The 55,474-nt window shown below is 65.0% G+C and carries 57 protein-coding genes and 1 tRNA gene (2 of these 58 running past the window's edge); 26 read left to right on the top strand and 32 right to left on the bottom strand.

The features are described from left to right. Positions 1-343, top strand: partial view of a hypothetical protein gene (locus tag HR9077_RS14785; RefSeq protein ID WP_136067758.1) — the 3' portion only. Its footprint begins 314 nt before the window's first position; the window shows 343 of its 657 coding nt (coding positions 315-657); the start codon falls outside the window, past its left edge; its stop codon occupies positions 341-343. A gap of 16 nt (positions 344-359) precedes the next feature. Here the strand turns inward: HR9077_RS14785 and HR9077_RS14780 are convergent, their stop codons facing one another. The 6 genes from HR9077_RS14780 to gloB form a co-directional block, all read right to left on the bottom strand. After that, on the bottom strand, positions 360-1,946 hold the full coding sequence (locus tag HR9077_RS14780) for an ABC transporter ATP-binding protein (RefSeq protein ID WP_136067757.1): 1,587 nt from the start codon (positions 1,944-1,946) through the stop codon (positions 360-362). After that, the gene (locus HR9077_RS14775) at positions 1,943-3,061 is read right to left on the bottom strand and encodes an ABC transporter permease (RefSeq protein ID WP_136067756.1); all 1,119 of its coding nucleotides are present in this window, start codon (positions 3,059-3,061) and stop codon (positions 1,943-1,945) included. Before HR9077_RS14775 ends, HR9077_RS14780 begins: the two co-directional genes overlap by 4 nt. Positions 3,062-3,066: 5 nt before the next feature. Then, the gene (locus tag HR9077_RS14770) at positions 3,067-4,143 is read right to left on the bottom strand and encodes a microcin C ABC transporter permease YejB (RefSeq protein WP_136067755.1); all 1,077 of its coding nucleotides are present in this window, start codon (positions 4,141-4,143) and stop codon (positions 3,067-3,069) included. A gap of 9 nt (positions 4,144-4,152) precedes the next feature. Beyond that, the gene (locus HR9077_RS14765) at positions 4,153-5,988 is read right to left on the bottom strand and encodes an extracellular solute-binding protein (RefSeq protein WP_136067754.1); all 1,836 of its coding nucleotides are present in this window, start codon (positions 5,986-5,988) and stop codon (positions 4,153-4,155) included. 138 nt (positions 5,989-6,126) lie between these two features. After that, positions 6,127-7,416, bottom strand: coding sequence for a LysM peptidoglycan-binding domain-containing protein (locus HR9077_RS14760; RefSeq protein ID WP_136067753.1), 1,290 nt, complete (start codon positions 7,414-7,416; stop codon positions 6,127-6,129). A 46-nt stretch (positions 7,417-7,462) separates the two neighbouring features. After that, positions 7,463-8,230, bottom strand: a complete 768-nt coding sequence (gene gloB / locus HR9077_RS14755) for a hydroxyacylglutathione hydrolase (RefSeq protein ID WP_136067752.1) — start codon at positions 8,228-8,230, stop codon at positions 7,463-7,465. A gap of 122 nt (positions 8,231-8,352) precedes the next feature. Between gloB and HR9077_RS14750 the strand changes: the two genes are divergently transcribed. The 6 genes from HR9077_RS14750 to HR9077_RS14725 all read left to right on the top strand — a co-directional run bounded on the left by HR9077_RS14750 (position 8,353) and on the right by HR9077_RS14725 (position 12,769). Next, the gene (locus tag HR9077_RS14750) at positions 8,353-9,132 is read left to right on the top strand and encodes a class I SAM-dependent methyltransferase (RefSeq protein ID WP_244613267.1); all 780 of its coding nucleotides are present in this window, start codon (positions 8,353-8,355) and stop codon (positions 9,130-9,132) included. Beyond that, positions 9,125-9,583 (top strand): ribonuclease HI, encoded by a 459-nt coding sequence (gene rnhA, locus HR9077_RS14745; protein ID WP_136067751.1) that lies wholly within the window; start codon positions 9,125-9,127, stop codon positions 9,581-9,583. The genes HR9077_RS14750 and rnhA overlap by 8 nt, the downstream gene beginning before the upstream one ends. Before the next feature lie 40 nt (positions 9,584-9,623). Then, positions 9,624-10,385 carry a DNA polymerase III subunit epsilon gene (gene dnaQ / locus HR9077_RS14740; protein ID WP_136067750.1) on the top strand — a complete coding sequence of 254 codons (762 nt, stop codon included), beginning with the start codon at positions 9,624-9,626 and terminating at the stop codon, positions 10,383-10,385. After that, on the top strand, positions 10,385-11,161 hold the full coding sequence (gene nudC / locus HR9077_RS14735; RefSeq protein ID WP_136067749.1) for an NAD(+) diphosphatase: 777 nt from the start codon (positions 10,385-10,387) through the stop codon (positions 11,159-11,161). Before dnaQ ends, nudC begins: the two co-directional genes overlap by 1 nt. Positions 11,162-11,273: 112 nt before the next feature. Further along, positions 11,274-11,939, top strand: coding sequence for a 7-cyano-7-deazaguanine/7-aminomethyl-7-deazaguanine transporter (locus HR9077_RS14730; protein ID WP_136067748.1), 666 nt, complete (start codon positions 11,274-11,276; stop codon positions 11,937-11,939). Positions 11,940-11,983: 44 nt separating this feature from the next. After that, positions 11,984-12,769, top strand: a complete 786-nt coding sequence (locus tag HR9077_RS14725) for an alpha/beta fold hydrolase (protein WP_136067747.1) — start codon at positions 11,984-11,986, stop codon at positions 12,767-12,769. A 30-nt stretch (positions 12,770-12,799) separates the two neighbouring features. On the opposite strand, the gene HR9077_RS14720 is transcribed toward HR9077_RS14725, so the two are convergent. Beyond that, positions 12,800-13,969 carry an ABC transporter substrate-binding protein gene (locus HR9077_RS14720; RefSeq protein WP_136067746.1) on the bottom strand — a complete coding sequence of 390 codons (1,170 nt, stop codon included), beginning with the start codon at positions 13,967-13,969 and terminating at the stop codon, positions 12,800-12,802. 203 nt (positions 13,970-14,172) lie between these two features. On the opposite strand from HR9077_RS14720, the gene HR9077_RS14715 reads away from it, so the two are divergent. After that, positions 14,173-15,879 (top strand): potassium/proton antiporter, encoded by a 1,707-nt coding sequence (locus tag HR9077_RS14715; protein ID WP_136067745.1) that lies wholly within the window; start codon positions 14,173-14,175, stop codon positions 15,877-15,879. Between the two features lie 149 nt (positions 15,880-16,028). On the opposite strand, the gene HR9077_RS14710 is transcribed toward HR9077_RS14715, so the two are convergent. Next, positions 16,029-16,298, bottom strand: a complete 270-nt coding sequence (locus HR9077_RS14710) for a hypothetical protein (protein ID WP_136067744.1) — start codon at positions 16,296-16,298, stop codon at positions 16,029-16,031. A 587-nt stretch (positions 16,299-16,885) separates the two neighbouring features. Further along, positions 16,886-16,976: transfer RNA gene (locus HR9077_RS14705), tRNA-Ser, on the bottom strand. Positions 16,977-17,213: 237 nt separating this feature from the next. On the opposite strand from HR9077_RS14705, the gene HR9077_RS14700 reads away from it, so the two are divergent. The 10 genes from HR9077_RS14700 (at position 17,214) to HR9077_RS14655 (ending at position 21,829) form a co-directional block, all read left to right on the top strand. Further along, positions 17,214-17,411 (top strand): CsbD family protein, encoded by a 198-nt coding sequence (locus tag HR9077_RS14700; protein WP_136067743.1) that lies wholly within the window; start codon positions 17,214-17,216, stop codon positions 17,409-17,411. Positions 17,412-17,453: 42 nt separating this feature from the next. Next, positions 17,454-17,708 (top strand): hypothetical protein, encoded by a 255-nt coding sequence (locus HR9077_RS14695; RefSeq protein WP_136067742.1) that lies wholly within the window; start codon positions 17,454-17,456, stop codon positions 17,706-17,708. A gap of 49 nt (positions 17,709-17,757) precedes the next feature. Beyond that, positions 17,758-18,033, top strand: coding sequence for a hypothetical protein (locus HR9077_RS14690; RefSeq protein ID WP_136067741.1), 276 nt, complete (start codon positions 17,758-17,760; stop codon positions 18,031-18,033). A 140-nt stretch (positions 18,034-18,173) separates the two neighbouring features. After that, positions 18,174-18,848, top strand: coding sequence for a metallophosphoesterase (locus HR9077_RS14685; RefSeq protein ID WP_136067740.1), 675 nt, complete (start codon positions 18,174-18,176; stop codon positions 18,846-18,848). Between the two features lie 141 nt (positions 18,849-18,989). After that, the gene (locus HR9077_RS14680; protein ID WP_136067739.1) at positions 18,990-19,658 is read left to right on the top strand and encodes a Bax inhibitor-1/YccA family protein; all 669 of its coding nucleotides are present in this window, start codon (positions 18,990-18,992) and stop codon (positions 19,656-19,658) included. A gap of 158 nt (positions 19,659-19,816) precedes the next feature. After that, entirely contained in the window at positions 19,817-20,209 is a 393-nt protein-coding gene (tusD, locus tag HR9077_RS14675) for a sulfurtransferase complex subunit TusD (RefSeq protein WP_136067738.1), read from the top strand. A 12-nt stretch (positions 20,210-20,221) separates the two neighbouring features. Beyond that, a complete protein-coding gene (tusC, locus tag HR9077_RS14670; protein WP_136067737.1) occupies positions 20,222-20,587 on the top strand; it encodes a sulfurtransferase complex subunit TusC in 366 nt (121 codons plus the stop codon). Positions 20,588-20,614: 27 nt separating this feature from the next. Continuing rightward, positions 20,615-20,905: a sulfurtransferase complex subunit TusB gene (gene tusB / locus HR9077_RS14665; protein ID WP_136067736.1), complete on the top strand. Its 291-nt coding sequence runs from the start codon at positions 20,615-20,617 to the stop codon at positions 20,903-20,905. Then, positions 20,905-21,258: a TusE/DsrC/DsvC family sulfur relay protein gene (locus HR9077_RS14660; RefSeq protein WP_136067735.1), complete on the top strand. Its 354-nt coding sequence runs from the start codon at positions 20,905-20,907 to the stop codon at positions 21,256-21,258. Before tusB ends, HR9077_RS14660 begins: the two co-directional genes overlap by 1 nt. Positions 21,259-21,268: 10 nt before the next feature. Further along, positions 21,269-21,829, top strand: a complete 561-nt coding sequence (locus tag HR9077_RS14655) for an acyl carrier protein phosphodiesterase (RefSeq protein ID WP_136067734.1) — start codon at positions 21,269-21,271, stop codon at positions 21,827-21,829. Here the strand turns inward: HR9077_RS14655 and HR9077_RS14650 are convergent, their stop codons facing one another. The 5 genes from HR9077_RS14650 to HR9077_RS14630 form a co-directional block, all read right to left on the bottom strand. Beyond that, positions 21,830-23,047 carry a molybdopterin molybdotransferase MoeA gene (locus HR9077_RS14650; RefSeq protein WP_136067733.1) on the bottom strand — a complete coding sequence of 406 codons (1,218 nt, stop codon included), beginning with the start codon at positions 23,045-23,047 and terminating at the stop codon, positions 21,830-21,832. After that, positions 23,040-23,570: a molybdenum cofactor biosynthesis protein B gene (gene moaB / locus HR9077_RS14645; RefSeq protein ID WP_136067732.1), complete on the bottom strand. Its 531-nt coding sequence runs from the start codon at positions 23,568-23,570 to the stop codon at positions 23,040-23,042. Before moaB ends, HR9077_RS14650 begins: the two co-directional genes overlap by 8 nt. Beyond that, positions 23,567-23,881 (bottom strand): DUF1244 domain-containing protein, encoded by a 315-nt coding sequence (locus HR9077_RS14640; RefSeq protein ID WP_136067731.1) that lies wholly within the window; start codon positions 23,879-23,881, stop codon positions 23,567-23,569. Before HR9077_RS14640 ends, moaB begins: the two co-directional genes overlap by 4 nt. A gap of 66 nt (positions 23,882-23,947) precedes the next feature. Then, positions 23,948-24,577: a helix-turn-helix domain-containing protein gene (locus tag HR9077_RS14635; RefSeq protein WP_458692923.1), complete on the bottom strand. Its 630-nt coding sequence runs from the start codon at positions 24,575-24,577 to the stop codon at positions 23,948-23,950. A 139-nt stretch (positions 24,578-24,716) separates the two neighbouring features. Continuing rightward, positions 24,717-25,667: a histone deacetylase family protein gene (locus tag HR9077_RS14630; RefSeq protein WP_136067729.1), complete on the bottom strand. Its 951-nt coding sequence runs from the start codon at positions 25,665-25,667 to the stop codon at positions 24,717-24,719. A 271-nt stretch (positions 25,668-25,938) separates the two neighbouring features. On the opposite strand from HR9077_RS14630, the gene HR9077_RS14625 reads away from it, so the two are divergent. The 4 genes from HR9077_RS14625 (at position 25,939) to HR9077_RS14610 (ending at position 31,912) form a co-directional block, all read left to right on the top strand. Next, entirely contained in the window at positions 25,939-28,686 is a 2,748-nt protein-coding gene (locus HR9077_RS14625; protein ID WP_136067728.1) for a bifunctional acetate--CoA ligase family protein/GNAT family N-acetyltransferase, read from the top strand. Between the two features lie 203 nt (positions 28,687-28,889). Next, positions 28,890-30,092 (top strand): quaternary amine ABC transporter ATP-binding protein, encoded by a 1,203-nt coding sequence (locus HR9077_RS14620; protein WP_136067727.1) that lies wholly within the window; start codon positions 28,890-28,892, stop codon positions 30,090-30,092. Next, on the top strand, positions 30,093-30,935 hold the full coding sequence (locus HR9077_RS14615) for an ABC transporter permease (RefSeq protein WP_136067726.1): 843 nt from the start codon (positions 30,093-30,095) through the stop codon (positions 30,933-30,935). Between the two features lie 92 nt (positions 30,936-31,027). After that, positions 31,028-31,912, top strand: coding sequence for a glycine betaine ABC transporter substrate-binding protein (locus HR9077_RS14610; RefSeq protein WP_136067725.1), 885 nt, complete (start codon positions 31,028-31,030; stop codon positions 31,910-31,912). A gap of 100 nt (positions 31,913-32,012) precedes the next feature. Here the strand turns inward: HR9077_RS14610 and pdxH are convergent, their stop codons facing one another. From pdxH to HR9077_RS14580, 6 genes are all read right to left on the bottom strand, one after another. Further along, a complete protein-coding gene (gene pdxH / locus HR9077_RS14605) occupies positions 32,013-32,654 on the bottom strand; it encodes a pyridoxamine 5'-phosphate oxidase (RefSeq protein WP_136067724.1) in 642 nt (213 codons plus the stop codon). A 184-nt stretch (positions 32,655-32,838) separates the two neighbouring features. Beyond that, complete coding sequence (locus HR9077_RS14600; RefSeq protein ID WP_136067723.1) at positions 32,839-34,062, bottom strand: hypothetical protein; 1,224 nt, start codon at positions 34,060-34,062, stop codon at positions 32,839-32,841. Between the two features lie 26 nt (positions 34,063-34,088). Continuing rightward, positions 34,089-34,478, bottom strand: a complete 390-nt coding sequence (locus tag HR9077_RS14595) for a DUF2069 domain-containing protein (protein ID WP_136067722.1) — start codon at positions 34,476-34,478, stop codon at positions 34,089-34,091. Next, entirely contained in the window at positions 34,475-35,098 is a 624-nt protein-coding gene (gene wrbA / locus HR9077_RS14590) for an NAD(P)H:quinone oxidoreductase (protein ID WP_136067721.1), read from the bottom strand. The genes HR9077_RS14595 and wrbA overlap by 4 nt, the downstream gene beginning before the upstream one ends. Before the next feature lie 30 nt (positions 35,099-35,128). Beyond that, a complete protein-coding gene (gene arsC, locus HR9077_RS14585; RefSeq protein ID WP_136067720.1) occupies positions 35,129-35,482 on the bottom strand; it encodes an arsenate reductase (glutaredoxin) in 354 nt (117 codons plus the stop codon). A gap of 93 nt (positions 35,483-35,575) precedes the next feature. Continuing rightward, positions 35,576-35,998, bottom strand: coding sequence for a gamma-glutamylcyclotransferase family protein (locus tag HR9077_RS14580; protein WP_136067719.1), 423 nt, complete (start codon positions 35,996-35,998; stop codon positions 35,576-35,578). Positions 35,999-36,134: 136 nt separating this feature from the next. Between HR9077_RS14580 and smrA the strand changes: the two genes are divergently transcribed. Next, positions 36,135-36,731, top strand: a complete 597-nt coding sequence (gene smrA / locus HR9077_RS14575; protein WP_136067718.1) for a DNA endonuclease SmrA — start codon at positions 36,135-36,137, stop codon at positions 36,729-36,731. 77 nt (positions 36,732-36,808) lie between these two features. On the opposite strand, the gene HR9077_RS14570 is transcribed toward smrA, so the two are convergent. The 4 genes from HR9077_RS14570 to metH form a co-directional block, all read right to left on the bottom strand. Continuing rightward, complete coding sequence (locus HR9077_RS14570; protein ID WP_136067717.1) at positions 36,809-37,303, bottom strand: DUF934 domain-containing protein; 495 nt, start codon at positions 37,301-37,303, stop codon at positions 36,809-36,811. Then, complete coding sequence (locus HR9077_RS14565; RefSeq protein WP_136067716.1) at positions 37,296-38,948, bottom strand: nitrite/sulfite reductase; 1,653 nt, start codon at positions 38,946-38,948, stop codon at positions 37,296-37,298. Before HR9077_RS14565 ends, HR9077_RS14570 begins: the two co-directional genes overlap by 8 nt. Positions 38,949-39,112: 164 nt before the next feature. Further along, a complete protein-coding gene (locus HR9077_RS14560; RefSeq protein ID WP_136067715.1) occupies positions 39,113-40,441 on the bottom strand; it encodes an MATE family efflux transporter in 1,329 nt (442 codons plus the stop codon). A gap of 1 nt (position 40,442) precedes the next feature. Then, positions 40,443-44,174: a methionine synthase gene (metH, locus tag HR9077_RS14555; RefSeq protein ID WP_136067714.1), complete on the bottom strand. Its 3,732-nt coding sequence runs from the start codon at positions 44,172-44,174 to the stop codon at positions 40,443-40,445. A 267-nt stretch (positions 44,175-44,441) separates the two neighbouring features. Between metH and nfuA the strand changes: the two genes are divergently transcribed. Continuing rightward, positions 44,442-45,029, top strand: a complete 588-nt coding sequence (nfuA, locus tag HR9077_RS14550) for a Fe-S biogenesis protein NfuA (protein WP_136067713.1) — start codon at positions 44,442-44,444, stop codon at positions 45,027-45,029. A gap of 144 nt (positions 45,030-45,173) precedes the next feature. Here nfuA and HR9077_RS14545 read toward each other — a convergent pair whose 3' ends face one another. After that, entirely contained in the window at positions 45,174-46,139 is a 966-nt protein-coding gene (locus HR9077_RS14545; protein ID WP_136067712.1) for a DNA-binding protein, read from the bottom strand. A 278-nt stretch (positions 46,140-46,417) separates the two neighbouring features. Here HR9077_RS14545 and HR9077_RS14540 point away from each other — a divergent pair, with 278 nt between their 5' ends. Further along, on the top strand, positions 46,418-47,557 hold the full coding sequence (locus tag HR9077_RS14540; RefSeq protein ID WP_136067711.1) for a site-specific integrase: 1,140 nt from the start codon (positions 46,418-46,420) through the stop codon (positions 47,555-47,557). 67 nt (positions 47,558-47,624) lie between these two features. After that, positions 47,625-48,044, top strand: coding sequence for a SufE family protein (locus HR9077_RS14535; protein ID WP_136067710.1), 420 nt, complete (start codon positions 47,625-47,627; stop codon positions 48,042-48,044). 28 nt (positions 48,045-48,072) lie between these two features. Here the strand turns inward: HR9077_RS14535 and yidD are convergent, their stop codons facing one another. The 7 genes from yidD to HR9077_RS14500 all read right to left on the bottom strand — a co-directional run. After that, positions 48,073-48,360 carry a membrane protein insertion efficiency factor YidD gene (gene yidD / locus HR9077_RS14530; RefSeq protein WP_136067709.1) on the bottom strand — a complete coding sequence of 96 codons (288 nt, stop codon included), beginning with the start codon at positions 48,358-48,360 and terminating at the stop codon, positions 48,073-48,075. Positions 48,361-48,365: 5 nt separating this feature from the next. Then, on the bottom strand, positions 48,366-48,809 hold the full coding sequence (gene hisI, locus HR9077_RS14525) for a phosphoribosyl-AMP cyclohydrolase (protein WP_210725932.1): 444 nt from the start codon (positions 48,807-48,809) through the stop codon (positions 48,366-48,368). Between the two features lie 25 nt (positions 48,810-48,834). Beyond that, the gene (locus HR9077_RS14520; protein WP_136067708.1) at positions 48,835-49,287 is read right to left on the bottom strand and encodes a transcriptional repressor; all 453 of its coding nucleotides are present in this window, start codon (positions 49,285-49,287) and stop codon (positions 48,835-48,837) included. A gap of 33 nt (positions 49,288-49,320) precedes the next feature. Then, the gene (locus HR9077_RS14515) at positions 49,321-50,328 is read right to left on the bottom strand and encodes an alpha-L-glutamate ligase-like protein (protein ID WP_136067707.1); all 1,008 of its coding nucleotides are present in this window, start codon (positions 50,326-50,328) and stop codon (positions 49,321-49,323) included. A 3-nt stretch (positions 50,329-50,331) separates the two neighbouring features. Beyond that, the gene (locus tag HR9077_RS14510) at positions 50,332-51,840 is read right to left on the bottom strand and encodes an inactive transglutaminase family protein (protein WP_136067706.1); all 1,509 of its coding nucleotides are present in this window, start codon (positions 51,838-51,840) and stop codon (positions 50,332-50,334) included. A gap of 9 nt (positions 51,841-51,849) precedes the next feature. Next, complete coding sequence (locus HR9077_RS14505; protein WP_136067705.1) at positions 51,850-52,707, bottom strand: ATP-dependent zinc protease family protein; 858 nt, start codon at positions 52,705-52,707, stop codon at positions 51,850-51,852. 134 nt (positions 52,708-52,841) lie between these two features. Beyond that, positions 52,842-55,474, bottom strand: the 3' portion of a protein-coding gene (locus HR9077_RS14500) for an efflux RND transporter permease subunit (RefSeq protein WP_136067704.1). 433 nt of this gene lie beyond the right edge of the window; the window shows 2,633 of its 3,066 coding nt (coding positions 434-3,066); the start codon falls outside the window, past its right edge; the stop codon is at positions 52,842-52,844.

Genomic DNA, 55,474 nt, shown 5'->3' with positions numbered 1-55,474 from the left:
CGAACATCTCCAGGCCGAGTATGCCGGCGACCTGCGCAAGCTGCGCGAGCGGGCAAACGGCGACCCTGCCGAGGCGCGACGCCTGCTCAAGGAGTTCAAGGGTATCGGTGGCGTGGGAGCCGATATCTTCCTCCGCGAAGTGCAGATCTGCTGGGAGGAAATCGCTCCGTTCGCCGACAAGATGGCACTCAAGTCCAGTGCCAAGCTGGGGCTAGGCGACGACGTCGCGGCGTTGAGCGAATGCGTGAAGGGCGACACGCCGCGCTTCTGCAGACTGGTCGCGGCGCTGGTGCGCAGTCAACTGGCCAAGGACCACAAGCAGATCCTCAAGGAAGCCTCGTAGTCACGCCTAGTCGGTTTCAATCGTCGCTCAAGGCCGCGGCTTTCAGCAAGGCGCGCGTGTAGTCGCTTGCCGGGTTGCGCAAGACCCTGTCGCAATCGCCGTGCTCGACGACCTCGCCGTTTTTCATGACCATCACGCGATGGGCCATGGCCCTGACGACCGACAGATCATGGCTGATGAACACGTAGCTCAACCCGCGCCGCGCCTGCAACTCGCGGAGCAGGGTGATCAATTGCTTCTGGACGGTGCGGTCGAGTGCCGATGTCGGTTCGTCGAGTATCAGCAGTTTCGGCTCGAGGATGATCGCCCGGGCGATGGCGATACGCTGACGTTGACCACCCGAGAATTCATGCGAGTAGCGCGATGCCACGTCTTCCGGCAAGCCGACTTCCCGCAGGGTGGCGGCGACGCGGTCGCGGACCGCCTGTTCGGTGAGACGGGGGGCATGGAAGCGCAGCCCCTCGCTGATAACCTCGGCAACCGGCATGCGCGGGGAGAGCGAGCCATAGGGGTCTTGAAAGACGATCTGCATATGCTGGCGTTGCCTGCGCAGACCCTTGCCGCTGAGGGTGTCCAGCCGCGCTCCGTCGAGGGTGACCTGTCCGGTCGCCTGATTGAGGCGCAGCAGCGCCAAGCCCAACGTGGTCTTGCCCGACCCCGACTCGCCGACCACGCCCAACGTCTCGCCGCGAGCCAGGCGCAAATCAAGGGGCTGAACCGCGATGAAGGGCGCACGGCGCCGGGCGAACAAGCGTCGCGGGCGCCTGAAAGCAACCGAGAGGCGGTTGGCGGTGAGCAGGGTGTCTTCGCTCTGGCAGGGAGCGGGGCGTCCCTCGGGCTCGGCGGCCAGCAGCGTGCGGGTATAGGCACTGCGCGGCCGCTCGAATACCTCTTGGACGTCTCCGCTTTCCTGTTCGCGCCCCCGGTAGAGTACACAGACGCGATCGGCGTGGCGACGCACCAGGTTGAGGTCATGGGTGATGAACAGCATGGCCATCCCGTGGTTCTTCTGGAGATCGCGCAACAACTGCAGGATGTCCTGCTGAACGGTGACATCGAGGGCGGTCGTCGGCTCGTCGGCGATCAGCAGCCGTGGGCGGTTGGCGATCGCCAGGGCGATCATGACCCGCTGCCGCTGTCCGCCGGACAGCTGGTGGGGCCAGGCATCGAGAAGTTCGCCGGGCCGCGGCAGCTGCACCTGTTCGAGGAGCTCATGGGCCTTGCGTCGCGCCGCGCGCCTGGTGACGTCGCCATGCAGACGCAAAGCTTCGCCGACCTGTTTACCGACGGTATGGAGAGGATTCAGCGAAGTCATCGGCTCCTGAAAGATGAACCCCACCTGGTTGCCACGCAGCCGATGCCATTGGGTTTCATCGAGTTCCGACAGGTCATGCCCCACGAGCTTGCGGCTCCCGTCGACCCGCGCATTGCCGGGCAGCAGGCCCATTGCCCCCAGGGCGGTAACCGACTTGCCCGATCCCGATTCGCCGACCAGCGCCAGGGTCTCTCCGGCGTCGACGCGCAACGAGAGGCGTTCGACGGCCGATAGCGAGCCAAAGGCGATGGAGAAGTTATCGAGTGACAGCACGGTGTCGCTGTTCATCGGCTGACCTCCGCGCTGTCGCCGCGCCCCGTACCGCCCTGCGCGGTGGGGGTCGGCTGGGCGGTGCCGGTAGCGGCCTGAACATGTCGGGGATCGAATGCATCGCGCAGGCCTTCGCCGATGAATACCAGCAACGACAGCATCAGGCTCAGCGTGACGAAGGCAGTGATGCCCAGCCAGGGCGCCTGCAGGTTGTTCTTGCCCTGGGCGACCAGCTCGCCGAGCGACGGCGAGCCGGGAGGCAGGCCGAAGCCCAGGAAATCCAGTGCGGTCAAGGTGGTTATCGCCCCGGTGAACAGGAAAGGGATGAAGGTGAGGGTGGCGACCATCGCATTGGGCAGCACATGGCGCCACATGACGAGTCGCGGGGGCAGGCCCATGGCGCGCGCCGCGCGCACATACTCGAGATTGCGTGCGCGCAGGAACTCCGCGCGCACGATATCCACCAGGCCCAGCCAGGAGAACAGCAGCATGATGCCCAGCAGCCACCAGATATTGGGCTCGACCAGGCTGGCGAGAATGATCAGCAGGAACAGCATCGGCAGCCCGGCCCATATCTCGGAAAGACGTTGACCGACAAGGTCGACCTTGCCGCCGAAATAACCCTGGATGCCACCGAAGGCCACGCCGAGAATCAGTGAACCGCCAGTGAGCGCCAGCGCGAACAATACCGAGAGACGGAAGCCATAGATCACCCTTGCCAGCACGTCGCGCCCCTGGTCGTCGGTACCCAGCCAGTGGCGAAGGTCGGGCGGCGAGGGCGCCGGTTCGCCGAGCTGCTGATCGAGGGTGTCGTAGGAAAAGGGGATCGGTGGCCAGAGCATCCAGCCGTGTTCGCGGATCTCGTCCTGAACGAACTCATCCCGATAATCGGTGGTCGTCGGTAGAAAACCACCGAAATCGGTTTCCGGGTAATCCACCAGCAAGGGTACGTACCAGCCGTCTTGATAATGCACGACCAATGGCTTGTCGTTGGCGATCAGCTCGGCACCCAGGCTGAGCGCGAACAGCACGGCGAACATCCACAGTGACCAGCGGGCCCGGGGATTGCCGCGAAATACCGCCAGCCGACGTCGCATGATCGGCGACAGGCGCAATTGCTTTCTCTGCGACATGGTCGTCATGCTTCCCGAGTATCGAAATCGATGCGTGGGTCGACCCACACGTAGGTCAGATCGGAGACCAGCTTGAGGATCAGGCCGATCAGGGTATACAGGTAGAGCGTGCCGAAGATCACCGGATAGTCGCGCTGCATCACCGCTTCGAAACCCAAAAGGCCAAGGCCGTTGAGGGAGAAGATCACTTCGATGAGCAGCGAACCGGTAAAGAAGATGCCGACCAGCGCGGAAGGCAGTCCGGCGATGATCAGGAGCATGGCGTTGCGAAACACATGCCCGTAGAGGACGCGGCGGTCGCTGGCCCCCTTGGCTCTCGCGGTCAGGACGTACTGCTTGTGAATCTCGTCGAGAAAGCTGTTCTTGGTCAGCATGGTCAGCGTCGCGAAGCTGCCGATCGCCGCGGCGGTGACCGGAAGGGTGATATGCCACAGGTAGTCGGTGACCTTGCCCCACCCTGTGAGCTGGTCGAAATCGGCCGAGGTCAGTCCGCGCAGCGGGAAGAGGTCGAAGTAGCTGCCGCCGGCGAACAGCACGATCAACAGGATGGCGAACAGGAAGCCGGGAATCGCATAGCCGACGATGACCAGCCCCGAAGTCCACACATCGAAGCGCGAACCGTGGCGGAGTGCCTTGCGGATCCCCATCGGGATAGAGATCAGATAGACCAGCAGGGTGGTCCATAGGCCCAGCGAGATCGAAACCGGCAGGCGCTCGAGCATCAGGTCGACCACCGGGCGGTCGCGAAAGAAGCTGTTGCCGAAATCGAAGGTAGCGTAATCGCCGATCATCCCCAGGAAACGCTGATAGGCCGGCTCATCGAAGCCGAACTGTTCTTCGAGCTGGGCGATGAAACGCGGGTCGACGCCGCGCGAACCACGCGAGGTCTGGCTGGTGCCGGCGGGATCGCCACCGCCGGTGTCGAGTCGTGTGCTGGCGTTGCTGTCGAGCCCCTGGTAGCGGGCGATGATCTGGTCGATGGGGCCGCCCGGCGCGGCCTGGACGATGATGAAGTTGAGCAGCATGATCCCCAGCAGGGTGGGGATCATCAACAGCAGGCGTCGTAGGATATAGGCAGCCACGGGCGTTTATCAGCCTCCACCGTGCTGACGCTGGTTGATCGTCTCGGCGCGTTGCGGATCGACCCACCAGGCATCGAGGTCGAGGTTGTACTCGGGGAAGGGCTGGGCGTAGCCGTACTTGTCCCATACCGCGATGCGTGTGCCGTCGAGATGAAACTGCGGGATCACGTAGAACCCCCAGCGCAGCACCCGGTCGAGCGCCTGTGCCGCGGTGTCCAGCGCCTGGCGCGATTCGGCGCGGATCAACGAGTCGACCAGCGCATCGATGACCGGATCCTTCAGGCCGATGAGATTACGGCTCTGAGGCTGGTCGGCGTACGCCGAAGTCCAGTATTCGCGCTGCTCATTGCCCGGATTGGCCGATTGCGGGAAGCTGCCCACGATCATGTCGAAATCGAAATTGCGCAAACGGTTGAGGTACTGATTGACGTCGACGGTGCGAATCCTTCCCTGGATACCGATCCGTTCGAGATTCTTGAGCAGCGGCTGGACGATACGCTCGAACTGGCTGTCGTAGAGCAGGACCTCCAGGGTGAAGGGCTGCTCGGTCGTCCGATCGACCAACTGACCCCTTTGCACCTCGTAGCCGGCATCGCGCAGCAGACCCAGGGCCTTGCGCAGCCGCGGACGCAGGTCCTCGGGCTGTTCGATCGGCAGTGGCTCGTCGAAGAGCCGCTCGGGGAGCTGGTCGCGGTGGGGCTCGAGTAGTTCGAGTTCGGCGTCGTCGGGCAGGCCCTCGGCGGCCATCTCCGAGCTTTCGAAATAGCTGTGGGTGCGCTCATAGGCGCCGTAGAAGAGTCGCTCATTGAGCCATGGGAAGTAGAAGGCCAGATTGAGGGCCTCGCGAACCCGCACGTCCTTGAACTTGTCGCGCCGCAGATTCATGACGTAGGCCTGCATGCCGTCGGGCTGACCCTCGGCGACCAGCATCTTTTCGACGAAACCGTTGGTGACGGCCGGAAAGTCGTAGGCAGTGGCCCAGTTGCGTGCGCTGGACTCGATACGCATGTCGACATTGCCTGCCTTGAAGGCTTCCAGGGCCACCGTCTGGTCACGGTAGTAGTCGAAAACCAGTCGATCGATATTGTGGCGGCCACGATTGACCGGCAGGTCCTTGCCCCAGTAATCGTCGACCCGCTGGTAGACGATGCGTCGTCCGGGATCGACTTCGGCGATACGGTAGGGCCCCGAACCCAGCAGCTTGTCGAGCGTCGGCGTGGTGAAATCACGACTCGCCCAGTAATGCTCGGGGAGCACGGGCAGTTGCCCGAGGATCAGCGGCAACTCGCGTGAGTTGTCGGCAGCGAATTCGAAACGGACGGTGCCTTCATCGAGCGCCTGGACCGAGGTGACATCGGCGTAATAGCCGGCATAGAAGGGCTCGCCCTCGTCGCGCAGCAGGCGAAAGCTGAACACGACGTCATCGGCCGTGACCGGCGTGCCATCGTGGAAGCGCGCGGCGGGGTTGATGTCGAATTCCATCCAGCGCCGCTCGGGGTCCAGGCGAATGCCCGACGCCAGCAGCCCATACATCGAAAAGGGCTCGTCGGGGTTGCTGACCATCAGTGTGTCGTAGATGCCTTGAAGGCCGCTGGCTGGCGTGCCCTTGATGATGAACGGATTGGTCGAGTCGAAGCTGCCCTGTGCGGCGCGGACCAGCTCGCCGCCCGGCGGAGCCTCGGGGTTGACGTAGGGAAAGTGCGTGAAATCGGCCGGTAGCGCGGGCTGGTCGTATAGCGCCAGGCCATTGACCGTCGGAACCTGCGTGGCGTCGGTGGCCAGGGCCGCCCCCGGTAACGTCAACGAGACGGCCGCCAGCAGCGCGGCCAGGCGATTGCGTAGCATCGGCGAGATCCTTCTGATCGCGCGACATGTCGCGCCTTGCCTGGGATGAACCGGCGAGCTCATGGTTGGAACGTGCAACCGGTGAGCGGCCGGGCGGGGCGAAACGAAGAGGCGTATGCCGCCCGCCGCAGCCGAACGCTAGTTTGCCAGATACAGTGTCAGGCGCTGACCGGGTTGTAAATACTGGCTGCTATCGAGCGAATTCCAGCGCGCAATATCCGAGGCGGCGACGTCATGACGCCGGGCGATGCCGCTGAGGCTGTCCCCGGGCTTGACCCGAACCACCAGCGTGCCTGTGCCGGTCCCGGGCGCACCGCGCTCTTGCGGGACCCGCAGTGACTGACCGATACGAATGGTATCGCCGCTCAGGCTGTTCTCCTGGCGTAGCACGCTGACTGGCACCGAGTGGCGGGCGGCGATCGCCGAGAGGGTGTCGCCGCGTTTCACCTGGTAACGTTGCCAGTCGGCCATGGCCTGCGGGGGGTGGCTGGCGAGTGCGGCCAGCAGCTTGTTGCGCGCCTTGGCCGGGACCAGCAATTCCGGAGCGCGACGTGGCAGCGTCACGTTCTGGAGCAACCCCGGGTTGAGCGCTTCGAGCTTCGCTTCGCTCACCCCGGCCAGCCTGGCGGCCTGCTCGAGGCCGATCTGGCCGGCGACTTCGACGCGCGCGAAGGCCGGTCGATCGGCGATGGCGGGCAGGTTGATACCGTAATAGTCCGGCTTGGCGATGATCCGCGACAGCGCCAGCAGCTTGGGCACGTAGTTCATGGTCTGACGCGGCAATCGCAGATCCCAGTAACTTCCCGACTTGCCCTGCGCGAGGGCGTCTCGCATCGCGCGGTTGACGGTTCCGGCGCCGGCATTGTAGGCCGCCAGGGCCAGTTCGAAGTCCCCGTCATACCACTGGTCGGCCTGTTGCTGGAGGTACTCGAGCGCCGCGCGCGTCGAGCTGATCACGTCAAGCCGACCGTCATACCACCAGTCACGCCGCAGGCCCAGGGCGTCGCCGGTGCCGGGCATCAACTGCCATAGGCCGGTGGCGCCACCGGCATGCTGCGCGGAGGGGTCGTAGGCGCTTTCGATGAAGGGCAGCAGGGCGATCTCGCCGGGCATGTCGCGGCGTTCGAGCTCCTCCATGACCCAGTAGAGCCATGGGCTGGCCTGCTGGGCGATCGCCGCCACGCTATTGGGGTGCTTGCGATAATAGGTCAGCCACCGCTGAACGCGGGGCTCGTCGGCGTCGATCTGCCACCTGAAATCGCCGCGAAGACGCTGCCAGGCATCCTCCTGCACGGCGGATTCAAGCGTCAATTCATTCCAGAAGGTCGGGGTCGTCTGGGGTTGAGCCTGCACGGCGGCAACGCTCAGGGTCAATAACAGGCCGCCCGCCAGGCTCTGGGCCCGGCGGCGGGACGATCGGTGAGTCATGTCGGGGTTTCCTCGTGGGCGCGAAGAAGAGGGGCGTCCATGGGGTTCAAAAGCTGTCTTTCCAGGCGCGCAGCGTAGCGAACGTATCCAGAGGCGTATTGGCCGCGCCCTGGGTGGCGGCTTGTGCACGCACGGCCTCGACGGAGGCCCTCAGGAATGGGTTGATCTGGCGTTCGCGCCCGATATTGCTGGGCAGGGTCGGCCGCGCGAGATCGCGCGCCTGCTGGCATTCGCTGAGATAGCGGTCCCGGGGCGGGTTGTCCGGCTCGGCGGCCTGGGCGAAACGCAGATTGGCCAGCGTATATTCGTGTCCGGGGAAAACCAGGGTGTCATCGGGAAGGGCGCTCAAGCGGGTCAAGGCTCCGTGCATCTGCTCCGGCGTGCCTTCGAAGAGGCGCCCGCAGCCGCCCGAGAACAGCGTGTCGCCACAGAATAGCAGGGGCGGGGTGCCGGCGGCGAAGAATGCGATATGATCGAGCGTATGGCCGGGAACGGCCATGACCTCGAAGCGACGCCCCATGACGCGGCATTCATCGCCGTCGCCCAGCCGTTCGTCGAGGGCCTTGATATCCGGGTTGGCGGGGCCGAGGATGCGGGGTGCGTAACGTTTGGCGAGTTCCGCGAGGCCGCCGGTATGATCGTGATGATGATGGGTTACCAGGATGGTCGTGAGACTGAGTCCCTCACGCTCCAGGTACTCGATCACCGGCGCGGCGTCGCCTGGATCGACTACCGTGACCTCGTTGCTGGTATCCTGGCGTAACAGCCAGATATAGTTGTCGCTGAAAGCCGGAATGGGTGTCACGCTCATCATGAAGAGTTTATCCTCGGCGCGGTTGTCGGCAGCGAGGGCAATCGCGACCGATCGCCATCGGCGGGTACGCGGCGCAACCCTGGCTGCGTGAAATGGGCCAACCTTGGGGGGATCGAGGCGCTGTGTCAAATTCGCCGTCAACGCTCGAATTGGCACGACTGGTACGCGAAGGACAACGCTACTGGTCGACGCAAGCCGGCCTGGCACACTGGCAGGCCGAACGGGCGTGTCTGGGGCCGATATGCGAAAAGCTCTTCGGCGCCCATAGCTTGCAGCTGGGGATGGCTCCTCGGCTCAGCGACATGTGCCCCATCCGCCACTCCCTGATCTGGTCGCCGACCCGCGAGCTCGCCAGCGATCCGGCGACCGTGATCAGCGCGCCGGACAGCCTACCGCTCGACGACGAAAGCATGACCCTGGTAGTCATCCATCACCTGCTCGAAGTCATACCCGAGCCGCATCGGCTCCTTCAGGAGGCGACACGGCTCGTCGCCGACGAGGGTCGTCTGGTTCTGTTCGGCTGGTCGCCCTGGAGTTTCGAGGGGTGCCGCCGCCCCCTGGGGGGGCGGCGCCATGTCCTGCCGTGGCGTGGCCAGTGGCGGACCCCGGGGCGGCTCAAGGACTGGCTGGCGTTTGTCGACTTCGAGATCGAACGGGTAGACTACTGCGGGTTTCGCCTGCCCGGTGGTTATCCCCGCAACGCCGCTCTGGAGATTTTCGGACGCCGCCACAACCTGCCCCTGGGCGATACCTACATGATCCGAGCACGGCGACGCAGCCAGTGGGCGCAGGTCGTTCGGCCGCGCTTGCCAACGCCGGCGGTGGGGCGCTCGCTGTTGGGGCACGCTCCGCGGGTCGCAAGCACCGACCATGAACGCGAAAGGATGACCGAGGTTGATTGAACACGACCTACCCCGGGTGACCATTTATACCGACGGCGCTTGTCGCGGCAATCCCGGCCCGGGCGGCTGGGGCGCGCTGCTCAGCTCCGGCGAACACGAAAAGACGCTCAACGGCTTCGAGCGCCAGACCACCAACAACCGGATGGAATTGACGGCCGCGATCATGGCGTTGCGTGAACTCAAGCGGCCTTGCCACGTCGACTTGCACACCGACTCGCAATACCTGCGCAAGGGCATTACCGAGTGGATACACGGCTGGCAGAAGCGCGGCTGGAAGACAGCCGCCCGCCAGCCGGTCAAGAATGCCGAGCTGTGGCAGGATCTGCTGATCGAGGCGCAGCGCCATCAGATGAAATGGCACTGGGTCAAGGGGCACAGTGGCCACCCGGGTAACGAACGCGCCGATGCCCTGGCCAATGCGGCCATCGACGCGGCAGCGACGGCCAGTTGAGCGGCGCACCGTTCCCTCATACACGATTATCGAGATTGTCATGCGCCAGATCGTTCTAGACACCGAAACGACCGGTATAGACCCCAAGGAGGGGCATCGCCTGATAGAAATCGGGGCCGTCGAAGTGGTCAATCGACGCCTGACCGGTCGGACGTATCATCAGTACATCAATCCCGAGCGCAGCATCGAGGCGGAAGCCGTCGAGATCCATGGCATCACCGACGAACGGGTGGCCGGTGAGCCGCGTTTCGCCGAGATCGCCGATGCCTTCTGGGAGTTCATCCTCGGCGCGGAACTGGTCATCCATAACGCGGCCTTCGATGTGGGCTTCATCGATCACGAATTCCAGCTGTTGCGGACCCTGCGTGGCGAGCCGGTACTGGGACCGGTCGCCGAGCATTGCGGTATCCTCGATACGCTGAAGATGGCCCGCGACCGCCACCCCGGGCAGCGCAACAGCCTCGATGCGCTGTGCAAGCGCTACGAGATCGCCAACGGTCACCGGGTATTGCACGGCGCCTTGCTCGATGCCGAGATACTCGCCGACGTCTATCTGGCGATGACCGGTGGCCAGACCGCCTTGACCCTCGACGCCGACAGCGGCGAATCGGCCGATGGCAGCGGCAGGGCGGCAAGCCGAATTCGCCGCTTGCCGGCGGAGCGCCCGCGGCTCGCGGTACCGCTGCCCAGCGATGCGGAGTGGGCCGCGCATCAGGCCAAGCTGGCGGACATCCGCGATTCGGCTGGCGAGTGTCGCTGGGATTCGATGGCGGACTGGAACCCGCGACCGGCGGGCCATTGATGTTTCACCGCGACCTGCCTGGTGCCGAACGCCTCAGCGGTGGACTGTGCATCCGCATGGACGCACGGGGCTGCATCGCCCCGGCGCGGGACGGCGGCTTTCTCGAACACGTGGAAAGCTGGCCCGAAGGGGCCCAGCCGCTGGGCTTCTGGCACGACCAGCCGGTGGCCGTGCTCGCCGAGCAGGGCCATCGTGACTGGCCGTCGGCGCGGCAGTGGCTCGGCGAGTTGGGCGAGTCGCACTTCATGCTGCTGTCGACCGCGCTGCAGGTGGTGACCTGGCAACGCGATCATCGCTTCTGTGGCCGCTGCGCCAGCCCGATGCGGCGGATCGCCGGCGAATTCGCCATGCATTGCGATACCTGTGGTCATCGCGACTATCCGCGCATCTCGCCGTGCATCATCACTCTGGTGACGCACGGCGAGGACCTGCTGCTGGCTCGCAGCCCACGCTTCCCTCCCGGGCGCTATTCGACCCTCGCGGGCTTCATCGAACCCGGCGAGGCCGCCGAGGACGCCGTACGTCGTGAGGTCCACGAAGAGGTCGGGCTGAGCATCGGGCGCATCGCCTATTTTCGCAGTCAATCCTGGCCCTTTCCGCACTCCCTGATGCTGGGCTTCTTCGCCGAAGCCGCCAGCCGGCGCATTCGCATCGATGGCGTCGAGATCGCCGACGCGGCATGGTTCACCCCGCGCCGCCTGCCGCAGCTGCCGCCTCCCTATTCGATTTCGCGTGCGTTGATCGAAGCGCATCTGCAGGGCGTCAGGGCCGGGTAGCCGGACCCGCGACCGGAGGGCCGTTATCGGCTATAATCCGGCCCCGCGCCAACCGCGCGCCCTGCGAGGGTTCCCTCACCCCTCGGTTACTCGTCACTAAAAAGGACCCGACATGCTTGTCCTGAGCGACTCCCAATATCGACGCTGCCTGTTGGCCATGGTGGCGTTGCACATACTCGTCATCACCGCCAGCAACTACCTGGTACAGTTGCCTTTCACGATTGCCGGGTTGCATACCACCTGGGGCGCGTTCAGCTTCCCGTTCATCTTTCTGGCGACGGACCTCACCGTACGCCTGTTCGGCAAGGCACCGGCACGCCTGATCATCGCCCGGGTGATGTTCCCGGCACTGGTCATCTCCTACCTGCTTTCGGTACTGTTCGAGAAGGGCGAATTTCGCAGCCTGGCTGCACTGAGCGAATTCAACCTGTTCGTTGCGCGCATCGCGCTGGCCAGCTTCATGGCCTATGTCATCGGCCAGCTGCTCGACATCCAGGTGTTCGATCGCCTGCGGCGCAGCGCCCGCTGGTGGGTGGCACCGGCACTGTCGACGGTGGTGGGCAACCTCGCCGATACCTTTGCCTTCTTTTCGATCGCCTTTCATGACGGGCCGGATGCCTTCATGGCGAGTCACTGGGTGGAAATCGCCTGGGTCGATTACGCCGTCAAGCTGAGCATCTCGCTACTGCTGTTTCTGCCGATGTACGGGCTGCTGCTGGGGTGGCTGATGCGTCGGCTGTTAGCCTGGGGCGCACAACCGGCTCGCGAAGGCGTCTAGTTCCGGACATTCGAGATTCGCGTCGACACGAGGAGAGGCTTCGCATGACGCAGACCGTCGCTTTGCATCATCAGGTCAGCGGCCCCGAGCAGGACGTGCCGCTGGTGATCCTTCACGGCCTGTTCGGCAGTGCCGACAACTGGCGCTCGCACGTCAAACAGTGGCAGGAGAGCCGGCGGGTGGTGGTCGTCGACCTGCGCAATCACGGCCGTTCGCCGCATGCGAAGACCATGACCTACCAGGCGATGGCCGGGGATATCGTCGCGCTGCTCGATCGACTGGGAATAGAGCGCTGCGACCTGCTTGGCCACTCGATGGGCGGCAAGGTCGCCATCAGCGTGGCGCGCCTCCATCCCCAGCGTCTGGCCTCGTTGATCGTCGCCGATATCGCCCCGGTGGCCTACGAGCACGGCCATGAGGTCATTTTCGACGCCATGCGGCAGGTCGAGCGAGACGCGCCCGAGTCGCGCAAGCAGGCCGATGCGGCGATGGCCCGGCATGTCGAGACGCCGGCGATACGCATGTTCCTGGCAACCAACCTGGCGCGTGGCGATGATGGCGTCATGCACTGGCGAGTCGGGCTCGATGAGATCGAGGCGGCGTACGCCGACATCGTCGCCGAGCCGGCCGGCGAGGGCCGCTATAGCGGTCCGACCCTGGTGATCCGCGGAAGCCGCTCGGATTACGTCGACGACGCATTGCTGCCGCGGGTCAAGGAGGTGCTGCCCGAAGCGCAGATAAGGACACTGGACGCCGGACATTGGCTTCACGCCGAGGCTCCGGAGGCTTTTCACGAAAGCGTGGACAGCTTCCTGGCCGAGCGCGGCTGAGTTCACGGCACGTCACGATGCCAGGGCCCGTCAGGGCGTCTCGATCTCCACGGCGAAGCGCGACACCGGGGTGATTCGCTCGATCAGGCCCCGGGCCTTCAGATAGGCTTCGAAACGCGCATAGCGCTGGGTCTGCAGCAAGCTGGGGCGCAGCGCCAGGAGTCGCAACACGCCCGGCCATGCGGCGTTGTTCTCGGGTGTGTCGAGCGCCGGCTCGGCCGTGCGGATCAGCTCCCAGGCGGCCTGGGGATGCTTGACCATCCAGGCGGTGGCACGCTCCAGGGCATCGAGGAAATGGCTGATGTCGCGGCGATGTTCGCTCAGGCCGTCGCGATTGGCGACCAGGATCAGGGCATCGTGCAGCGGTATGACGCTGTCGTCGATGGAGAACTCCCGGGTGGCCACGCCCTGCTGGGCGCTCTGGCGACGATCCAGGGGTCTCAGTGTACCGACGACGGCGTCGACATCGCCGTTGGCCAGGGCCTGGCTGAGCGAAAAGTCGACGCGCTCGAGCTTGACCGCCTCGAGGCCGAAGCGTTGCTGTTCGAGCAGGCCATCGAGCAGCACCTGGGCTTCGTCCTCCACCGCATAGCCGATGGTCCTGCCTTCCAGGTCTGCCAGCGAGTTTATGTCACGGTCATCGCGGGCCAGGATCCCGCTGAGCGGGACGGGGATCAACGTGCCGACCCTGACCAGGGGGAGCCCTCGATCGACCAGACGGTGCAGGGCAGGTTGCGACATCAGGGCCAGGTCGGCACGTTCGGCCGCCACCAGCTTGGGCGGCACATTCGGATCGGCCGGGGCGCCGAAGGTGACGTCAAGCCCCCCTTGATCGAGCAAACCGCGCTCCCGGGCGACGATCAACGCCGCATGGTAGGGGTTGATGTACCAGTCGAGCATGACATGCAGGCTATGGGTCGGCGGCGGCGTGATGGTCTCGGGTTCGCTTTCGGCAAAGCGTGGCTCGGTGGGGGCGACAACGGGGTCGAGCGAGAGCGTTTCGCTGCTCTCGGAGAATTCCTTGAGGGGAAGGTCGTCACCGAACGCGCTATGCGCCGCATCGTTATCGACCTCGCTGGTCACCTGCAGCGCAGCCTCGACGGCGTTCTTGCCGAGTGATGGTTCAGCCTGAGCCAGGTGGGTGCTGGCCGCCAGGACGAAGCCCAGCAGGATGGCCGGAAGGCGGCTCTCCACTATCACTGACGATTCCTTCTACTGCGCGATGAGATGGCCCGCGTAGCGGTGAGGGCGGCGCTCCAGTCTAGCCCGGGCTGCCTTGGGCTGGCTAGCGAAGCCGTTGATTCGGCATCGTAAATGACCTGGCGCCGCTAGCGTCTTGCGCGGAGCGCTGCGCGACGGCGGGAGCGCATGGCATACTTGAAGGGAATCAACGGGAATCCGCCATGGATAGTATCAACACGCTGTTCCTGTTCACCGGTTCGTTGCTGGCACTGAGCATTCTGGCCAGTCGCCTATCGGCTTTGTTCGGCCTTCCTCTGCTGTTGTTCTTCCTGGCGTTGGGCATGCTTGCCGGGGAAGACGGTTTGCTGGGGATCGAGTTCGACAACTACCCGCTGGCGTTCATCATCGGTCATCTTGCCCTGGCCATGATCCTGCTCGACGGTGGGCTGAGAACGCGCCTGAAAACCTTCCGCGTCGGCTTCAAGCCGGCGCTGTCACTGGCGACACTGGGGGTCTTTCTGACCAGTGGCATCGTGGGCCTGTGTGCCATGTGGCTGCTCGACCTTAGCCTCGCCCAGGGCCTGCTGGTGGGGGCGATCGTCGGCTCGACGGATGCCGCGGCGGTTTTCTCGATGCTCGGCGGACGGGGCCTCAATCTGAATGAGCGCGTCGGGGCCACGCTGGAAATCGAGTCAGGCACCAACGATCCGATGGCCATATTCCTGACCATCACCCTGGTCGAGGTGCTAACCGGCGAGGTTGGTGGCCCCGTCGACACCCTGCTTCTGTTTCTCAATCAGTTCGGGCTGGGGTTGCTGATCGGCGTGGGTGGCGGCTGGCTGATCGGCAAGTTGCTGCGCTGGCTCGATCTGGCCCCCGGGCTGTATTCGCTGCTGACGCTGGGGCTGGGGCTGTTTGTCTTCGGTTTGACCAGCGTGCTTGGGGGCAGTGGCTTTCTGGCGATCTACCTGGCCGGGCTCATGGTCGGCAATCAACCGGGGCGGCATCTCAGCTTCATTCTGCCCGTGCACGATGGCCTGGCCTGGCTCAGTCAAATCGGGCTTTTTCTGGTGCTGGGCCTGTTGGTGACCCCGAGCGAGATGATGGACTATGCCATTCCAGCCACCTTGCTGTCGTTGATCTTGATCTTCGTGGCGCGCCCATTGGCGGTGATCGTGGCCATCAAGCCATTCTTCCGCTTTCGCTGGCGAGAGATCGCCTTCATCTCCTGGGTCGGGCTGCGCGGCGCGGTGCCAATCGTGCTGGCGATCTTTCCGGTCATCGGCGGTGTGGAGAATGCCGCGCTGTACTTCAACGTGGCCTTTTTCGGCGTGCTGATATCGCTGCTTGTCCAGGGCAGCAGCCTCTCTCCGGCGGCCCGGATCACCCGGGTTCTGGTGCCCGCCCGGACCACCCCCAATCGGCGCGGCCCGCTGGGCGTCCTGCCGGAAAACGATTACGAGATGTTCGTCTATCAGGTCGAAAACGATGCCCTGGAGGACGCTCCCATCCGCTTGCTGCGCTTTCCCTCGGGCGCGATCATCTCGGCCCTGTTTCGGCAGCATGCGATGTTGCACCCCAAGGGAAATACACGGCTGCGTCTGGGGGATGTGCTTTGCGTCATCGGCCGCAGTGACGATTTGCCAGCGCTGAATCGGCTTTTCAACGGCGATGCCCGCCTCAAGCAGGAGCGTGCCTTCTTCGGCACCTTCACTCTCGACGGCGGTGCGTTGATGCGAGACGTGGCGGATGCCTACGGCTTGACGCTGAGTCCGGGTGAACAGGAGATGACGCTTGGCGAATTCGTGTCCCTGCGTGTCGGTGGTCACCCCGTTGTAGGTGATGACATCGACTGGCACGGCTTTCAGTGGGTGATCAGCGAAATGGACGGCAACCACGTCAAGCGTGTCGGGTTGCGTCTTTATTGATGCGCCAGCGACAAGCCAGCCGCCCGGAAGCGAGCAAGCCGCAGAAGGAGAGAAGACCTGAAGAATGGCCGTTGCCCGGTTGCTGCGGCCATGAATAATGCAGCCTCGGCAACCGGGCCAGATCTATCGTTGCTTCCGGACTTCAAGGTTCAGCCGAAGTTGCGCTGGCTTTCGTTCAGCCAATCGCCGCATTCGGTGCCGGCCCCCGCCCAATCCTGGCTGACTTGAGCAACCAGCAGCGAGTCCTGGCTCGTCAAGTGGGGCCGAAGTCGGTCGCGGATATCCGCGGCGTTACCTGTCGTTTCGAGTAGCCAGCAGCCATCCATGACATGCCGATGGGTGTAGGCTTCGAGCGCATCGTAGAACGCGGCGTATTCATCGGGAAGGTCGAGGTCGTAATGGACTGAGAAGATGGGCATAAAAGCACCCTGCGTTGCGTAGTGTATGTTATTTGGTCACTTCGACGGTACATTTTCCAGCGGTCGCTTATCAATCTTCCTGTGGGTAAGTCTATCGGGACAAATGAAGGTTGCGCGATAGCAAATCCCTGGTCAAAAGTGCGCATTTGCCCGGCGAAATAGCCTCGTACGACATGCGGCCATGGTATTTGGCGCATGCCGGGGTTGGCTGGCCCCTATATCGCTGCTTCGACGATATCCGCAACCGAGGGTATAGGCGTGATTGGTGAGGAGGTGAGCAGATCATGCGTAAAGCCAGGGCATGAACCAGGCGGCATCAGAATCCTGAATGGTTGGGTCTGGTGCACGCGCCATGGCGATGGGCAATCGGGATGGGTCCCGCTGGAAACGCTCGAACAGTTGCAGCCCGAGATACCGTTTTTTCGATCGCCAGGATCGGCTCGACCCCATGCGAAGCCCGATGGTGGGGCGCAAGCCGAGGGTTAGGCCGCACACAAAAAACCGCCTCATCGTGCCATTTCGGCTTGAAGGGCGGTTCGTCGCCAACTCGGCGCAACGCTGCCAAGTTGTGGGTAACTAATGGTAAGTGGCGGAGGGACAGGGATTCGAACCCTGGGAAGGCTATAAACCTTCGCCGGTTTTCAAGACCGGTGCATTCAACCGCTCTGCCATCCCTCCGGCTTACGGAGGCGTATACTACCATTTTTTTTGCGCTCGTCAACTACCGGCTGGCAATCAATACAAGGCCTTACGCGCGGCGCTCGTACTGTTGCACCCGGCGAAGGTGGCCATGATCGTGGATGGGGCAAGCGCCGCCGGGATTCCAAGATACGAGGGGCTGGTCAAAACCCAGGTGACTGCTACGTTAGGGGGGAGCGCAAGAAGCGCTTGCACGGAAGCGACAAGGAGAGACTCATGAATAGCGATCAGGTGAAAGGCAACTGGAAGCAGATCAAGGGCGAAGCCCAGAAGCGTTGGGGCAAGCTGACCGATGACGACCTGGATGTCGTCGATGGCGAATATGAGCGCCTGGTCGGCGTCCTGCAGGAGCGGCACGGCATGGCCCGCGAGGAGGCCAAGAAAGAGGTCGATTCCTTCTACGAAACGCTCTGATCCGGCCGGGTTGATTGTCCAAGGCACTGCAAGGAGAGCCAGATGCAAACGGAAACCGCGCACAACGACACGTTGTTGATCGAGAAGGCGTCGGGCGAGCGATTGGGCCCCGTCCAGGGGACCGTGGACGGCGACACCGTGATCGTAGAGGCGCTGCATGACCTGGCCAAGGGCGATGTCATCGTGTATCGCCAAGACCGGGGCGAACAGCGCCTGGAGGTCACCGACCCGCGCTATCATCCGGAGGTCGGCGACGTTCCCGCACACTACGAGGCACGTGTCAGCCGCTCTGCATGACGGCTTCGCGCCGGTCGGCAGCAAGGAATCGAGGCAACAGGAGCAGGACATGGAAATCACGATCCTGAATACAGGCGACGACGAGACGGCATTTCACGAGACGGTGGCCGGTGAAGTGGGTACCGCGCTTCGCAAGGCCGGCAAGGACTACATCGGACAACGCGATCTCTCGGAGAATCAGCTTCTGGCGATGCAGCAGAGCGATCCGGACGCATTGAGCCGACTCGAAGCGGACATGACCACGCATGCTCTCGAAGTTGCTAACTTGCGTCAGGATACGGGGGTCGTGTTACGCCTGAATCTGCAAGGCGATAAGAAGACCTGACCCCGCCGCGGTGAAAGCCCTGTGATAACAAGCCCCGGTCATGCCGGGGCTTGTTTCTCTATGTTTCCGTATACCGCCTCGCCTTCGACTCGCGCGAACGTTGGCGGACGGCGGACGACGAGCCAGGAGTGTTCCAGTCCATGAGCGAGCTGGTCCAGCGTTTTACCATCAACCGGGAAGGCACGGACTATGTCGTGGGCGATATCCACGGCTGTTACGATTTGCTGGCGACGGCGCTCGAGCGCAAGGGGTTCGATGCCACGCGCGACCGGTTGTTCTGCGTCGGCGACTTGATCGATCGCGGCCCCGACTCGCGGGCCTGCCTGGAGCTGGTTTTCGAGCCGTGGTTCCACTCGGTGCGCGGCAACCACGAGGAACTGGCCTCGCAGGCCCTGCAAGGGGGCGATTGGGCATTGTGGGTCGAGAACGGCGGAGGATGGGCGTTGAACGAGCAGCCTCGTCGACTGGCAGCCTTGTTGCACGAGGCGTTGGCGCGTATGCCCTATGCCATCGAAGTGGCGCTCGACGATGCCAGGGTCGGGATCGTGCATGCCGAACCGCCGGACGATTGGGCGGCCCTGGCGCAACAGGGGCATGCGCTGAGACAACGGCTGACCTGGGCTCGGCGGCGCATCGCCTCGCGCTGCGAAACGCGGGTGAGCAATATCGATGCGGTGGTGGTAGGCCACACCATCCTGGCTTCGCCGACGAATCTGGGCAATGTCAGGTATATCGATCTGGGGGCCTTCAGTACCCGGGCCCTGCATATCGAAGCATTGAGCGAGAGCGTTTCTCATTTTGCTAGCAAAACGTAAGCCAGCAAACGGGGTGCCCCTCAAAAACGCGCCGTTGTCGCTTGCGTGGGGAACCCGCAGGCGGCATGCTAGGTCATATTCACAGTTCTCTTTAGCACTCGTTCCCCGTAACCGTTTCCGTAACCACAGGAGCCTGAAATCATGGCCTATCAGTCATCGCAGGTCAGTGATCGCCGCACGTCGGCGTTAGCGACCAACAAAGTATTGCGCAACACCTACATGTTGCTGGCTATGACACTGCTGTTCTCGGCAGTGACCGCCAGCGTCGCCGTCGCCATGGGTGTGGGTCAGATGAACATTCTGATCTTCTTCATTGGTGCCTACGGCCTGATGTTCCTGGTCCACAAGACCGCCGATTCGGCGGCCGGGTTGCTGGCAACCTTTGCCTTTACCGGTTTCATGGGCTTCACCCTCGGCCCGGTGATCAGCCTCTACCTGTCCGTGCCCAACGGAGGCCAGCTGGTAATGACGGCGCTTGCCATGACCGGGGCGACGTTCGTGGGCCTGTCGGCGGTGGCGCTGATCACCCGCAAGGATTTCGGTTTCCTGAGCAACTTTCTGATGGCCGGCGCCATCGTGCTGATCCTGGCCATGGTCGTGGCGATGATCTTCAATATCGGCGCCCTGGCATTGGCGGTATCCGCCGGCTTCGTGCTGTTCTCCTCGGCGGTCATCCTCTACCAGACCAGCGAGATCGTGCATCGTGCCGGTGAGACCAACTATATCCTGGCCACCGTGACGCTCTACGTGTCGATCTACAATCTGTTCATCAGCCTGCTTTCGCTGCTGGGCATCATGAACAACGACTGAGACCGCTCGGGACGATGAAAGAGCCCCCGCCGGGCAGCCGGCGGGGGCTCTTTCGATAGCGGACTGCAGAAGTCGTGGGCGCGGCGGCTGCTGTGCTAGAGATTGCCTTCGCCGTGAGGCGTACACGACAATAGGGGCCGGTCAACGAGGGGATCAAGATGCGCTATGGCCTGGTAGTAATGGGCGGACCCTATTCCCATCAAGCGTCACACTCGGCATTGCGTTTCGCTCACGCGCTGGTCGATCGCGGGCACCGGCTGGAAACCGTCTTCTTCTACCATGACGGCGTCTACAATGCCTCGCGGCTGGCTGCGCCGCCGCAGGACGAACCGCATCTGGGCGATGCCTGGTTGCGATTGGCCGAATCGCAAGGCACGGCGTTACTGGTCTGCGTGGCTGCGGCCTTGCGACGGGGCATGACCGATGAGCGCGAGGCGCGACGTCATGGCAAGCCAGCGTACAATGTCGAACCGCCCTTCGAACTCACCGGACTGGGACAGTTGGTGGAAGCCAGCCTGACCCATGACCGGCTGGTGACGTTCTCACCCTGACGCGGGGGTCGCATGGATGATCCGCAAACGATGCTAGTGGTACTTCGCCACGCGCCTCACGACAGCAGCTGGCTGCGTGAAGGGCTGGATGTCGCCCTGGTGGCCGCCGCCCTCGGCCAGGATGTGACCCTGCTGTTTCTCGGCGACGGCGTAGAGGCCCTGCGTAGCGGCCAGCAGGCCGGGCCGCTCGGACAGAAGGGCAGCCATACCACGCTCGACATGCTGGCCATGTACGATATCGAGGATATACGCGTCGATGCCGCGTCCCTGGCCGCTCGGGGACTCACGGTAGCGGAGCTCGACTGGCCGGTGACGCCGGTGACGAGTGACGTCTTGCCCGGGCTGTTCGCGACCAGCGCCTCGGTCTTCAATTTTTGATGCCGCCCAGCGAGGATCCGTTTCGCCATGATACTGCACTTGCTCAACCGTTCCCCCGCTTCGAGTGGCGTGGCACACGAGATGCTGCGCACCATGGGAGCCGACGACCGGTTGCTGCTGATAGAGGCGGGGGTCTATGGCGCGGTCGAGCCTCAGGCGGCCCTCTTTTCCGCGCTCGAAGGGCGCTGTTTCGCGTTGCTCGAGGATCTTGCCTCGAGAGGCTTGACCGGATGCTGCGCGAGCTGGGTAACGCCACTGGATATGCAAGGCTTCGTCACGCTGACGGAGGAAACTCAACGCACTGTGAGCTGGTTCTAATGGCCACGACGACCGCCGCACGCCACCTCGACGTCGGACCGCGCCGAGTGGCGCTGGATCCGGAAGGCTATCTCGTCGACCTGGACGACTGGTCGCCCGGCGTTGCCGAGGCCCTGGCCGCCGAAGAGGGCCGCGCATTGAGCGACGAGCACTGGGAAGTGATCGAGGTCCTGCGTGATTTCTATCGGCGTTATCAAATGGCGCCGGCGATGCGCCCGCTGGTCAAGGCGGTCGGTCAACGGCTGGGGCCGGACAAGGGCCGCTCGATCCATCTGATGCGGTTGTTCCCCGACAGCCCGGCCAAGGTCGCCGCGCGGCTGGCGGGGCTGCCCAAGCCCACCAACTGTCTGTAGGACGTCGCCGGTGAATTTTCTCGCCCATGGCTGGCTGGCCCGTGGTGGCACGGACGAATTCCTCCACGGCAACCTGATCGCCGATGGCGTCAAGGGCGTCGACCTGAGCGACTGGAGCCCGGCGGCGGCGACAGGGATACGCCATCATCGCCGGGTCGACGCCTGGGTGGACCAGCACCAGGTGGTGCGCGAGGCCCGCTCGCGGGCGCCGGATGACGGGCGACGCTATGCGGGCATCGCGCTGGACATGGTGTGGGATCATTTCGTGGCCCGCGACCATCTCGACCCGGCCCTGGTTGCTCGCTGCTACCGGGTTCTGGCGTCGCGCTCCGCGCCGGCTCGTCTGGCGACGATGGTGCCGCTGCTCATCGAGGAGGACTGGCTGTCGCGCTACGCCGACCTCGACTTCACCTGCTCGGCCATCGCCAATATCGGCCGGCGCTTGCGCGGCCCCAATCGCCTTGCCGCGCTGGTGCCCTGGGTCGAGGCCGACTATGCGGGCCTGGAGCGGGATTTTCATGCGCTATGGCCCGCCCTCAACCGCGAGCTGGGTGTAGCCCCCGGCGCGTGATTACCCCGATACCAGCCACAGGCAACTGATGGGGTCGCCTTCGTCGATGGTGCTGCGCGCCGGAATGTCGGCGAGGGCGTCGGCGGCGACGCAGGAGGACAGTACCGCCGAGTTCTGGTCGGCGAAGGCGCGCGCGACGATGCCCGCCTCGCCGAATTCGAGCGTCACGCGCATGAAGTGACGCCGCGCCTGGGTACGGGTCGAGAATCCCGCGAGGGCGGGTAGCCGTGGCAACGAGGCGAGCGCGTCACAGCTCAGCAGGGCGCCGATCAAGGGGCGCAGGTAGAGCCAGGCGCCGACGAAGCTCGAAACCGGGTTGCCGGGCAGGCCGACGAACCGCGCCTCGCCATCGGCATGCGGCAGGCGGCCCAGTGCCAGGGGCTTGCCCGGGCGCATCGCCAGACGCCAGAGATCGAGCCGACCCAGGCGTTCCAGCGCCGCCTTGACGTGATCCTCTTCGCCGACGCTCACGCCGCCGCAGGAGACGACCACATCGGCCCGCTGCGCCGCTTCGCCCAACAGGCGGCAGGTCGTGGCGAAATCGTCCGGCAACGTGGCGGTATGCACGACCTCGGCGCCGAAGCGCTCGAGCAGGCGTGTCAGCATCGGCCGGTTGCTGTTGTAGATCTGCCCCGGGCCGAGCGGCTGTCCGGGCTCGACCAGCTCATCGCCGGTGCTCAGCAACGCGACGCGTGGCCGGCGGCGAACGCTCACCGAAACGATCCCCTGACCGGCGACATGGCCCAGGGCCGCGCCCTCGAGGCGCGTACCGGCGGCCAGCAGGATGCTGCCGGCGGCCACGTCGCGGCCGCGGCGGCGCACGTTCTCTCCGGGGTGCACGCCGGTCGGTATCAGCACGCTATCCTCGCGATGCGCGACGACTTCCTGCCTCACCACGCAGTCTGCGCCGGGCGGCATCTCGCCCCCGGTAAAGATGCGTGCGCAGCTGCGCGGCGCCAAGGGGCTTGGTGCGCTGCCGGCGGCGATGCGCTGGCTGATGCGCAGCGGCGAGCCGGCGTCGACGGCACGCAGGGCATAGCCATCCATCGCACTGTTATCGGCAGGCGGCACGTCGCGCGTGGCGATCACCGGTTCGGCGAGCACGCGTCCGGCGGCATCCTCGCTCGGCAGTTGTTCGCCGGGGAGCGGTGCGACGTCGGTCAGCAGGGCCTCCAGCGCCGCCTCCACGCTTTGCAGATCGGCCTGCGGGTCAGCCATGCGTGCCTCGTCCGGGAATCACCAGGTTGGCGTAGTTGCAGGGCCGATGCCGGCTGTCGAGCTGCTCGCGCAGGATGCCCCGCCAGGCCGTACGGCAGGCGCCGGTCGACCCGGGCAGGCAGAACACCACCGTGGCGTTGGCCAGCCCGGCCAGGCAGCGGCTCTGAATGGTCGAACTGCCGATCTCCTGCCACGACAGGTGGCGGAAAAGCTCGCCGAAGCCATCGATGCGCTTGTCGAGAAGGACCGAGACCGCCTCGGGAGTGGAATCGCGCCCGGTAAAGCCGGTTCCGCCGGTGGTCAGGATCACCTGAACCTCGGGATCGGCGATCCATTCGGCGACCACGGCGCGGATCCGGTAGACGTCATCGGCAACGATCCGCTTGTCGGCCCGCCGATGGCCGGCATCCTCGAGGCATTGCACGAGTGCCAGCCCGGAGCGGTCCGTCGTCTCGTCGCGGGTGTCGGAGATCGTCAATACCGCCACGTTGAGCGGCATGAAGCCTTCACGCTCCTCGCTCATGCGTTTTCCTTGCGTTTCTGACGGGCCTCCAGGGCGGCGAGCTGCTCCGGTGTGGCCGGTGCCTGATGGTTTGCCTTCCACTCGCTGTAGGGCATGCCGTAGACATACTCGCGGGCCGCTTCATAGTCGAGTTCGGCACCGCGCTCGTCGGCGGCGGCGACCAGCCATTTCGACAGGCAGTTGCGACAGAAGTCGGCCAGGATCATCAGGTCGATGTTCTGGACGTCCTTGTTGGCATCCAGATGCCGCAGCAATCGGCGAAAGGCGGCGGCCTCGATCTCGGTACGCGTGGCATCGTCGAATTCTTGCATGGGTAAGGCTCCGCTTGGACAAGACTGGGAAACAATAGCAGAGACCGCACGCCGAGGGGCGGCGGTCTAGCCACCATCGGCACGGGTGCAGACGGAGAGCACCGTGGCATCCGCTTCGCTGATCGAAACCAGCGCATGGCCCATGTCGCTATCGAAGTAGATGCTGTCGCCATGCTCGAGCGCCACGGGCTCGTAGAACTCCGTATACAGCAGAACGCTCCCCTCGAGCACGATCAGGAACTCCTCGCCGTCGTGGCGCACCCACTCCTGAAACTCGTCGAAGCTGCGCGCCCGGACGATGGTCTTGAAGGGGATCATGCGTTTCTGGGCAAGCTGATGGGAGAGCAGCTCATGCTCGTAGGTCGGTGTCGGGTGACGCTGGCCATCGCCGACCCGGGTCAGGTCGCGCCGCCCCATGGTGGCCGTCTGTGGCTTCGGCGGGCGCAGTAATTGCGGCAGGTCGATGTCCAGCCCGCCGATCAGCTTCTGGACCACCGTGAAGGTCGGCGACAGCTGATTGTTCTCGATCTTGGAGAGTGTCGAGCGCGCCAGCCCGGTGCGCTGGCTGACGTCCTCGAGCGTCCACTGGTTGGCGAGACGAATCTCCTTGAGCCGCTTGCCGAGGCGCAGTGGCTCGACGAAAGGCTTGCGCCCGGAGGCGATCTGCAGGGCGGCATCCTGGTCGGTAGTGGCCATCAGAGTTCACGATAGGAAATTAATTTTCATCCATGCTAGCACAGTGCAGGCGCTTCGAACGTCTCCGCGCCGCCTCTGGCCATGCTCTCTGCGACAGGCTCCCGGGCCGGAGTTTTCCCCGCTATCGGAAACGTCGGGCTCAGCGGGGCGGCGCGGCAGGCACGTAGGGCTGGCCGAGCAGGGCGCGCACGTGGGCGGTGGCGCTGCGGCCCAGGGCATCGAGGGCGTAGCCGCCCTCGAGCACCGAAACCAGACGATTGTCGGCATGGCTGCGCGCGACGTCCATGATCAGCTCGGTGATCCAGTGGTAGTCGGCGTCTTCAAGGCAGATATCGCCCAGCGGGTCTTCACGGTGGGCGTCGAAACCGGCCGAGACCAGAATCAGCTCGGGGCGGTGTCGCCGCAGGGCGGGGAGCCAGTCGCGCTCGATCAGCGTACGATAGGTGGGGCCGTCGCAACCGGGGTCGAGCGGCGTGTCGACGACATTGTCGAATCCGGCACGCAGGTAACGCCAGGGGTAGAAGGGGTACTGATAGCTGCTGCAGATCAGCGTGTCGGGATCGCCACCGAAGATGTCGATCGTGCCATTACATTGATGGACGTCGAAGTCGATAATGGCGATGCGTCGTACGCCGTAGCGCGCGCGGGCATGCGCGGCGCCTATGGCGACGTTGTTGAAGAAGCAGAAGCCCATGGCCTCGCTGGCTTCGGCATGATGACCCGGTGGGCGGACGGCGCAGAATGCATTGTCGGCCTGGTGTCGGAAGACCCGATCGATGCCCGCCGTGACGGCGCCGGCGGCGAAGCGGGCGGCATCGAGGCTGTCCGGGTTCATGAAGGTGTCGTTGTCGAGGTTGACCAGCCCCTGCGTCGGCACGCAGCGCTCGAGCGCCTTGAGATGGCGCGCCGGGTGGATGCGCACCAGCTGTTCATCGCTCGCCCGCTTGGCGTCGGCCTGCATGGTCTGCTGGAGCACCCCGGCCAGCGCCATGTGGGCGCGAATGATTTCCAGCCGCTTGGGATTTTCCGGGTGGTCCGGCCCCATGTGGTGGCGATCACAATGGGGGTGACTGATAAAGGCAGTGATCATCTAGGAGCCTGTCGGGTTTGACCGGTCGTCGCGAGACGCGCGGATTTCGAGACAATGTTATCGATCTGATGAGGCGAATAGCCCGCTATTTAACGAATCAGAGCGAATGAAAGTGGCCGAAAGAGCGTGTGTCACAGCGGATCAGCGTTAAGCCCGATAGGCTCCCAAGGTCTCCGGCCGGCAGCTGGACACAGTAAACGGCGGCTAGGCTTGCATGACACTGTCCATAAGTCGTACACAGTGAACATCGTCGAGGCAAGGAGAGAGCAGCGTGAGCACGCGGTTTCTGCGGTATTTCTTCGAACCGAGGACCCTGGCGGTCATCGGCGCCTCGGAAAAGACCCATTCCATGGGCGGGCTGGTGATCCGCAACCTGACCGACAGCGGCTTCCCGGGCAGTATCTGGGCCGTCAATCCCAAGGGCTATGCGAGCGTCCACGACAGACCGTGCGTGAAGCGCGTCCACGACCTGCCCGAGGTGCCCGATCTGGCGGTTGTCTGCTCCCCCGTGGCGGGCCTGCCCCGGCTCATCGAGCAGCTCGGGCGCTTCGGCGTGCGGGCGGCCATGGTGCTTTCCGGCGGCGCGCATCTCGACGACCGTACAGGCGACGGCGGATCGATCCGTGAACGCATGCTGGCTTCGGCGCGGCGCTCGGGAATCCGCGTGCTGGGGCCGGAGTGCCTGGGCATGATAGTCCCCGGGCGACGCCTGAACGCCACCTACGCCAGCCAGCCGGTGAAGGCCGGTCGCGTCGCCTACCTCGGCCAGTCGGGCATGCTCGGCAACGCCATGATCGACTGGGCCGCCGGTCGCGGCATCGGCTTTTCCCACCTGGTCACGCTGGGCGACAGCATCGATGTGATGCTGGCCGACCTGATCGACTACATCAATCAGTATTCCCCCTGCCAGGCGATGCTGTTGCACCTGGAACGCATTCACGACGCCCAGCACTTCATGACCGCGCTACGCGAATCGTCGCGCAATCGCCTGGTGCTGGCCATCAAGAGTGGCCGAACGCCGGGATCCGACCTGTCCGGCGCGCCACCGACTCCGGGGGTGGCCAACCGCGACGTGATCGTCGACGCCGCGCTGGCTCGTGCCGGGGTGGTCAGGGTCGACGATTCCGACGAGCTGTTCGATGCCCTGGAGACGCTGTCGCGGATGAAGCCGCTGCGTGGCGACCGGCTGGCGATCGTCGCCAACGGACTGGGTCCGGCCCTGCTGGCGATCGACAAGCTGGTCAGCGCCGGCGGACGGCTGGCGGCGTTTTCCGAGCAGACACGCCAGGCGCTGACCGACGGTGAATTCGATATCAGCCTGCCCGGGCGCAACCCGGTCGATCTGGGGGGGAACGCTACGCCCGAACGCTTCGTCGAGGCGCTGGAGATCGTCGCCGCCGACCCCGGGACCGATGCCGTGCTGGTGGTCCATGCGCCGACGCGACTGGCGCCGTCGCGAACCACCGCCCAGGCCCTGGTCGCCAATCGGCGGCGCTTCAAGCGTAACCTGCTGACCAGCTGGATGGGGCTCGAGGAGGCGCTGTCGGCCCGTCACGAATGCAACCTGGCCGGGATTCCCACCTATATTTCCCCCGAGAAGGCGGTCAAGGCCTTCATGCACATGGTGAACTATCAGCGGGTCCAGAGGCAGCTTCAGGAAACCCCGCCGAGCCTGCCGTTCACCACCACCGCAACGATTCGCGAACGCTGCCACCGCTTGATCGGCGAGGCCAAGGCCCGCGAACGCGACCGGCTGACCCACGAGGAGACCGCCCAGGTGCTGGCCGCCTACGGCATTCCGGCGGCACCGAGCCGTTATGTGTTCACGCCGCAACAGGCGGCCGAAGCGGCCAGCGCCTTGTCGGGGCGCATGGCGCTCAAGATCGTCCACCAGCGTAACTGCCTGCCGTTTCGTTATCGTCAGCACCCCCACAAGCTCTCGGCGGGATTGCTCCAGGATCTGCAGACGCCGGAGGAGGTTGCCGATGGTGTCCGGCGCCTGGGCGCCAAGGTCGCGGAGAAGTTTCCCGACAGCCGCATCTACAGTTACTGCCTCCAGGAAATGCAGCGCGGCAAGCATTCGCTGCAGTTGTGTGCGGGCATTACCCGCGACCCGATCTTCGGTCCGGTGATCGTCTTCGGTATCGGCGGTTACAAGGTCAACGTGCTGGCCGACAGGCAGGTCTCCCTGCCGCCCTTGAACATGACCCTGGCCAGAGAACTGATCGAGCGTACCCATGCGGCGAAACTGATCGGCGAGCATTCGTGGGACCCGGAACTCGATATCGAGCGGCTTTGCCAGCTGCTGGTCAAGCTGTCGCAGATGGCCTCGGACCTGCCCGAGCTCAAGGGGCTCGAGCTCAACCCGCTGCTGCTCAACAGAGAAGGCCTGGTGGCCGTCGACTTCGCGATGGATCTGGGCGATCCCGCGCGTCACGCGATCATGCCCTACCCGGAAGAGCTGCGTGAGTGGGTCGATCTGAGCAACGGCATGCGCGTCGAGATCCGCCCGATTCGTGGTGAGGATGCACCGCTGATCTCGGACTTTCACGGCCAGCTCTCCGAGGAGAGCATCCGCTTTCGCTATTTTCACAACAAGGCGGATCTCAGCAAGCGCGACCTGTCGCGGCTGGCCCAGATCAACTATGACCGTCAGATGGCCTTCATCGCCGAGCATCAGCGCGACGACGGTCGCAAGGAGATGCTCGGCGTGGTCCGGGTCTGGAACGATCCGGACAACATCCGTACCGAGTTCTCGGTGATCATACGCGACGATATGCATGGTCATGGCCTGGGGCGGCTGCTGATGGAAAAGATGATCCGCTATAGCCGCGGGCTCGGCACCCTGGAAATGGTCGGCAAGATCATGGTCGACAACGGCCCCATGCGTTCGCTGATGAAGCAACTGGGTTTCACCAGCCATTACAACATGGAGGAGCAGGTCGTCGATGCCGTTCTCAGGCTCAACGAACCCGCCAGCGACTGGCAGCGCCACCGTCTCGAGAACCAGCCCTACTGAGCGGGGCGAAGTCGTCATAGGGGAAATTGAACCGTTGATCAATCATCAGTTGTTCTGATTTGAAGCCATATTAATAAGATTGTATGATGCGACAAGAATTATAAACACTCGTTATGAAAATGCGATGCTGTGATAGCACTGGAAAAATCACTGCGGCACCGTTTCGTATCGAACAAAGCGATCACGACATACAGGCAAAGCCGATGAGCGAAACGCAACAGACCAAGATTCAGGTACGCGGCCTGAGCAAGGTCTTCGGCAATCAGCCGAAGAAGGCACTGGAGCTACGCGACAAGGGAAAGAGTCGCGGGGAAATTCTCGAACAGACCGGCAATACCCTGGGCCTTTCGAATGTCAGCTTCGATGTCCAGGAGGGCGAGCTGCTGGTCATCATGGGGCTCTCGGGGTCAGGCAAGTCGACACTGATTCGTTGCCTCAACCGGCTCATAGAGCCGACCGAAGGCGAGATCATCATCGATGACGAGAACATCCCCAAGTTGTCCGAGAAGGAGTTGCTGCATTGTCGGCGGCGTCACTTCTCGATGGTGTTCCAGAACTTCGCGCTCTTTCCTCACCGTACCGTGCAGCAGAACGCCGAGTATGGCCTCGAGATCCGTGGTGTGGACAAGCAGGAGCGCATCAGGCGCGCCGGCGACGCGCTCAAGCAGGTCGGCCTCGAGGGATGGGAAGGCGCCTTGCCCAATCAGCTTTCCGGCGGCATGCAGCAGCGCGTCGGCCTGGCACGGGCGCTGGCCAACGACTCGACCGTGATGCTGATGGACGAGGCCTTCTCGGCCCTCGACCCGCTGATCCGCAAGGACATGCAGCAGGAACTGCTCGAACTTCAGCACCGCATGAAGAAGACCACCATCTTCATCACCCACGATCTCGACGAAGCCCTGAGCATCGGCGATCGCATCATCCTGTTGAAGGATGGCGAGATCGTGCAGATCGGCACCCCCGAGGATATCCTCACCAACCCCGCCGACGATTACGTCGCCCGCTTCACCGAAGGGGTCGACATGTCGCGCATCCTCACCGCGCGCAGTGCCATGCGTCCGGTGCGGGCCACCGCACGCGAGGACGACGGCCCGCGTACGGTGCTCCGCAAGCTCAGCGAGAACAGCCTGGACTCGATCTACGTCACGACCCGCGAGCGCAAGCTGCTCGGGCTGATCGAGGCCGACGCCGCGGACCGGGCGGCCAAGGAGGGCATTCAGTCCATCAGGGAACTGATCCATAACGATTTCCCCAGGGTCGGCCCGGATGAACCGCTGCACAACCTGTTCGCGATGTTCAACGAGAAGAGCTATCCGATCGCCGTGGTCGACGAGGACCAACGCCTGCTCGGCGTGGTGGTCAAGGGCGCCGTGCTGGCGGAACTGGCTGAAGCTGGAGAACACTAAATGGCTATCGATATTCCCCGCATACCCCTCGGCGACTGGATCGAAGCCGGGCTGGATTATCTGACCACCGAGTATTCGGTGGTGACCCGTGGTATCTCACGCTTCACCCAGACCGGGATCAACGCCATCAACGACGCCCTGGCCTGGATGCCCGAATGGGCGCTGATGGCCCTTATCGCGCTGCTCTGCTGGCGTGTATCGGGCATTCGCCTGGCGATCGGTTCGGTCCTCGGCCTGGCATTGATCTGGAACATGGGTCTCTGGTTCCCGATGATCGAATCGTTGACGCTGGTGGTGTTCGCGACCATCGTGGCAGTGGTCATTGCACTCCCGGTGGGCATCGTGGGCGCGCTGTCGGATCGGCTCTATGGCGTGATCATGCCGGTGCTGGACTTCATGCAGACCATGCCCGCCTTCGTCTATCTGATTCCGGCAATTCCGTTTTTCGGCATCGGCTCGGTTTCGGCGATCTTCGCCACGGTGATCTTCTCGATGCCGCCGGCGATCCGCTTCACCACCCTGGGCATTCGTCAGGTACCCAAGGAACTGATCGAAGCGGCCGATGCCTTCGGCTCGACGCGTGGTCAGAAACTCTTCAAGGTGCAGTTGCCGCTCTCGCTGCCGACCATCATGGCGGGCATCAACCAGACCATCATGCTAGCTTTGTCGATGGTCGTGATCGCCGCCATGATCGGTGCCGACGGCTTGGGTAGCGAGGTCTGGAAAGCGATCCAGCGCCTGCGTCCGGGCGACGGTTTCGAGGCGGGGATCGCCGTGGTCATTCTGGCCATGCTGCTGGATCGCCTGACACAGGCGTTCCGTAAACCCAAGAAGGCGCGTTAAGACGCCGTAGCCGGTACCCTGGACGGTACCGGGGGCGCCATCCGGGCAGCTGCTGGACGGCGTTCAAATACTCAACCAAGAAGGGGAAAGTGATGAAAACGTTCAATGCTATGTCACGTGCCGTGCGTTTCGGCTCGCTGATGATGGTCGCCGGTCTGGGCGTGAGCGGTGTCGCTCAGGCACAGGAAGAGAGCAAGGGCACCGTCAGTCTGGCATACGTCGAGTGGTCATCCGAAGTAGCCTCCACCAACGTGGTCCGCGCGGTACTCGAGCAGATGGGCTACGACGTCGAGATGTCGTCGCTGTCGGCGGCGGCGATGTGGCAGGCCGTGGCCTACGGCGATGCCGATGGCATGGTCGCGGCCTGGCTGCCGACCACCCACGAGAACTACCTCGAGCAGACCAAGGACAAGGTCGTCGATCTGGGCACCAACCTCGATGGCACCAAGCTCGGCCTCGCGGTACCGTCCTATACCGATATCGATTCCATCGAGGAACTCGGCGAGAAGGCCGACCTCGTCAACGGCGAAATCATCGGTATCGATCCCGGTGCCGGCCTGATGGGGCTGACCGAGGACGTCATCGACGAATACGGCCTCGGGGGCGACATCAAGCTACGCAGCGGTAGCGGCGCCACCATGACCGCCGCGCTGCAGTCTGCCATCCAGAACGAAGACGACATCGTCGTCACCGCCTGGACCCCGCACTGGATGTTCTCGCGCTGGGACATCAAGTACCTCGACGATCCCAAGAACGTCTATGGCGATGCCGAGCAGATCCACACCATCGTTCGCCAGGGCCTCGAGGAGGACATGCCCGAAGTCTACGAGGTCCTCGACAATTTCGCGTGGACGCCGGAGCAGATGGGCGAGGTGATGCTGATGAACCAGGAAGAGGGCGCCGATCCCTACGCCAACGCCCAGAAGTGGGTCGAGGAGCATCCGGAAGTCGTCGACGAGTGGACGGGCGAGAGCTAAGCCTTCGATCCTTCTGGATCCGTCGATGCAAGAGCGCCCGGCCTAGGCCGGGCGCTTTTTTGTGCAGGGCTCGTTGTCACAGGCCGCGAGCCTTGCGCTATCAGGGTGCCAGGCGGACCTTGGCCCAGCTGTCGTCGTGGCGCCGGTAGCGCAGCCGGTCGTGGAGGCGGTCGGCCTGGCCCTGCCAGAATTCGACGATTTCCGGGACGACGCGATAACCGCCCCAGTGCGGAGGGCGGTCCACGTCCAGGCCGTTGTAGAGTCGCTCGAAGCGATCCTTGCGCTCCTCGATCCATGTCCGACCGGGGATCTCCACGCCCTGCTGCGATATCCAGGCCCCCAATTGACTGGCCCGCGGACGATTGTGGAAGTAATGGTCCGATTCGCTTTCGTCGACCTGTACCACCCGCCCTTCGACGCGTACCTGACGCTGGGTGGCCGGCCACCAGAACACCAGGGCGGCATGCGGGACATTGGCCAGCTCGGCGCCCTTGTGGCTCTGATAGCTGGTGTAGAACGCGAAACCGCGTTCGTCCATGCCCTTGAGCAGAACGATCCGTGCGTGCGGCAGGCCTTCGCTGTCGACGGTGGCCAGGGTCATGGCGTTGGCGTCGTCGGATTCGCGCTCGAGCGCCTGGTCGAGCCACAGCTGGAACAGCGGCAATGGTTCGTCGGGGGTATTGCCGGCGTCGAGATGATCCCCGCTGTAATTGCGTCTGAGGTCGGCGATATCGGTGTTCATGGCGTTCTCCTGGTATTTTCCCTCATGATCGCTGCTGGCCCGATCGCACTCAAGGCGATCGGGGCATAACGCGCTCGATTGCCTATCGGTGGCCCGTGCATGACGTAGTGCTCTCATGATCGGTATAAAGGAGCAGCATGGCCAGTACAGTGAAACCCAATACGGCGAAACGGGGCAAAGCTCATCAAGTCCATTGGGCGTGGGCCGCGAAGACCAGCCCGCAGGCCAGCCAGCCGAGCACGGCATAGGGCAGGTTCCAGCCCAGCATCTCTCGGGCGTTGACCCCGTAGCGGGCACACAGTACCAGGTTGCTGCCGGATAGCGGACTGCTGCCGGTGCCCAGCGCCCAGCCCATCAGGAAGACCATGCCCAGCAGCGTCGGGTCGGGGTCGAGGGTCGCCAGCAACGGCGCGAGGGTGGTCACGCTGACCAGCGGGTGAACGCCGACGAAAGCCACCATGACGATGATCCCCAGGCTCAGCCAGGCCTGCCAATGGCCGTAGTCGGCGACCGGCAGCGAGAGCCCCGCGGGAAAGCTGGCGAGCAGGGCGCTCAGGCCGCTGGACAGCACCCCGGCGGCCAGGAACAGCGCGAATTGCGGCACCAGCCGCGACAGGCCATGGTCGAGCTGCTGTCGCAGCCGTGCACGGCGTTCTCCGCGGGGTGCCAGCAGCAGCGCGGCGATCGGCGAGACGATACTGATGATCAACGGGATCGACATTTCCGGCCGCCACGCGTGCATCGCCATCACCGTGACCGCCAGTACGCCGGGCAGAATCAAGGCGCCCGCGTTCAGCGGGTAGCCGACGAACGGGCCCTCGATGCGCAGCGCGTCGAGGGCCACCAGGCTCAGCAGCAGCGAGGCGCAGGCCACGCCCCACGGCAACAGCGCCGTGAACTCCAGCCCCGGTGCGTAGGTGAGCGCGACCCCCATGGCGACGAAGAAGGGCGACCAGGCGGCGGCGGCCGGGAATGCCCGGCCCAGCACCATCGCCTGACGTCGACTCAGCTTGCCGTCGCGTTGCATGCGATCGGCGAACAGGAACAGGGCCGAGAGATTGATAACGGCGCCGAACAGATGGACGCCGAACAGCGTCCCCCACAGGCTGCCGTTTCGCGGGCGTTCGCCGTCAGGCCGGGCGGGCGTCGCCATCGACAGGAAGCTGACCCCGGCAAACATCATCAGCAGGGCCTGATTGATGGTCAGCGCCTGGATCGGCGCGTAGGGCGTGTGGCGGATCAGCGCCACCAGCCATATCAGCGCACCGGCGCCGCCGAGCCACAGCACCTGATGGCGCGAGGCGCGGGGAAGCTGCCGGGCCAGGCGCAGGGTGGCCAGCCAGCTGAGCAGCGCCGCCGGCCACATCGGCCAGCCCGCCAGGGTGCTCGCGATACTCGTCGCGAGCATGGCCAGGATCAGCGCGCTGGAGGGCCTCACTGGCGCAACAGGCGGCTGCGCCAACGGGCGTACAAGGCGCTGGCGAAGAACAGCGCCACTGCCGCCAACACCTCGAGCCAGCCCAGCCAGGCCTGACCGGGTAGCGTGGTGAGCATCGCGCCCTGGGCAATGTAGAGCAGGCTGACGAAGGCCAGCCAGGCGTGGCCGCGGGGACGACGGGTCAGGATCGAAGGCAGGAACAGCACCAGCGGCAGGGCCCGCACCAGGACCGGCAGCCACTCGACGCCATTGTGGCTGCGTAGTTGCCAGCCGCTGAGCAGAAGTAACGCGATGAGGAGCACGAAGCTGATCAGCACCGCCTGGCGCGCTCGCCGGGCCAGCGTTTCGAGCCCGTAACGGGTCTCGAGCCGTTCGAGTCCGTTCATCGGGCGTTTCCCCGGATCGCCTGCAGGGCCAGCGCCAGTCGCGCGATGCGCTTGCCCTGCGCATGGGCCAGCTCCCGCTCGGTATCGTCGACGCTGCGCTCGCCGCGAGCGCCGGCAACATGACTGGTGCCGTACGGGGTGCCGCCGGAGGTCGTCGCCACGAGGCCCGGTTCGCTATAGGGAACGCCGGCATACACCATGCCGTGATGCAGCAGCGGCACCAGCATCGTCAGCAGCGTCGCTTCCTGGCCGCCATGCAGGCTGGCGGTAGAGGTGAAGGCGGTCGCCGGCTTGTCGACCAGTGCCCCGTTCAGCCACAACTCGCTGGTGCCATCCAAAAAATACTTGAGCGGAGCGGCCATGTTGCCGAAGCGCGTGGGACTGCCGATGGCCAGGCCGGCACTACCGCGCAGGTCGTCGAGCGTCGCGTAGATGGCGCCGTTGGCGGGAATCTCCGGCTCGACCGCTTCGCTGACCGCCGAGACCGCCGGTACCGTGCGCAAGCGGGCATCGATGTCGCCCTGGCTTTCGATGCCCGCGACGACCTGTTCGGCCAGGGTGCGGGTGGCTCCGGAACGCGAATAGTAGAGGACCAGCACGTAGGGACGTGAAGCGTTCATGACGGCTCCTTGTTGATGGCAATCGACCGCTCAGGACGCATCGACCAGCGCGAGAATGGTTGCTGGCGGGCGCCCGATCACGGCCCGGTCGCCACGATCGAGCAGCGGCCGTTGCAGCAGGCGTGGGTGCTCGGCCAGCGCGTCGAGATAATCGTCGGTACTCGGCGCCGTCAATTGCAGGGCCTTCCAGTCGCTGTCCCCGGTGCGGACCAGTTCGGCCACGTCTGCGTCGAGGCGGGCGGCAAGTGCCGCGAGCTCCTCGCGGGACAGCGGGTCGTCGAGATAGCGCCGAACGTGGAAATCGCAGCCACGCTCCTCCAGCAGCTTGAGCGCCTGGCGCGATTTGGAGCAGCGGGGATTGTGATAGAGAGTCAACGACGTCATGGATGGCCTTGCCGGAACAGCGAATTAGTCATTCATTGTAGAGCGCGCCAAGTGTCCGCCACAACTCGCCTTGCCGGCCGCAGGGTGGCGGGGTCAGGGCTGGATGCGCGCATAGACCCAGGCGTCTCGACCGCTGGCCAGCGTCAGGCGATGGCGACTGTAACGCACGCCGAGCCGTTCGTAGCGATCCAGACGCTTGAGTTCATCGCGGGAAACCGTCAGGACGTAGCCTTCGACCTCGGCATCGCGCCGCCGCTCGATATCCAGGCCTTCGCGATGATAGCCCGGCAGCACGCTCGGCCGAGGATCGCCCCAGCGTCCGTAGACCAGCCAGCGCACGACCCCGAAGCGTAGCGTGCCGTAGACGAAGACGCGGTGGGGGCCCTGGCGGCTGATGGCCGGCGGGTTCTCGGGCGGTGAATAGCCATAGGGGCTGGCGAACACGATCCAAAGATAGCCGACCGCCAGCGCGGCCATCAGCATCAGCGCCAGGATCAGGCGCTTCAACAACCTCATTGCTACATCCTGTGAGTCGCGGCAGACGCGGGCGATCATGCCATACCCCACGCCGGGTCGCGATGCGTGAGGCTTAAGGCAATGGACACGCCTTTGGTATAGTGGCCGTCACGATGATCGGCCGGAGGGCGTAGCCATGAATCGCCAATGCGACGAAGACAGCGACTTTATGCAATTGATGGCGGACAAGGTGCGTCCGGTTTCCAAGGGGCGCGACAAGGCCAGCCTGGACAGCCGGCCCGCCACGCCCAGCGAGGCCCAGTTGGCAAGGCGGGCCAGCGCCCAGGCCGAGGACGAGGCGGCCAATTTCCTGAGCGACGAGTTCGTCGAGCTGTTGCCGGCGATCGATCCGATCGAATACCGTCGCGACGGTATCCAGACCGGCGTTCTCGACCGCCTGCGACAGGGCGGCTACAACCCCGAGGCGCAGCTGCATCTGATCAAGCGGCCGTTGCGCGACTGTCGTCAGGCGCTGTTTCGCTTCATCGAGGATGCCACCGCCCACGACCTGCGCTGCCTGCTGGTCGTGCACGGGCGCGGCCGGGCGGAGGACAGCCACGCCAACGTGGTGCGCTCGTATGTCGCCAAATGGCTGCAGCAGTTCGAGCAGGTCCAGGCCTATGCCTCGGCGGTGCCGTCCCATGGCGGGATCGGCGCCACCTATGTGATGCTGCGCAAGTCCGAACGGGCCCGCGCGCGCAATCGCGAGCGCCAGCAGAAGCGTCGCGGCTAACGGCACATTCGAACAGTGGCCAAAGGATATCGCGCCGCCCGATGGGCGGCGCTTCGGTTTATCGGTCGCGCTTGCGTTCAGGTCGCTTCGCGCAGGCGGCGCTCGAACAGCGCTTCCTTGACGTCGGCGGCGGGCTGGTAGCTGACGCTGAAGGCGCCGAGGGCGCGCAGGGCGTCGTCGAGATGCTGGTCCTCGCGCAGCGCCAGGGCATCGAAGCCACAGCGGGTCATGTAGAACAGCTGATCGACCAGCACGTCGCCGATGGCGCGGACTTCGCCCATATAGGCGTAGCGTTCGCGCAGCAGTCGCGCCAGCGAATAGCCTCGGCCGTCGGTGAAGCTCGGGAAGTCGATGGCGATCAGCGGCGCCTGGCGCAGCTCGTCGTACAGCGGCGAGTCGAGCTGGGTGTCGCTGGGCAGCCAGGGCGCCAGCGAGGTGTCGTCGCGATGTTCGCGCCAGACGGCGAGGGGCACGATGGTCGGGCGTGCCTCGGGGAGGCTTTCCTCGTCGCGGGAGAGCGCCCAGGTGTCCCGCTCCGGCTGGCCGAGCTTGATCAGGCTGGTATCAGGCATACACACGCTCCTTGAACGGCTTGATGCCGATGCGACGATAGGTGTCGAGGAAGCGCTCGTCGTCGTGACGTTGCTCGACGTAGACCTTGAGCACCTTGTCGATCACTTCGGGCACGTCCTCGCGGTAGAAGGAGGGGCCGAGGATCTTGCCCAGCGAGGCATCGTCGCGGGCGTTGCCGCCCAGCGAGATCTGATAGTACTCCTCGCCTTTCTTGTCGACCCCGAGGATGCCGATGTTGCCGACGTGATGGTGGCCGCAGGCGTTCATGCAACCCGAGATGTTGAGGTCCAGCGGGCCCAGGTCATAGAGGAAGTCGAGATCCTCGAAACGCTCCTGGATCGCCTGGGCGATGGGAATCGACACGGCGTTGGCCAGCGCGCAGTAGTCGCCGCCCGGGCAGCAGATGATGTCGTTGAGCGTGCCGACCGTAGGGTTGGCCATGCCCAGCTCGCGCAGTTGTTGCCAGAGCGCCTCGATCTCGTCGACCGGCACGTCGGAGAGCACCACGTTCTGTTCGTGAGTGACGCGCATCTCGCCGAAGCTGAAGGCGTCGGCGAGATCGGCGATCGCCTCCATCTGGTCGGCGGTGACGTCGCCCGGTGCATGTTCGCGACGCTTGAGCGACAGCGTCACCGCCTTGTAGCCCGGGTCGACGTGATCGGTGACGTTATTGGTGACGAAGCGAGCGAAGTCGCGGTTGTCGCGGCGCAGCGCTTCATAGCCGACGATCGCCGCCTCGCTCACCGAACGGCGCGGGGGTTCGGGGAAGTGGGCCCGGGCCGAGGCGACCGCCGCCTCGGTCAGCGTCTGCGCGCCATCCTTGATATGCGCCCACTCCTCCTCGACGCGCCGACGATACTCCTCGATGCCCAGCGCCTTGACCAGGATCTTGATGCGCGCCTTGAACTTGTTGTCGCGGCGCCCGAACTGGTTGTAGACGCGCACGCAGGCCTCGAGGTAGGTCAGCAGGTGCTGCCAGGGCAGGTCCTCGCGCACCACGTCGGCGATCATCGGCGTACGCCCCATGCCGCCCCCGGCGAGTACCCGTACACGCAGCTCGCCCGCCTCGTTGCGCCACAGCCGCAGACCGATGTCGTGCACCTGGATGGCCGCGCGGTCGTGATCGGCGCCGGTGACGGCGATCTTGAACTTGCGCGGCAGGTAGGCGAATTCGGGATGCAGCGTCGACCACTGGCGGATCAGCTCGCACCACGGCCGGGGGTCCTCGATCTCGTCGCCGGCGATGCCCGCGAACTGATCGCTGGTGGTGTTGCGAATGCAGTTGCCGCTGGTCTGGATGGCGTGCATCTGCACCTCGGCCAGCTCGGCGAGAATCTGCGGCACGTCCTCGAGCTTCGGCCAGTTGAGCTGCAGGTTCTGGCGGGTGGTGAAGTGACCGTAGCCGCGATCGTAGCGTCGGGTGATCCCGGCCAGCGTTCTGAGCTGGTGGCTGGAGAGCATGCCGTAGGGGATCGCGATGCGCAGCATCGGCGCGTGGCGCTGGATGTACAGGCCATTCTGGAGTCGCAGCGGGCGGAATTCGTCCTCGCCCAGGCGACCGGCCAGATAGCGATCCATCTGATCGCGGAACTGGGCGACGCGCTCGTCGACGAGCGTCTGATCGTAGGTGTCGTACCGATACATATCGGGTGTCCTGCTAGTCAGGGCGAAATGGGATCTGTGCCTTATGGCAGAGACCATACTCCGTTTTGTTTATTCTATGAAAGAATAAATAGTCATAGTTTATTGGGCTATGCGTTATTAGAATCACCCGCCGAGACCCGTCTGCCATGATCGAGGCGGACGCTTCACAGGGCAAGTCGTTGCCAGCGACGCCGCTGCCAGATCCAGGCGAAACTCAGCGAGTTGAGGCAGCGATAGCCGAGCTGCATCCACCAGATGCCCAGCAGACCATAGCCCAGCGCCACCCCGCACCACCAGGCCAGTGGCAGGAAGACCAGCCATTGCAGGGCCAGCGTCACGGCCATCACCGTGCGGTTGGCGCCGGCACCGAGCAGGGCCTGTCCGAGCACGATCGCCACGGCGTCGAGCACGATCATCAGCGCCGTCAACCGCAGCGCCCCATGACCGAGCGCGACCAGCTGCGGGTCGCGCAGGAACAGCCCCAGCACCACCTCGGGAAACGCCAGCATCGGCAGCGCCAGCAGGGCCAGCGCCAACCACGCCACGCGCACCACGTCCCAGCCCCAGCGATGCGCCTCGTCCGGCGTGGCGCGGCCCAGGGCCTGCCCGACCAGGCTCATCGCCGCCACGCCCAGGCCCACCCCGGGCAGGATCAGCAACAGCGACAGATTGACCAGCACATGGCCCACCGCCACGCTGGCGGTACCCACCTGGGCGAGGATCGCGAACAGCACCGCGTAACCGGCGGCAAAGCACAGTTGCTGCAGGGAGTGCGGGGCGGCGAGCGCGAGGGTCGCGCGCAACGCGGGGCGGTCCGGCCAGTGCCATGCGCGGCCGGCCATTGCCCCGGAGCGGGCGGTGTAGACGGCCCAGGCGATCGCCGCCACCGACACGGCGATGGCCGAGCCGGCCCCGGCACCCGCGGCGCCGAGATGCGGCAGTCCGGCGAGGCCGAAGATCAGGCCGCCACTCGCCAGCACATTGACCAGATGGGTCGCCAGCACGATGCGCAGGTAGATCGCGGTTTGCTGGACGCCGTTCCAGTAGCCGCGGAAGCAGCAGCACATCGCCACGGCCAGCAGCGCCACGACCCGCCAGCGGAAGTACGTCACGGCCACTTCGTGCACGGCGGGTTGCTGGGTGAGCAGGGCCAGCAGCCGGGGCGCCTGCCACAGGCACAGCAGCGACAGCGGCAGGGCGACGATGACGGCCAGCGACAGGCCGGCGTTGAGTGCCCGGCCGTGTGGAGCAGAGGCGCAGTCGCCCTGTCGCCAGGCGGTCTGTGCCTGGACACCCGACGACAGCCCGAAGACCACCGCGGTGACCAGGAACATCGCATAGCCGCCCAGGCCGACGCCGGCCAGCGCGACCTCGCCGAGCCGCCCGACCAGTGCGGCGTCGACCAGGTTGAGCAGGCTCTGCGAGAGCATGCCGCCGATGATCGGTCCGGCCAGCCTGAGGATGGTCCGGCTGCGTCGAGGGTCCGGCCACATCTCAGTCGCGGTCGTAGCTCAGTACCGGCGACAGCCAGCGTTCCAGCTCGCCCAGCGCCATGCCCTTGCGATCGGCCAGCGCCTCGACCTGGTCGCGGGTGATCTTTCCGGTGGCGAAGTACTTCGACTCGGGATGCGCGAAATACCAGCCCGACACCGCCGCCGCCGGCCACATGGCGAAGTTCTCGGTCAACTCGAGCCCGGTCCTTGCCTCGGCCTCGAGCAGCCGGAACAGGGTGGCCTTCTCGGTATGGTCGGGGCAGGCCGGGTAGCCCGGAGCGGGGCGGATGCCCCGGTACTTCTCGGCGATCAGCGCGTCGTTGTCGAGCGTCTCGTCGGGCGCGTAGCCCCAGTACTCCTTGCGCACCCGCTCGTGCATGCGCTCGGCGAAGGCCTCGGCGAGACGGTCGGTCAGGGCCTGGACCATGATCGCGTTGTAGTCGTCGCCGGCCCGCTCGTAGCGCTTGGCCAGCTCGTCGACGCCGTGACCGGTGGTGACCGCGAAGCCACCGATCCAGTCGGGCTTGCCGCTGTCGCGCGGTGCGACGAAGTCGGCGAGGCTGTAGCAGATGCCGTCGCGGTTGCGGGTGGTCTGCTGGCGAATGTGGTGCAGGCGCTCGACGACTACCTTGCGGGATTCATCGGCGTAGACCTCGATGACATCGTCGTCGACGCTGTTGGCGGGCCACAGGCCGATCACCCCCCGCGCGGTGACGTGCTTCTCGTCGAGCAGCTTGCGCAGCATCGCCCGGGCCTCGTCGAACAGGTTGCGCGCGGCTTCGCCGACCACTTCGTCATCGAGGATCCTCGGGTACTTGCCGGACAGTTGCCAGCTCATGAAGAACGGCGTCCAGTCGATGCGCTCGATCAGTTCCTCGAGCGGATAATCCTCGAAGGTCCTCAAGCCGGTGAAGGTCGGCGCCGGCGGCGTGTACGCCGGCCAGTCCGGCACGAAGCGGCGCTCGCGGGCCTCGGCGTAGGTCAGGTCGGCCGCCTTGGGACGGCGCTTGGCATTGCGCTCGCGGACCTGGGCGTACTCGTCGCGGATCGCCGCGACGTAGTCCGGCTTGCTGTCGGCCGAGAGCAGCCGGCTGGCCACGCCCACCGCCCGCGAGGCATCGGTGACGTAGATCACCGGATGCTCGTACTGCGGCTCGATCTTGACCGCGGTGTGCGCCTTCGAGGTGGTCGCGCCGCCGATCAGCAGCGGAATCTCGAAGCCCTGGCGCTGCATCTCCCTGGCGACGTGGACCATCTCGTCGAGCGAGGGAGTGATCAGCCCCGACAGGCCGATGATGTCGGCGTTTTCCTCGCGGGCGGTCTGCAGGATCTTCTCGGTGGGCACCATCACCCCGAGATCGACCACCTCGTAGTTGTTGCACTGCAGGACCACGCCGACGATGTTCTTGCCGATGTCGTGGACGTCGCCCTTGACGGTGGCCATGACGATCTTGCCCTTGGCCTGTGTCTCTTCGCTCTTCTCCGCCTCGATGTAGGGCAGCAGGTAGGCGACCGCCTGCTTCATCACCCGCGCCGACTTGACCACCTGGGGCAGGAACATCTTGCCCTCGCCGAACAGGTCGCCGACCACGTTCATGCCGTCCATCAGCGGCCCTTCGATCACCTCGATGGGGCGCTCGACGCGTTGCCGGGCGAGCTCGGTGTCCTCCTCGATATGCGTGGTGATGCCCTTGACCAGGGCATGTTCGATACGCTTCTCGACGGCCCAGCCGCGCCACTCGAGATCCTCCTTCCTGGCCGCGCCGCTACCATCGTCCTTGTAGCGCTCGGCCAGTTCGAGCAGCCGCTCGGTGCTGTCGTCGCGGCGGTTGCGTACCACGTCCTCGACCGCCTCGCGCAATTCGGCGGGCAGGTCGTCGTAGACCGCCAGCTGCCCGGCGTTGACGATGCCCATGGTCAGCCCGGCCTTGATGGCGTGATAGAGGAACACCGAGTGGATCGCCTCGCGCACCGCGTTGTTGCCGCGAAACGAGAACGACACGTTGGAGACGCCGCCGGAGACCATCGCGTGGGGCAGATTGTCGGTGATCCAGCGGGTCGCTTCGATGAAGTCGACGGCGTAGTTGTTGTGCTCTTCGATGCCCGTGGCGATGGCGAAGATATTGGGGTCGAAGATGATGTCCTCGGCGGGGAAGCCGATATCGTCGACCAGCAGCCGATAGGCGCGCTGGCAGATCTCGGTCTTGCGCGCGAAGGTATCCGCCTGGCCCTGCTCGTCGAAGGCCATCACCACGATGGCGGCCCCGTAACGGCGGCATGCCGTGGCCTGCTCGCGGAAGGCGTCCTCGCCCTCCTTGAGCGAGATCGAGTTGACCACCGCCTTGCCCTGGATGCACTTCAGCCCGGCCTCGATGATCGCCCACTTGGAGGAGTCGACCATGATCGGCACCCGCGAGATGTCCGGCTCGGAGGCGACCAGGTTGAGGAAATGCACCATCGCCTCCTGGGAGTCGAGCATCCCCTCGTCCATGTTGATGTCGATCACCTGGGCGCCGTTCTCGACCTGCTCGAGGGCGACTTCCAGCGCGGTGTTGAAGTCCTCTTCCTTGATCAGCCGCTTGAAGCGCGCCGAGCCGGTGACGTTGGTGCGCTCGCCGACGTTGACGAACAGCGACTCGGCTTCGATGTTGAAGGGCTCGAGACCGGCCAGGCGGCAGGCCCGGGGGCGCTCGGGGATCTGACGCGGCGCCAGGCCGTCGACGGCGGCCTTGATCGCGGCGATGTGCTCGGGGGTGGTACCGCAGCAGCCGCCGATGATGTTGACCAGGCCGCTTTCGGCGAATTCGCGAACGATCGTCGCCATCTCGTCGGGGGTCTGGTCATACTCGCCGAACTCGTTGGGCAGCCCGGCGTTGGGGTGGGCCGAGACCAGCGCGTCGGCCTTGGCGGAGAGTTCCTCCAGGTAGGGGCGCAGTTCGGCGGCCCCCAGCGCGCAGTTCAGACCCACCGACAGCGGCGAGGCGTGGCGTATCGAGTTCCAGAACGCCTCGGTGGTCTGCCCCGAGAGGGTGCGTCCCGAGGCGTCGGTGATGGTGCCCGAGATCATTACCGGCAGTCGCCGGCCGCGATCGGCAAACAGCTCCTCGAGGGCAAAAATCGCCGCCTTGGCATTCAGCGTGTCGAAGATCGTCTCGATCATGATCAGGTCGGCGCCGCCCTCGATCAGCGCCTGCGCGGCTTCATAATAGTTCTCGCGCAGCTCGTCGAAGGTCACGTTGCGCTTGGCCGGGTCGTTGACGTCCGGCGACAGCGAGGCCGTGCGGCTGGTCGGCCCCAGCACCCCGGCGACATAGCGCGGCACGCCACTTTCCTCGCCGACCGCGTCGCAGACCCGGCGCGCCAGCCGCGCGGCCTCGCGATTGAGCTCGACCACCAGCGCCTGCATGTCGTAGTCGGCCTGCGAGAGTCGCGTGCTGTTGAAGGTGTTGGTCTCGACGATGTCGGCGCCGGCTTCGAGATAATCGCGGTGGATGCGCTCGACCAGCTCGGGTTGGGTCAGGGCCAGCAGGTCGTTGTTGCCCTGCAGCTGCGTCGCCCAGTCGCTGAAACGCTCGCCACGAAATGCCGCTTCACTGAGCTGGGCGTTCTGCAGCATGGTGCCCATGCCGCCGTCGAGCAGCATGATGCGCTGCTCGAGGGTCCTGGCAAGCGTCTCGGGGGTACCGGCGGGCAGCGCGGAGGAAAGCGATGGGGAAGGGGGCGCGGTAGCCATGGTCGGCATCTGTCTCCAGCGATCGTTCTCGGTTGTCATTGCCTCGGCTGCGCGCCGATGGCGGGCCACAAAACGCCTTGACGCGGGCCTGTCGATGGCCGCCCATGCTACCAGAAAGGCGCCCGAGCGGGGCACTCCCGACCCTCATTCCGCCTGTCGGCACTCCTCATGCCCGGCAAGTCCGAGTATTTCAGTCAGGATTGTGCCATCCGGCGTTTTTGCATACCATTAAGGCAAATCACCGTATTGTTTGATGGGTCGAGATTCATGAGCGAGAACATCCAGATCACCGATAGCGCCCAGGATTACCTTGCCGAGCTGCTCGCCAAGCAGAACGTCGAGGGAATCGCGGTGCGGATCTTCATCACCCAGCCGGGTACGCCGTATGCCGAGACATGCCTGGCCTACTGCCGTCCCGGCGAGGAAGAGCCCAGCGACGAGCGTCTGTCGCTGGAAAAGATCACGGTTTTCCTCGACACGCACAGCGTGCCGTTCCTCGAGGAGGCGGTGGTCGACTTCAATGCCGATCGCATGGGCGGGCAGCTGACCATCAAGGCGCCCAACGCCAAGATGCCCAAGGTCAACGCCGACAGCCCGATGGAGGATCGCATCAATTATATCCTCTACAGCGAGATCAATCCCGGGCTGGCCGCCCACGGCGGCGAGGTCAAGTTGATCCAACTGACCGAGGAGAACATGGCCGTCCTGCAGTTCGGTGGCGGCTGCCAGGGTTGCGCGGCGGTCGACCTGACGCTCAAGGAGGGGGTCGAGAAGACCCTGGTCGAGCGCATCCCCGAACTTGCCGGGATCCGCGACGTCACCGATCACACCGACACTACCAACGCCTACTACTGATCGCTCGGTCGAGCAGGCCGCTGCGCTGCTGGACTCGAGCGGCCGGAGGCGATGCCGCGTCGCCAGTGAGCAGAAAGTCAGAAAGAGCCGCCTCGATCGACGAGGCGGCTCTTTTGCTGTTGGCGATCGATGCCGTCCGGCGAATCAATAGACGAACGGCGGCAGGTTGACCCTGGCCAGGCGTGCCTCGGCATCCTGCAGGCGTTCGCGCAATTGCGTCACGACCTTGTCGTTCTCGGCCTGATCGTCGGCGTGCTGGCGTACCCGGCGTTCGCTTTCGCTGAGCGCATCCTCGGCTCGGGTCAGCGCCCACTGTGTTTCGCGGTGGCTGGCCTGCTCGTCACTCAACGCCCGCCGGATGGCCTGTCTGTCCTTGTCGGCTTCGGCGAGGCGCTTCTCGAGCGCCTCGATGCGCTGCTGGTGACTCTTTTCGCTGCGTTGCTTTTCCTGCCGGGCGTCGTCGAGCAGGGCCATCAATCGCGCCTCGGCGGCTTCGTGGCGCTGTTCCTCCTGCCTTAGTTGTTCACCCCAGCGTTCGTCGCGCTTTTTCAGGGCGTCGTGATGCTCGGTCTCGCGGTCGTGGAGCCTTTCCTGGGCCGCGTCCAGTTGACCGTCGGCATCGGCCAGTCGCTGGCTGAGCTCGGCCTCGCGCTGTTCGGCGACCTGGTGCGCCGTTTCCAGTCGCGCGATCAGTGCGCTCTGTTCCTGCAGCCGCGCCTGGGCCTGGCTCCAGTGATCATTGATCGCTGCTTCGCGCTGCAGGGCGTCCTCGGCTTCGCGGCGTGCGCGTTGCGCCTGCTCGCGGGCCTGCTCCACCAGCCGGTCGGCTTCCTCGCGGTAATGGGACAGGCCGTCGCTGGCGTGCTTCTGCGCCTGTTCCCACAGCGAGTGGACGAGCGCCTCGACGGGTTCGGGAACGTCCTGCCAGGTCGGTTGGTCGCGGTTGGCGTTGCGCTGTTCCCGCCACTGGCGAAAATGTTCGCTGATGGTCGTAAAGCTCCCGGTACCCAGCACATCGCGAATCTTCTGGATGCCCGGCGCCTCGCCGCGCTTGAGCAGAACGTCGATCGCTCGCTGCACATCCTCGAACTGCACTCCGCTGCGCGCCATTGAGATCTCCTCGCTGTCCGGCTGTCCGACCCGGTCGGTCGCTCTGCGATTCTAACGCACTTTGTCGGCAGCGGGGGTCGAGAATTGCGTTTGTTACATAATACGTAATATCCATAATATCTTACGAAAAGACGATTAATTCATGATTACGCGCATTATCTTGATAAAGCGATCGCTGCACGCGACAATCGACTCAGGCACACCGGAACAGGGCGGGCGCAGTGAGGGATGCCACGACAGGGGCCCGGCACGGGTCGGAAAGCGGGGCGGCTGGTGCAGTGAAGGAAGCGTTTCAGGTCGCCCGGGGCGAGGTTGCCGGCCGCCGCGCCGGAGTGGTCGAGGGGGCGTCGCGCATTCGTGCAGACAGCGATGGCCAGGCCATCGCCCAGTGGCTGGCCGAATTCAGCGCATCGCCGCAGACCTGGCGGACCTATCGCAAGGAGGCCGAGCGGCTGATGCTGTGGTCGATGGAAAGGAGGCTCGGCCTCGCCGAGATCGATCGGGAACACCTTCAGCACTTCGAGGCCTTCCTTTCCGACCCCCAGCCGCGGGAACGGTGGGTCGGCCCGCCGCGGGCGCGCAACCATCCGCAGTGGCGTCCGTTCCGGCGGCCGCTGTCGGCCGCCAGTCGCCGCCAGAGCCTGACCATTCTGCAAGGGCTGTTCGCCTGGCTGGTGGAGGCCGGTTGGGTCGAGCACAATCCGTTCCGGTTGATGCGCGACAAGCGCCGGCGTCTCGACAATCGCCAGGCGCCGGTCGAGCGCTATCTCGAGCGGCCACTCTGGGAGTGGTTCTGGGGCTGGCTCAATCGACCGCCGGCGGAGGCGGCAACGCCGCGTCGGGCTTATCTCCACCGGCGCCGGCGGCTGATCTTCGGCTTCGCCTACCTGCTGGCCCCACGTATCAGTGAAATGGCTGCGGCGCGGATGGGCGATTTCAGCTACCGGGAGGGGCGGTGGTGGTGGCGGGTGACGGGCAAGGGCGCGCGAACGGAGCGTATCCCGGTACCCGCCGACATGATCGCGCTGCTCGGCGAGTGGCGCGAGGGCCTGGGGCTGCCGGCGCAGCCCGGGCCGGACGACCGGACGCCGGTGATCCGGGCGCTGGATGGCCGGCGAGCGGTCGGCGACAACCAGCTCTACAGACTGATCAAGGCCACCTTCGCCGAAGCGGCTGCGGCGATCGACGCCGACAGCCCCGGCGGTGGCGCCCGGCATCTGAGTCGGCAACTGGCCCGGGCAACGCCTCACTGGTTGCGGCACACCGCGCTGACCCATCAGGCCCAGGCCGGGGTGGAGCTGCGCTATCTGGCCATGACCGCGCGTCATTCGCGGCTCGATACCACCGCGCGCTACCTGCACGCCGAGGCTGACGAGTGGCAGCGCCAGGTAGCCGCACACCGGCTGGGCGAGGCATGAGCGCCGAGGCGGACGTCACCCGGGCTGACGCGTTACAATCAGGGTCATGACCGATCGAGGAGACACCATGAGCGCTCAACAAGCCCAGGCCGAACTGATCGAGGAGTTCGGCCTGTTCGACAACTGGATGGATCGCTATCAATACATCATCGACATGGGCAAGCAGCTTCCGGCGTTTCCGGAGGAGCGCAAGACACCGGAAACCAAGATTCAGGGCTGTCAGTCGAACGTGTGGATTCACCATGAGAGTCGCGACGGCGTCGTGCATTTCGAGGCGACCTCCGATGCCGCCATCGTCTCGGGGCTGATCGCCGTGCTGATGCGCATCTACAACGATCGCCCGGCCAGCGAGATCGTCGCGACCCAACCGACGTTTCTCGAGGAGCTGGGGCTCGACAAGCACTTGTCACCGACGCGTTCGAACGGCCTGCACGCGATGCTCAAGCGCATCTATGCCCTGGCCGAGCAGCAGTCGGTTACCGGTTGAACCGCGTTCGCGGGGCGAGAAGGGGCCGTCAGCGAGAGGAGGGCGGCGGCCGATCTGACGAAGCGTTGCCGCAGTCGTCGCACGCCGGCACCGGGTCGATGCCGCCGGCATGCCAGGGGTGGCATTTGGCGATGCGCTTGAGGGCCAGCCAGCCGCCGCGCGCCGGACCGTGCAGGCGCAAGGCCTCGATCGCATAGTTCGAGCAGCTCGGCCAGAAGCGACAGCGCGGACCGAGCAGGGGGCTGATCAGATACTGGTAAACCTTGAGCAGGCCCACCAGCAGCACGGTCAGGATTCTTCGTAGCAGGCGTGCCATTCGCGTCACCGCGCGTTGCCATACAGCGTGGCCGGATCCACCAACGGCTCGGCGTCGACCTCGCCGCCGCTGTCATCGAGCGCGACATAGAAGCAGCTGCGCCGGCCGGTATGGCAGGCGGGGCCGCGCTGATCGACGCCGAGCAGCAGGGCATCTCCGTCGCAATCCAGCCGCGCGTTCACGAGATGCTGCACCTGGCCCGAGGACTCGCCCTTGCGCCACAGCCTGGCGCGCGAGCGCGACCAGTAACAGACCCGCCCGCTGGTCAGGGTTTCCTCGAGGGCCCGGCGGTTCATCCAGGCCATCATCAATACTTCGCCGCTGTCGTGTTGCTGGGCGATCGCCGGGACCAGGCCGTCGCCATTCCAGTGCACGGCATCGAGGAGCTCGCCGATGGCCAGGCGTTCGCCACGCGGGGCGGATTCCAGGGACTTGAACAATTCGCTCATGAGCTTCCGTGACGGGGTGCGGGTTTCAGGGCGGGGTTGACGCCGACTGGCAAGCATCGCAGGTGCCCAGCAGCTCGATGGTCTGACGGTCGACGCGAAACCCGAGCTGGGCGGCACGCTGGCTGAGTTGCGCGCTGACTTCGTCCAGGTGCAGCTCCTCGACCCGGCCACAGGCGCGACAGATCAGCAGCTGAAAGCCGTGGCGATGCTCGGGACACGGGCAGGCGACGTAGGCGTTGAGCGATTCGATGCGATGCACCAGCCCCTGTTCGATCAGGAAGTCGAGCGCACGATAGACCGTCGGCGGCCTGGCTGCGGCATGCTCCGCGGCCAGGATGTCGAGCAGGTCGTAGGCCTTGAGCCCGCCGGGCGAGGCGGAGATCATTTCCAGAACGCGCCGGCGAATCGGCGTGAAGCGCACGCCTCGCTGGTGGCACTGGCGCTCGGCCTGTTGTGTCAGGGTCTGGGTATCGGGCATCTACTGCGCATCAGGAACCGTGGGTCATTCATTCTACGCGTCTGAACGATGAGCGACCAGACGCGTTCGCGGGGCGTCCCCGGGGCCGGGCTGCAACTCGCCGGCACGGGCGAAGTGATGCCGGGCAAAGGCCACGCGTTCGGCGACGCCGACCCCCGGTGTCTGACGCTCGATCAGGTCGAGACGGGGCCGCAGGCCTTCGCCGTTGGTCATCTGGATCGCCAGGCCGGGGCGGGCATTGAGCTCGAGCAGCATCGGTCCGTTGTGGCGATCGAGCACCATGTCAGTCCCCAGGTAGCCGAGTCCGGTCATCTCGTAGCAGCTGGCCGCAAGGCGCAGCAGCACCTCCCAATCGGGGACGTGCAGGCTGGCCAGTTCATGGCCGGTGTCCGGGTGGTCGCTGCGCGGTCGGTCGAATTGCACACCACGCAGGGCATGGCCCGAGGCGATATCCAGCCCCACGCCCACCGCGCCCTGATGGAGGTTGGCCTTGCCATCCGAGGCCGCCGTCGACAGTCGCATCATGGCCATGACCGGATAGCCCTGGAAGACGATTACCCGGATGTCGGGCACCCCCTCGTAGGTGTAGGCGGCCAGCGTCTCGTCGAAGGCGATCAACGACTCGACCAGTGCGACGTCCGGCGTGCCGCCCAGCGAATACAGGCCCGAGAGAATATTCGAGACATGGCGCTGCAGGTCCTCGTGCTGCAAGCGATGGCCGCTGGGCTTCACATAGCCTTCGCCGTCGTGATGCTCGATCACCAGGATCCCCTTGCCGCCGCTGCCCTTGGCCGGCTTGATCACGAAGCCCGGATGGGCCTCGACCATGGCGCCGATCCGCTTGACGTCGAACTGGGTGGCGATGGTCCCGATCAGCGCGGGCGTGGTGATGCCGTGTTGCGTGGCGAGCAGCTTGGTCTTGAGCTTGTCGTCGACCAGCGGATAAAGGCGCCGGTCGTTGTAACGACCGATGTAGCGGATGTTGCGCCGATTCATGCCGATGATGCCCTTGGCTTTCAACCTGCCGGGAGAGGCCCACATCGCTCAGTCCTCCGTGACCGGCTTGAACCGGCGCAGTTCGAGCAGCCGGTAGCCGGTATAATTGCCGAGCATCAGGATCAGCGCCATCAGGATCAGCTGAACGCCCAGGAAGTTGAAGGTGATATGGCGGATCCACGGATTGTTCATCGCCAGGTAGGCGAGCACCGCGGTCAGCAGACTGCCACCGCCCTGGATCAGCACCTCCTTGGGACCTTCCTCCTCCCACAGGATCGACATGCGCTCGATGGTCCAGCTGAGGATGATCATCGGGAAGAAAGTGATCGTCAGCCCGGCGTTCAGGCCCATCCGGTAAGCCACCACCGAGAACAGCGAAATGATCGCGATCACGGTGATGATCACCGCCGACACCCGCGCCACCAGCAGCAGGTTGAGATGCGACAGGTAACTGCGGATGACCAGCCCCACCGCGACGATCAGCAGAAAGCCCACCAGCCCGGTGAACAGTGAAGTCTGGATGAAGGCCAAAGCGATCAGTACCGGCATGAAGGTACCGGATGTCTTGAGGCCGACCAGCACCCGCAGCAGGACGACCACCAGGGCGCCGATGGGGATCAGCAGGATGGTCTTGAACAACGACTGCTCTTCGAGCGGCAGGCTATGGATCGAGAAGTTGAGCAGGGTGTCCCCGGCCAGCTGATTGCGGACCGCCACGGAGGCGGGCTCGTTGTGACGAATCATCGAGAAGGTCACCTGCGAACGGCTGCCGCCCTGGACCTCAAGCACCGCCTGGTCGCTGGCTTCCCACAGCAGCAGGTTGTCGGGGCGGCCCTGTTCGCCGGTTTCGGGATTGATCAGTACCCATTCGCCGTTTTCGTCGAAGACCTGCAGCCAGGCGCTCAGGCTCTGCCGGCGGCGGCCGTCCTCGAGCATCAGGGCATTGACCTTGCGCGTCGCGATGCCCGCCTGGTCGAGCAGGCGTACCAGCAGGGTGGCGCGGTCGAACTGGGTCAGCAGCAGCCGGGCGTTCTCTTCCTGCTGATCGCCGCTGAAATGGCCCACCAGTTGGCGGGAGAAGGTGAAGGCATCGGCCGAGCGTTGCCAGGCGCGATCGATGATCGCTTGCGCCGCGGTGTCGTACGGGCGTTCCCAGGCGATGTCCTGCCTCGCCGGCGGTCGACTGGTCGGCGGCGGCGCGGCATCGGGGGCGACCAGCATCTGCACCGAATAGTAGAGCTGCTGGGCGCCGGCGGCCTGGCGAATCGACCACTGGGCGCGCCGGCCGGTGGGCTCGTCGAGGTAGGACAGGCCGTACCCCGACGAGGCGGTGTTCTCGGTCAGAACGCGAAAGCCGCGCTGGTGGGTGGGCAGCGCCAGGCTGGCCTTGACCGGATCGCCATCGGCGACGAAATTGACCTGCGCTTCGACCTCCCAGATATGCCGCTGTTCGCCGGGCGACCAGGGCACATCCAGGGCCATGTGTCGGTACAGGGTGACCACGATGCCGATCAGCAGCAGCGTGCCGACCAGCAGATAGAAAGGCACACGGGACATGCGGATTCCTTATTCGTCTTCTTCGACTTCTTCGTCTTCGCCGCCATCGGGCATTTCGTCGGCACCGGCCTGGGCGGCAGGTTCGCCGCCGGGAAACTCGGGACGCGGATGCAGATAGCTTTGCGCGACGTCGATCACCGCTATGTCCATCATGAAACGGCGCCCCAAGAGGACCGGGTAACTCAAGTGGGTGCGATCGTTGAGGGTAAATTCGACATGTTGCTTGATCGGGCCTAGCGACATCATCAGGCTGATCACCGGTCGGCTCTCCTCGCCCGAGGCCTGAATGATGCGCACCCGGCGCACGACCTCGGCCTCGATCCAGCGATCACGGGCCGCCTCTACGGCCACCGCGTCGTCGTCGAGAGCGAGCTTGAAGCGCACCCAATCCTCACCGTCGCGCTCGAATTCGGTGATCTCGCGGGCCGAGATCGAACCGGTATTGGCGCCGGTATCGAGACGCGCCTTGAGATAGGTGCCCACTCCGGGCAGGCCCACCCATTCGTTGCGGCCGAGCACTTCCTTGTTGTCGAGCGAGTCGTCGACGTTGGTGGGGCAGTCAGGCACCTCGACTTGCGATTCGCGCTGCAGCCCTTGGACTTCTTCTTGAAGGTTGCGCAACTGGCCCGCGATTCCGTGGACGCCGCTAGTGAGCGACTCCAGATGCAGGGTGCGCTCATTGCGCTCGAGCCGCTGGGTGTCGCAGCGTGCCTCGATGGAGCGCTCCAGCGCGTTCAGACGCGAGTCGAACTGACTATGGGTCAATAACGGCGCGAAGCGGTTGTCTTGCGGCGGCGGTTGCAGGGCGCAGCCGCCGATGGCGACCAGACCGGCGAGCACCGCCAGTCGCGTCAGGCGATTGGGCATTGCATCGATTTCCTTGGCATTCTTGGCGCTCGGCAGGCATCGGCGAGCGACGCCGAGCCCGGGCGGAGGCGTAAACGTCGCACGATGATAAGGAGCGAGCCCCGCGCTGTCCACGCGGGGTCGACAGGATCCGCTCAGTGGCCGGGTTGTGCCGCGTGGCCGGCATCGCGGCTCGCGTTGTGATCGCGGGCCAGCAGAATGTAGAAGGCCGGCAGGACGAACAGCGTGAACAGCGTCCCGATGCCCAGGCCGGAGGCGATGGTCAGGCCGATGTCGAAGCGACTGACGGCGCCCGCGCCAGTGGCGATCAGCAGCGGCACCATGGCGACGATCAGCGCCACCGAGGTCATGATGATCGGCCGCAGACGAATCGTCGCCGCCTCGATCACCGCCTGGCGCCTGTCGAGGCCTCGCTCGTGCTGCAGCGTGTTGGCGAACTCGACGATCAGGATGCCGTTCTTGGCGACGACCCCGATCAACGTGATCAATCCGACCTGGGTATAGATGTTGACCGTCGATACACCGAGCGTGATGAAGGTCATCGCGCCGGCCACCGACATCGGTACCGAAACCAGGATGATCAGCGGGTCGCGCCAGCTTTCGAACTGCGCGGCAAGCACCAGGTAGATCACCAGCAGCGACAGGAAGAAGGTCAGGATCAGCGCGCTGCCCTGGTTCATCAGCTGCCGCGAGGTGCCGGTGTAATCCACCGAATAGTTCGCCGTGAGCGTTTCGGCCGCACTCTGGTTGAGCCAGGCCAGGGCATCGCCCAGCGCCACGCCGGGACGCGGCACGCCCTCCAGCGTCACGGCGTTGAGCTGCTGGAACTGGGTGCGCTTGGAGGGCTCTACGCCGCGCTCGAAGCTGACCAGGCTGGAGAGCGGCACCTGCTGTCCCGAATCGGCGGCGATGTAGTAATTGTCGATCATCGAGGTATCGAGCCGGTAGGCCTGTTCGACCTGAGGGATCACCTTGTAGCTGCGGCCCTCCATGCTGAAGCGATTGACGAAGCCTTCGCCGAGCAGTGTGGCCAGCGACTGGCCGACGTCGGCCATGGTCAGTCCCAGGTCGGCGACGCGGTCGCGATCGATATGGATGTCGGTCACCGGCCGGTCGAGGTTGATCGACTTGCGCAGGAAGGCGAAGTTGCCGCTCGCCATGGCCTTGCCGAGCAGCTCGTCGGCGGTGGCGTTGAGCTCCTCGAAACTGTTGGCGGTGGTCAGCACGAACTGGATCGGCAAGCCGCCGCTCGAGCCGGGCAGGGCGGGCGGCGCGAAGGCCGCGGTCTGCAGGCCGGTCACCTGGCCCAGCGCCGCCTGCAGGTGCGGCATGACCTCCATCTGCGAAATGTCGCGCTCGCTCCAGGGCTTCATCTTGAAACCGCCGAACACCGTGTCGGCACTGGTACCGCCGAGGATCATGAAGGTTTCGTCGTAGCCGTCGATCCGTTCGGCGCCGGCCTGTATGTCGTTGGCGAAACGCTTGAGGTACTCCAGCGTGGCGGTCTGCGGCGCCGTCCCCTGGAAGAAGATGATGCCCTGATCCTCGGTCGGTGCCAGTTCGTTCTGGCTGGTGACGAACATGAAGTAGATCGATACCAGCACCACCACGGCGAATGCCACCAGCACCGAGACCGTCTGCAGCGCCCGCGACAGCAGCGAACGGTAGCCATTGGCCAGGCCGTTGAACGTGGCTTCGACGCCCCGCTCGAAGCGCGACGGATTGCCATGGGGCTTGAGCACCTTGCCGGCCAGCATCGGCGAGAGGGTGAGGGCGATGATCCCCGAGATCACCACCGCGCCGGCCAGGGTGAAGGCGAATTCGGTGAACAGCGAACCGACCAGCCCCCCCATGAAGCCGATCGGCGCATAGACGGCGACCAGCGTGGTGGTCATGGCGATGATCGGCGTGGCCATCTCCCGGGCACCGTTCAGGGCGGCCTCGAACTTGCCTTCGCCGGCCTCGATATGACGATGGACGTTCTCGACGATGATGATCGCGTCGTCGACCACCAGGCCGATCGCCAGCACCATCGACAGCAGGGTCAGCAGATTGAGCGAGAAGCCCATCAGCAGCATCACGAAGGCGGCCCCGATCAATGACAGCGGGACCGCCACGGCGGGCACCAGCGCCGCCCGAAACGAGCCCAGCGACAGGAAGATCACCACCAGCACGATGACCAGCGCCTCGAGCAGCGTCTTGACCACCTCGTTGATCGAATCCTCGATGAACTCGGAGGCGTCGTAGGGCAGCACCACGTCGAGCCCGGTGGGCAGCTGGTTGCGGATCTCCGGCAGCGTTTCGCGCACGGCCCGCGCCACGTCCAGCGGGTTGGCGCCCGGCGCCTGTTCGATGGCCATGAAACTCGCCGGCGTGCCGTTGTACCAGGCGGTACTGTCATAGCTTTCCGCGCCCAGCTCGGTGCGCGCGATGTCGCGCAGCCGCACCAGATCGCCGTCGTCGTTGCGCACCACCAGATCCTCGAACTGCTCGGGGTCGCTGATGTCGGTGTCGGCGGTCAGGTTGACGGCCACGAACTCGCTGCGCGTCTTGCCGACGCCGGCCTGGTAATTGTTGTTCTCGAGAACCGCGACGACCTGTTGCGGGGTGACGTCGAGCGCCGCCATGCGCTGGGGGTCGAGCCAGATGCGCATGGCGAACCCCTGACCGTAGATGCGCGCCTTGGCGACGCCGGGCAGGGCCTGCAGCTTGGGCTGCACGACGCGGGTCAGATAGTCGGTGATCTGCGGCACCGGCATCTCGCCGG

It is taken from the genome of Modicisalibacter radicis, from assembly GCF_900961225.1.
Classification (GTDB): domain Bacteria; phylum Pseudomonadota; class Gammaproteobacteria; order Pseudomonadales; family Halomonadaceae; genus Modicisalibacter.
Note: the sequence above shows the minus strand (reverse complement) of the source record. Positions and strands in the feature narration are given on the sequence as shown.

Excerpts from the sequence above, each read along its gene's own strand:
- HR9077_RS14780 (WP_136067757.1), bottom strand. The coding sequence starts at position 1,946 with ATGAACAGCGACACCGTGCTGTCACTCGATAACTTCTCCATCGCCTTT.
- HR9077_RS14775 (WP_136067756.1), bottom strand. The coding sequence starts at position 3,061 with ATGTCGCAGAGAAAGCAATTGCGCCTGTCGCCGATCATGCGACGTCGG.
- HR9077_RS14765 (WP_136067754.1), bottom strand. The coding sequence starts at position 5,988 with ATGCTACGCAATCGCCTGGCCGCGCTGCTGGCGGCCGTCTCGTTGACG.
- HR9077_RS14760 (WP_136067753.1), bottom strand. The coding sequence starts at position 7,416 with ATGACTCACCGATCGTCCCGCCGCCGGGCCCAGAGCCTGGCGGGCGGC.
- gloB (WP_136067752.1), bottom strand. The coding sequence starts at position 8,230 with ATGATGAGCGTGACACCCATTCCGGCTTTCAGCGACAACTATATCTGG.
- dnaQ (WP_136067750.1), top strand. The coding sequence starts at position 9,624 with ATGCGCCAGATCGTTCTAGACACCGAAACGACCGGTATAGACCCCAAG.
- nudC (WP_136067749.1), top strand. The coding sequence starts at position 10,385 with ATGTTTCACCGCGACCTGCCTGGTGCCGAACGCCTCAGCGGTGGACTG.
- HR9077_RS14730 (WP_136067748.1), top strand. The coding sequence starts at position 11,274 with ATGCTTGTCCTGAGCGACTCCCAATATCGACGCTGCCTGTTGGCCATG.
- HR9077_RS14725 (WP_136067747.1), top strand. The coding sequence starts at position 11,984 with ATGACGCAGACCGTCGCTTTGCATCATCAGGTCAGCGGCCCCGAGCAG.
- HR9077_RS14715 (WP_136067745.1), top strand. The coding sequence starts at position 14,173 with ATGGATAGTATCAACACGCTGTTCCTGTTCACCGGTTCGTTGCTGGCA.
- HR9077_RS14710 (WP_136067744.1), bottom strand. The coding sequence starts at position 16,298 with ATGCCCATCTTCTCAGTCCATTACGACCTCGACCTTCCCGATGAATAC.
- HR9077_RS14700 (WP_136067743.1), top strand. The coding sequence starts at position 17,214 with ATGAATAGCGATCAGGTGAAAGGCAACTGGAAGCAGATCAAGGGCGAA.
- HR9077_RS14695 (WP_136067742.1), top strand. The coding sequence starts at position 17,454 with ATGCAAACGGAAACCGCGCACAACGACACGTTGTTGATCGAGAAGGCG.
- HR9077_RS14690 (WP_136067741.1), top strand. The coding sequence starts at position 17,758 with ATGGAAATCACGATCCTGAATACAGGCGACGACGAGACGGCATTTCAC.
- HR9077_RS14685 (WP_136067740.1), top strand. The coding sequence starts at position 18,174 with ATGAGCGAGCTGGTCCAGCGTTTTACCATCAACCGGGAAGGCACGGAC.
- HR9077_RS14680 (WP_136067739.1), top strand. The coding sequence starts at position 18,990 with ATGGCCTATCAGTCATCGCAGGTCAGTGATCGCCGCACGTCGGCGTTA.
- tusD (WP_136067738.1), top strand. The coding sequence starts at position 19,817 with ATGCGCTATGGCCTGGTAGTAATGGGCGGACCCTATTCCCATCAAGCG.
- tusC (WP_136067737.1), top strand. The coding sequence starts at position 20,222 with ATGGATGATCCGCAAACGATGCTAGTGGTACTTCGCCACGCGCCTCAC.
- tusB (WP_136067736.1), top strand. The coding sequence starts at position 20,615 with ATGATACTGCACTTGCTCAACCGTTCCCCCGCTTCGAGTGGCGTGGCA.
- HR9077_RS14660 (WP_136067735.1), top strand. The coding sequence starts at position 20,905 with ATGGCCACGACGACCGCCGCACGCCACCTCGACGTCGGACCGCGCCGA.
- HR9077_RS14650 (WP_136067733.1), bottom strand. The coding sequence starts at position 23,047 with ATGGCTGACCCGCAGGCCGATCTGCAAAGCGTGGAGGCGGCGCTGGAG.
- moaB (WP_136067732.1), bottom strand. The coding sequence starts at position 23,570 with ATGAGCGAGGAGCGTGAAGGCTTCATGCCGCTCAACGTGGCGGTATTG.
- HR9077_RS14640 (WP_136067731.1), bottom strand. The coding sequence starts at position 23,881 with ATGCAAGAATTCGACGATGCCACGCGTACCGAGATCGAGGCCGCCGCC.
- HR9077_RS14635 (WP_458692923.1), bottom strand. The coding sequence starts at position 24,577 with ATGGCCACTACCGACCAGGATGCCGCCCTGCAGATCGCCTCCGGGCGC.
- HR9077_RS14630 (WP_136067729.1), bottom strand. The coding sequence starts at position 25,667 with ATGATCACTGCCTTTATCAGTCACCCCCATTGTGATCGCCACCACATG.
- HR9077_RS14620 (WP_136067727.1), top strand. The coding sequence starts at position 28,890 with ATGAGCGAAACGCAACAGACCAAGATTCAGGTACGCGGCCTGAGCAAG.
- HR9077_RS14615 (WP_136067726.1), top strand. The coding sequence starts at position 30,093 with ATGGCTATCGATATTCCCCGCATACCCCTCGGCGACTGGATCGAAGCC.
- HR9077_RS14610 (WP_136067725.1), top strand. The coding sequence starts at position 31,028 with ATGAAAACGTTCAATGCTATGTCACGTGCCGTGCGTTTCGGCTCGCTG.
- pdxH (WP_136067724.1), bottom strand. The coding sequence starts at position 32,654 with ATGAACACCGATATCGCCGACCTCAGACGCAATTACAGCGGGGATCAT.
- HR9077_RS14600 (WP_136067723.1), bottom strand. The coding sequence starts at position 34,062 with ATGCTCGCGACGAGTATCGCGAGCACCCTGGCGGGCTGGCCGATGTGG.
- HR9077_RS14595 (WP_136067722.1), bottom strand. The coding sequence starts at position 34,478 with ATGAACGGACTCGAACGGCTCGAGACCCGTTACGGGCTCGAAACGCTG.
- wrbA (WP_136067721.1), bottom strand. The coding sequence starts at position 35,098 with ATGAACGCTTCACGTCCCTACGTGCTGGTCCTCTACTATTCGCGTTCC.
- arsC (WP_136067720.1), bottom strand. The coding sequence starts at position 35,482 with ATGACGTCGTTGACTCTCTATCACAATCCCCGCTGCTCCAAATCGCGC.
- HR9077_RS14580 (WP_136067719.1), bottom strand. The coding sequence starts at position 35,998 with ATGAGGTTGTTGAAGCGCCTGATCCTGGCGCTGATGCTGATGGCCGCG.
- smrA (WP_136067718.1), top strand. The coding sequence starts at position 36,135 with ATGAATCGCCAATGCGACGAAGACAGCGACTTTATGCAATTGATGGCG.
- HR9077_RS14570 (WP_136067717.1), bottom strand. The coding sequence starts at position 37,303 with ATGCCTGATACCAGCCTGATCAAGCTCGGCCAGCCGGAGCGGGACACC.
- HR9077_RS14565 (WP_136067716.1), bottom strand. The coding sequence starts at position 38,948 with ATGTATCGGTACGACACCTACGATCAGACGCTCGTCGACGAGCGCGTC.
- HR9077_RS14560 (WP_136067715.1), bottom strand. The coding sequence starts at position 40,441 with ATGTGGCCGGACCCTCGACGCAGCCGGACCATCCTCAGGCTGGCCGGA.
- metH (WP_136067714.1), bottom strand. The coding sequence starts at position 44,174 with ATGGCTACCGCGCCCCCTTCCCCATCGCTTTCCTCCGCGCTGCCCGCC.
- nfuA (WP_136067713.1), top strand. The coding sequence starts at position 44,442 with ATGAGCGAGAACATCCAGATCACCGATAGCGCCCAGGATTACCTTGCC.
- HR9077_RS14545 (WP_136067712.1), bottom strand. The coding sequence starts at position 46,139 with ATGGCGCGCAGCGGAGTGCAGTTCGAGGATGTGCAGCGAGCGATCGAC.
- HR9077_RS14535 (WP_136067710.1), top strand. The coding sequence starts at position 47,625 with ATGAGCGCTCAACAAGCCCAGGCCGAACTGATCGAGGAGTTCGGCCTG.
- yidD (WP_136067709.1), bottom strand. The coding sequence starts at position 48,360 with ATGGCACGCCTGCTACGAAGAATCCTGACCGTGCTGCTGGTGGGCCTG.
- hisI (WP_210725932.1), bottom strand. The coding sequence starts at position 48,809 with ATGAGCGAATTGTTCAAGTCCCTGGAATCCGCCCCGCGTGGCGAACGC.
- HR9077_RS14520 (WP_136067708.1), bottom strand. The coding sequence starts at position 49,287 with ATGCCCGATACCCAGACCCTGACACAACAGGCCGAGCGCCAGTGCCAC.
- HR9077_RS14515 (WP_136067707.1), bottom strand. The coding sequence starts at position 50,328 with ATGTGGGCCTCTCCCGGCAGGTTGAAAGCCAAGGGCATCATCGGCATG.
- HR9077_RS14510 (WP_136067706.1), bottom strand. The coding sequence starts at position 51,840 with ATGTCCCGTGTGCCTTTCTATCTGCTGGTCGGCACGCTGCTGCTGATC.
- HR9077_RS14505 (WP_136067705.1), bottom strand. The coding sequence starts at position 52,707 with ATGCCCAATCGCCTGACGCGACTGGCGGTGCTCGCCGGTCTGGTCGCC.